We start from the raw sequence: 54,472 nt of genomic DNA on the forward strand, positions 1-54,472 counted from the left end.
GATCGGGCTCGTGCCGATATCGCCATAGACGACGCCCAGCGCGCCAAGCATGAGCACCTTGGTGCTGTGCTGCCGTTCGGTTTCGGCATGGCCCGAGCGTTCGAGGGATTCCGTTTCGCCGGCGTTGGCTAGCACCATGAACCCCACTTCACCGGATTCGTCACGCTCCGAGGTCGCCGCAAGGCGCGGGATGCACCAAGACTGCCGAAACTACGCAAGGCGCCCTACCATCCGCAGGCCTTCAAGAACCGCCCGACCGTGCCGGCCATGCCATACTCGAGCGCATCCGCTGTCAACCCATGTCCGATCGATACTTCGGCCAATGCCGGGATGCGTTTGGCCAATGCCGGCAGATTTTTCACGGTCAGATCGTGGCCGGCATTGACGCCGAGCCCGGCCTTGAATGCGGCATCGGCGGTTTTTCCCAGTCTTTCCAGTTCTTTCGCCGCCTTTGCGGCATCGGAATGGAAACCTCCATACGGCCCGGTGTAGAGCTCGATGCGGTCGGCGCCGGTGTCGCGAGCCGCGTTGACGCCGTCCGGATCCGCATCGGCAAACAGCGACACGCGGAAACCGCCCTTCTTCAACCGCTTGACGATCGGAGTGAGGAACGCCGCCTGGGCGACGAAGTTCCAGCCATGGTCAGAAGTCGCCTGCGCCGGGTCGTCCGGCACCAGTGTCACTTGCTCGGGCTGGTTCTTTTCGACAAGCGCCAGGAAATCCTCGGTCGGATAGCCCTCGATGTTGAACTCCGCGCCCGGAAACTCGTCGTCGATCAGCGCCCTGATCTCCGGCAGGTCGGAATGCCTGGTGTGCCGCTCGTCGGGCCTGGGATGCACCGTCAGCCCATGCGCGCCGGCGGCAAGCGCAATGCGGCCAAGCCCGGTGACGCTCGGCCATGGCAGGTCGCGACGATTGCGCAGCATGGCGACGGCGTTGAGATTGACCGAAAGCTTGGCAGGCATGAACTGGGTCCAGTGGATCGGCGGGCATCTATACCGCCTTTGACGGGAACAGATAGAGGGTTTCGCGTGTTCCAGGGGATAGTTGGAGGCTAAACCTCTCTGTTTTAACGCAATTCCGGACGGAAAACCGCTTCGTACTTTCCTGGAATTGCTCGAGCGCAAGGATTTACCAGTGAATTTCCTCGAAGCCGTGCCGGCGATCCGTCGCATCGAGACCAACCGCGACGCGCTTTTCGCCATCGATGTCGTCGGCGATGTCTCGCCGGCCGATGCCGAAAACCTGTTCGGCCTGCTGGAGGCCGCCTTTGCGCTGCATCCGAGGATCGACGTGCTGGTGCGGCTGACCGATGAGGAAAGCGTCGACTGGGCCAACATTTCGAAGGACACGCTCCGGCAGGGAGTCGCCGACGCGGTGGAACATGTCGTGCGCTGCGCCGTCATCGGCGAGCCGAGTTGGGCCTCCCTCGTCGCCGGCGTTTTCCCAAAGACGCTGCCTTTCGAATTCAGGCGCTTCGATGTGGACGACGAGGAAGCCGCCTGGCAGTGGCTTGGCGCAAGGCCGACCTGACATTCGCAGTCGTCAGCGAACGACCGTCAGCCGCTCGGCGGCACGGGTAATTGCGGTATAGAGCCAGCGCTGGCGGGTTTCCTTGAACGCCCAGCTCTCGTCGAACAGCACGACGTCGTTCCACTGCGAGCCCTGCGCCTTGTGCACGGTCAAAGCGTAGCCATAGTCGAAATCGTCGAAACGCTTCTTCTGCTGCCAGGGGATTTCGGCGTCCGGATCCTCGAACGCCGCCTTGAGCAGCTTGATCTTGGCGACGCCGCGGTCGGGATCGTCCTCCTCCGGCGAGACCAGAAGATTGATGCCGGGCTTCACCGTCTCGCGCGACGAAGTCATCACCTTCCACAGCGAGCCGTTGAGCAGCCCCTTGGCGGGGTCGTTGCGTAGGCAGACAAGCTTGTCGCCGGCTTGCGGGAAATCGGCGCTGAACCCCTTCAGCTCGCGCAGCCTTTGATTGTAGCGCCGGCGGGTGCGGTTGGTGCCGACCAACACCTGGTCGGCCTTGAGCACCAGTTCTTGGTTGACTGCTTCCCTGCCGATCACCTGAGCCATGCCATAGTCGCCATGCATGAATTCGCGGCCTTCGCGCACGTCGAGCGCAAGCCGGATGATCGGATTGTCGCGCGCCTGGCGGTGGATTTCCGTCAACAGCACATCCGGTTCGTGCTCGGTGAAGAAGCCGCCGCCCGAGATCGGCGGCAACTGCGCCGGGTCGCCGAGCACCAGGATCGGCGTGCCGAAACTCTGCAGGTCGCGGCCGAGCTGCTCGTCGACCATAGAGCATTCGTCGATGACGACGAGCTTGGCGCGCGAAATCGGGCTTTGCCGGTTGAGCGAGAAGGTCGGCGACATCGATGTCTTGCCGGTCACCTCGTCCTCGACCGATTCCTCGCCTTTCGGCCTGTAGATCAGCGAATGGATCGTGCGGGCGTTTGTCGCCCCTTTCGAGCGCAGCACCTGCGCCGCCTTGCCGGTGAAGGCGGCGAACTGGACCTGGCCGTCGACGTGCTCGGCGAAATAGCGCGCCAGCGTCGTCTTGCCGGTGCCGGCATAGCCGAACAGCCGAAAGACCTGCGGCCGGCCCTCTTTGAGCCAGCGCCCGACCGCTTTCAGGGCCTCATCCTGTTGGGGAGAAAATTCCATCAATGCGACAGACCGGATTCGCTGACGAAAGACAAGATTGGTCGCCATATCGACCATTGTCGGCTGCGAGCGCTAGCCTCGACAACTCAGGCTATCAGCGACAAACCGGAACGTAAAGAGAACAAAGACGATCTATCGGCCCGCGCCCGGATCATTCTCCAACAGGATCGGCTTGCCATGTGGCGTCGCATGCGCGGCGCGTTCCCAGGCGGCGGCCAGTTCATCCACCTCGCCCTTGCGGGCGACACCCTTCCTGGACAAAAGCTTCTCCAGCGCCGCCAGCCAATGCTCGTAGTAGTCGTGACCGTCCGTTGCCGCGCCCGGCTGCTTCACCTCGGCCGAAAGCGCCTCCGCCCATTCGCTCCACGAAAACAGGCCCTTGTCGTGCAACGCAACCGTCAGGGCGAAGGCTTCGGCCTGCCATGGCTCGGCAAAGACCGGCTCATCGAAACCAGCCGGCAACGTACCTTCATGCCGGCTCAAGATAACTCTGCCAGGCATCGATGGAGACGCTGAGCGTTGGATCGGCACCCTCGCCCCAGATCTCGCTCCCGTCGAACACCACGGTATAGACCCATTGCGGGTTCTCGCCCTTGCCGTGCGCATTGCTGTCGGGGAAGACGAAGCCGTCACGCACCGCCTCGATCCTCCCCTTCTTGCCGCGCGCATAGCGCGGCAGGCGCGTATGTCCGGTCGGGTTGAAATTCTTCGTCCGCACGGGGTCGCCAGCCCGAAAACGCGCCGGCGCGGCGACCGGCCGGTCGCACGGTCCGCCCTTGGCGAGTACCGCCGGCACATCCGCCGCCTTCAGCACTCTCTTTGGCGTCACGGCGGGATCGACGGCCTTGCCGGCGGCAAGATCGCGCTCGGTAACGAAGCCGTGGCGTTTCAGGAGCGTTTCCAGCGCCTTGATCCAGATCTGGTAGTAGCTCGATGAATAATAGTCGGCCGGATGCAGCGATTCCCGCGCATGCCGGCTCTCGTCGATGTTCCAGGCCCCCATGGACCCGGCGGTGAGTGTCACGCCGAGCGCCCGTCTTTCCCATGCGGCGTGGAAATAAGGCTCGTCCTTCTCGGGCGCGACCGGCCCAAAGCCCATCTGCCCGCCGAGATCCTGCGGCCCGTTCATGCCGGCTCCCCTTCCGGCTCTCTGGCAAGCGCGGTGCCGATCATCGCATCGCGGCTGACCAGTCCGGCGAGTTGTTCCTCGCTCCAGCCCTCGGTTCCCTTGGGTCGCATCGGCACCACGAGGTAGCGAAGCTCGGCGGTGGAATCCCAGACGCGGATTTTCTTCTGCGCCGGCAGTGTCAGTCCGAACTCCTCCAGCACGCCACGCGGATCGATCACTGCCCGCGACCTGTAGGGCGGCGCCTTGTACCAGACCGGCGGCAGGCCGAGCACCGACCACGGATAGCAGGAGCAGAGCGTGCAGACGACGAGATTGTGCGTCTCCTCGGTGTTGAACACGGCCTGCATATGCTCGCCCTGGCGCCCGGTATAGGACAGCGACGCGATCGCCGCCGTCGCGTCGCGCCTGAGCCATTCGGCATAGGCGGGATCGTTCCAGGCCTTCGCCACCACCCGCGCGCCGTTGCGCGGGCCGATCTTCGTCTCATAGGTGTCGACAATGACGTCGATGGCCGCCGGATCGATTAGGCCCTTTTGGGTGAGGATCGTCTCCAGCGCGCGCACGCGCGCCGCGAACGGATCGAGCTCGTTGTCGTGGTCATGATCATGGGACATGGCCACAGACTAGGATCGGCTGCGGCCGGCCGCAAGCGCCACGGCTTGGGCCAGTCGGAGCGATCTACTCGGCCGCCGTCTTCTGCGGCTCGGGTTCGCCATCGAACAGCGAGGCTTGCTCGCCGCTTTCCACCACATGCAGCGCCGGCCGGCTCTTCTTCGACGAGAAGCTGAAAAGCCAGCCGGAGAAATTCTCGAAATAGACGTAGATCACCGGCGTCACGAACAGCGTCAGCGCCTGCGAGGCGAGCAGGCCGCCGACCACGGCAACGCCGAGCGGCTGGCGCAATTCGGCGCTGGCGCCGGTGCCGAGCGCGATCGGGAACGTGCCCATCAACGCCGCAAGCGTCGTCATCATGATGGGCCGGAAACGCATCAGGCAGGCTTTGTGTATGGAGTCCGTCGCCGACATGCCCTGCCGCCTGAGCTCCAGCGCGACGTCGACCATCATGATGCCGTTCTTCTTGACGATGCCGATCAGCATCAGGATGCCGATCACCGCGATCACCGACAGGTCCATGCCGGCGAAGCGCAGCGCCACCACCGCGCCGAGCACCGCCGACGGCAGGCCGGTGAGGATGGTGAGCGGGTGGATGAAGCTCTCATAGAGCATGCCGAGCACGATATAGATCGTCAGGATCGCGCCGCCGATCAGCAGTCCCTGGTTGGCCAGCGAATCCTGGAAGGTCTTGGCCGTGCCGGCAAAGCTCGTCGAGATCTCCTTCGGCATGCCGATCTGCTCTTTGAGCTGGTCGATGCGGGTCACCGTGTCGCCGAGCGACACCCCCTGCGGCAGGTTGTAGGAAATCGTCACCGCCGGAAGCTGACCGAGCTGATTGACGGTCAGCGCGCCGGCCGTGCGGTCGACATGCGCGAAGGCGCCGAGAGGCACAAGGCTGCCGCTCGCCGTCCGCATCTGGATGGCCAGCATCCGCTCGGGCGACCATTCGATCTTGGGATCGAGCTCGGTGATGACCTCATAGCTGTCGGCCGAACCGAAGATCGTCGAAACCTGGTCGGTGCCGAAGCCGCCGTAGAGGGCGGAACGCAGCGTGTCGGTGTCGATGCCGAGCTGGGCGGCTTTGTCGCGGTCGATCACAAGCGAGGCCTGCAATGCGTTGTTCTGCAAGTCGCTGGTGACGTCGATGAATTTCGTGTGGTCCGCGGCCATCGCGTCGTTCAGCTTCTGCGCCCAGATGTCGGTCTGGCGGGTATCCAGGCCCTGCACCACGAGCTGATAGGCGCTGGCCGACGACCGCGAGCCGAGCCGCAGGTTCTGCACGGGCTGCATATAGGTCTCGATGCCCGCCACGCCGGCCAGCTGGCGTCTGAGATCCGAAAGCACCTTCTCGATATTGGGTCGCTGATCCTTGCCCTTGAGCTGGACGAAGAGCTGGCCCTGGTTGAGCGCATTGTTGCCGCTGCCCGCTGACCAGGCCACATGGTCGACATAGGGCGACTTCGAAAACACGCTGGCCACCTGCCCTTGCAGCTTCGCCATGGCGTCGAACGAGATGTCCTGGCGCGCAAGCGTGGACACCGAGATCTGGCTGATATCCTCCTGCGGAAAGAAGCCTTTCGGCGAAACCTGGATCAGCCACACCGACGCTGCGGCGGTTGCGACGAAGACGAGGAACACCAGGAAAGTGTTTCGCAGGCAGAAGCCCAGGATCCGGTCATAGCCGCGCGTGATGAGGTCCGGCTTGTGACCGGGGGCGTGCTTTTCGCGATCGGCCTTGGTCACCGACAACAGGCGCGAGCAGAGCATCGGCGTCAGCGTTAGCGACACGAACATCGAGGCCAGGATGGCGACGGTCACCACGACGGCGAATTCGTTGAAGATGCGGCCGATGACGCCGCCCATCAGAAGCACCGGTATGAACACCGCCACCAGCGAGATCGAGATCGAGATGATGGTGAAGCCGATTTCGCGCGCGCCCTTCAGCGCGGCGTCGAAAGCCGGCAGCCCGTCCTCTTCCATGTGACGGAAGATGTTTTCCAGCATGACGATGGCGTCGTCCACGACAAGGCCGACGGCTAGCGTCAGTCCCATCAGCGAGATGTTGTCGATCGAGAAGCCGAACAGGAACATCGCGCCAAGCGTGGCGATCAGCGAGATCGGCACCGCCACCGCCGGGATGATCGTCGCCGTCACCCGGCGCAGGAACACGAAGATCACCAGCACCACCAGCGCGATGGTCAGGAGCAGCGTGAACTGAACGTCGTCAACGGCCTGGCGGATTGATGTCGAGCGGTCGTTGAGCAGCTTGATCTGGGCGGCGGCCGGCATCTGCTCCTGGAAGGACGGCAGCATCGCCTTGACCTTGTCGACGACATCGACGGTATTGGCGTCGGGCTGGCGCTGCACGGCCATGATGATCGCGCGCGTGCCGTCATACCAGCTCGCTGTCGTCGTGGTCTGCACGGAATCGACGACGCGCGTCACCTCGCCCAGCCGCACCGGGCGGCCGTTCTTGGTGGCGATGATGAGGTTGGAGAAGCCTGCGGCGTCGGTGAGCTGCGTGTTGGCGGTAATCGTCAGCTGCTGCTTGTTGTTCTGCAGCACGCCGAGCGGGGTGTTGCTGTTGGCCGAAGTGATCGCAGCCTGCAACTGATCGATCGAGATGCCGCGCGCGGCCAGCGCGGTCGGATCGATCTGGATGCGCACGGCATATTTCTGCTGCCCGAAGATCGAGACCTGGGCCACGCCGTCGATGGTCGACAGCGAAGGCGAGATGACGTTTTCCGCGAAGGCGTCGAGATCCGTCAGCGGGACCGTGTCGCTGACCAACGACATCAGGAGGATCGGCGCATCGGCAGGATTGACCTTGCGATAGCTTGGCGGCGAGGTCATTTCCGGGGGCAGCGATTTTTGCGTCCGCGCGATCGCCGCCTGCACGTCCGCGGCCGCCGCATCGATGTCGCGGTTGAGCACGAACTGGATGGCGATCGAGGTCTGGCCGAGCGAATTGGTGGTCGAGATCGAATCGATGCCGGCGATTGTCGCGAACTGCTTGATCAGCGGCGTCGCCACCGATGTCGCCATCGTCTCGGGCGAGGCGCCGGGCAGGCTGGCCGAAACGTTGACCACCGGAAATTCGGCGCTGGGCAGTGCCGCCACCGGCAGGAACTTGTAGGCAAAAATACCGCCCAGAATAAGGGCGAACGACATCAGAAGGGTAGCGACAGGCTTGCGGATGCAGAATTCGGAGATCATTGGCTCGCCCCGCCGGCCTTGTCTGCCTCCGCGACTTTGGGCGATGCCTGATCCCCGGATCCGGCCGCCGCTTTGCCTTCATGCACCGCCGCGCCGTTTTTCAACCGTGTCTGGCCTTCGACGACGACCTTCTCGCCGCTCTTGAGGCCATCGCTGATGGCGCTGTTTTGGCCCTCCGTCAGCGCCACCTGCACCGGCCGCATCTCGACGGTGTTGTCCGGTTTGACCACATAGACGAAGGGGCCCTTCTGGCTCGGCTGCACCGCGACCGTCGGAACCGAGGTCATCTGCGGCATCATGCCGGCGTCGAGCACCACGTTCACATACTGCCCAGGCCACAGCGAAAGATCCGGATTCGGTATGCTCGCCCGCGTGGCGATGGTGCCGGAGGCCGTGTCGACGCTGGAATCGACGAAATCGAGCGTGCCCTTGCCGATCGGCGTGGGATCGCCGTTTTTGGTCAGCGTCACGTCGCCTTGCTGCGGGTCGGCGAGCGCCTTATGCAACAGAGCAAGGTTGCTCTCGGGCAGCGTGAAGTTCACCTGCAGCGGATCCATCTGCGTGATGGTGACCAGCGGCGTCGAGCTGCTCGCGTTGCCGTTGCTGGTGGTGACGAGATCGCCGACCGACACATTGATGGCGCCAAGCCGGCCCGAGATCGGCGCGGTAATTGTTGCATAGCTCAATTGCACCGTGTCGGCATCGATGGTCGCCTTGTCGGCATCGATCGTGGCGGCCGCGGCCTTCTGCGCCGCCAGCGCCTGATCGTAGGTCTGCTGCGTGCCGGCCTGCTTGGCGACGAGATCCTTCGCGCGCTGCAGATCGGCCTGGGCGCTCACCAGCATCGCCTGGTCCTTGGTGAGTTGCGCCTGATCCTTGGCAAGCTGCGCCTTCAGCGCGCGGTCATCGAGCGAAATGAGCAGATCGCCGGCCTTGACCATCTGCCCGTCCTTGACCGCGATGGACACGATCTGGCTGGAAACACGGGCATTGATATTGACCACCTCCGGTGACGAGACGAAGCCGATGGCATAGCGGCGTATCGGAAAATCGGCGGTCGTCGCGGTGGCGGAGACGATCGAGGCCGAACGCGGGCCACTGCTTTTCGCATTGTCCGAGGCCCCAGCCGCTTTATCGCCGCTCGCCGTCTTGTCCGCGGTGGCCACGTCAGCCTGCTTGCCCGAAATCAGCTGCTGGACCTTGGCCAACGTCGTGGGCGAAAGATAGAGCCCGGCACCCGCCAGGCAGGCGGCCGCAACAACTGCAAAGGCGATTTTTCCGCGCATCGACAAATAAGCCTTCTACCCCACACGCCGATCCCGGTGGTCCATTCTAGCTCGCTTCACGACCTCGTGCCGCGATTTTCGTGGAGTAGATAGGACATGGCTTTGGCGGAAAAGGGCCAAAACGGGGCATTACGAAGATTTAATGTGCACTGCACAATGGCTAGGCAGCCGGCAAACGAGGCCACGAACGCCTCTGCGGCCGATCCGAAACACTGTCAGATGTGTTGAGATTCAGGTCAGGCCGAGTCGAAAACGATGGTTTTCGAGAACCGGCCTACGCCGGCCGTAGCCTTCATAGGGCGGAGACACTTATGAGGCTTCGGCCGGCGAAGGCCGGAGCGGAGGGTACTTTCCGTACGTGAGCACCGGAAGCGCAGAAAGCCAGCGTTTGCAGGCCGGCCTCACCTGAATATCGGCACATCTAACGGAGCATCGGCCACAGCGTCGCCGCCAGCAGCACGCCCATGGCGATATTGAACCATTTCAGCCGCGCTGGATCTGACAGGAAGCCGCGCAGCGCCGTGCCGAAGCCGGCCCACACCGAAACGCTGGGCAGGTTGACGATGGTGAAGGCGATCGAGATCAGCGCCACCGAGACGAACGGATGATCGGCATTGGTGTAGACGGCCATCGCGGTGATCGCCATCACCCATGCCTTGGGGTTGACCCACTGGAAGGCGGCGGCGTCAATGAAGCGCATCGGCCGGCCCTGCGCCCCTTTTCCGTCGCTCATCGAGCGCGACATGGTGATCTTCCAGGCAAGGTAGAGCAGATAGACGGCGCCGGCGATCTTCAGCGCCGTATGCAGCGCTGGCAACGCCGTCAGCACCGCGCCCAGCCCGAAGCCGACGGCCAGCAACAAGACCAGAAAGCCGATGCTGATGGCCAGCATATGCGGAACTGTCCTGGCGATGCCGAAATTGACGCCGGAAGCGAGCAGCATGAGGTTGTTCGGCCCCGGCGTGATCGAAGTCACGAAGGCATAGACCAACAAGGCAGCGAATGTGTCGAGCGACATGTTATCCTCCCGGATATGTCAGCCTTACTGTCCTTTTAGCAAATGCGCAAAAGCCAGAAACGGGCAACCGGCCGGCCAAAGTTGAAACAGGATGGTCGTCCTGTTCACATTCCCTGCGGGCCGCGGTTCATCGCGGCGACGCCGGTGCGACAGATCTCGACTAGACCGAGCGGCTTCATGATGGCGATGAACTGGTCTAGCTTGGAACCCTTGCCGGTGATCTCGAAGATGAAATGCTCGGTGTTGGCATCGATGACCGAGGCGCGGAAGGCATCCGCGAGACGAAGCGCCTCGACCCGGGCGTCGCCGGTGCCGGCGACCTTGACCAGCGCGAGTTCCCGTTCCAGCGGCCGCTCCTGCCCAAGCTGATGCGAGCGCACGGTCAGGTCGACCACCCGGTGCACCGGCACGATACGCTCGAGCTGATGCTTGATCTGCTCCATCACATGCGGCGTGCCGCGCGTCACGATGGTGATGCGCGACAGATGCTTCTCATGCTCGGTCTCGGAAACGGTAAGGCTTTCGATGTTGTAGCCACGGCCCGAGAACAGGCCGATGACGCGGGCAAGCACGCCCGGCTCGTTGTCGACCAACACGGAAAGCGTGTGCGTTTCCGGCTTCTCGGTTTCCTTGGCGATGAAATAAGCGGAGCCGGTCGGTTGAAGGTGCTGTGCGTTCATAAGGTGATTCTCGATTTCAGACTTTTGAGCTAATTCTCTGTTTGCGCACGGCTTTCTCTCGATAGCCCCGCCTTGATGGCTGCCTACACCAGTTCCCTGCCCTTGGCGTCGATGGCGTTGGCCACCGCCTCGTCGGTCGCCTCGTCGGGCAGGAGCATCTCGTTATGCGCCTTGCCCGACGGGATCATCGGGAAGCAGTTGGCCAAGGTCGCCACGCGGCAGTCGAACAGCACCGGCTTCTTGACCGAGATCATCTCCTTGATCGCGTCGTCGAGCTCGTCCGGCTTGTCGCAGCGTATGCCGTGGCCGCCATAGGCCTCCGCCAGCTTGACGAAGTCCGGCATCGCCTCGGTGTAGGAATGCGACAGCCGGTTGCCGTGCAGCAGCTGCTGCCATTGCCGCACCATGCCCATATACTGGTTGTTGAGGATGAAGATCTTGATCGGCGCCTCATACTGCACCGCGGAGCTCATCTCCTGCATGGTCATCTGCACCGAAGCGTCGCCGGCGATGTCGATCACCAGCGCGTCGGGATGCGCGATCTGCACGCCGAGCGCCGCCGGCAGGCCGTAGCCCATCGTGCCCAGGCCGCCGGACGTCATCCAGCGGTTCGGCTTGTCGAAATGATAGTGCTGCGCCGCCCACATCTGGTGCTGGCCGACCTCGGTGGTGATGTAGGTGTCCTTATCTTTGGTCAGTTCGTAGAGCCGCTGGATCGCGTATTGCGGCATGATCACGTCGTTGTTCATCTTGTAGGCGAGCGAATCCCGCGCCCGCCATTTCGCGATCTGCTCCCACCAGGGATAGAGCGCCTTCTTGTCGACCTTGGCGGTCGCCCGCCACAGCCGCACCATATCTTCGAGCACCCGGCCGACATCGCCGATGATCGGCACCTCTGTGTGAACGTTTTTGTTGATCGACGACGGGTCGATATCGATGTGGATCTTCTTCGAGTTCGGCGAGAATGCATTGAGCCGGCCGGTGATGCGGTCGTCGAAGCGCGCGCCGATGCAGATCATCACGTCGCAGTCATGCATGGCCATATTGGCTTCGTAGGTGCCGTGCATGCCGAGCATCCCGACCCAGTTCTTGCCCGAGGCCGGATAGGCGCCGAGCCCCATCAGCGTCGAGGTGATCGGGAAACCGGTGAGGTCGACCAGCTCGCGCAGCAGATGGCTGGCTTCCGCGCCGGAATTGATGACGCCGCCGCCCGAATAGATGATCGGCCTCTTCGCGCCGGCCATCAGCTCGACGGCGGCCTTCACCTTTTCCAGGTCGCCCTGGACCTTCGGCTGATAGCTGGTGCGCGGCGCCGTCTGCGGCGGCACGTACATGCCCTTGGCGAACTGGACGTCCTTCGGAATGTCGACCACGACCGGGCCGGGTCGGCCGGTCGTCGCGACATGGAAGGCCTCATGGATGGTGGCGGCGAGCTCGTTGACGTCCTTCACCAGCCAGTTGTGCTTGGTGCAGGGTCTCGTGATGCCGACCGTGTCGCATTCCTGGAAGGCGTCGGAGCCGATCAGCGAGGTCGGCACCTGGCCGGTGAGGCAGACCAGCGGGATCGAATCCATCAGCGCGTCCTGCAACGGCGTCACCGCGTTGGTGGCGCCCGGGCCCGACGTCACCAGCATGACGCCGGCCTTGCCGGTCGAGCGCGCATAGCCTTCGGCCGCATGGCCGGCGCCTTGCTCGTGCCGCACCAGAATGTGCTCGAGCTCGTCCTGCTGGAAAATCTCGTCGTAGATCGGAAGCACGGCGCCGCCCGGATAGCCGAACACATGCTTGACGCCGTTGTCCTTCAGCGCCTGCACCACCATTTCGGCGCCCGTCATTTCGCGCCGCTCGTTCTGTCCGTTGCTCATCGGTCTGGTCCCGTAATGTTCGCCGCCTGGCGATTTGCTGGTCGTTTAGTCGTGTTCAAGGCAATAAAAAAGGCCCCCGAGGGAGCCTGTGTGATGCGCATGGGAGGTTTTCGCCCGGCGGTTACACCGCCTTGCCCACGCGCCAGCCTACGAGAATGAGTGCCGTTTTCATGGGCGCGGACAATAAGGGCGAAAACGCGGGCTCGTCAATGGGGTCCATTGCGAATTCACCTGTCTGTGAGAACGGCGCCGGCGCGCTTCCATCGCACAGCTACCATAGTACAGTTGAACGTGCCTCTCCGACACACCACTATGCTCTTGCAAAGAACGTGCGAGGAGGACGCATGGCTGGCGAACGGGAGCATATACGCGAGATCGAAGAGGTGCTGTCCGGCGTGCGATCGGCCCGCGACGACATCGTGGTTCAATCCTGGCTGCGTTGCATCGGTACCCATCAGCTCGACCCGGCAAGGCCGACCGAGGCCTAATGTCGTCCTAACAGACTGATTTCATTGCAAACCCTCATGAGCGTCACGATTGGCACGCCGCTTGCCGCTCATGCCGGACTCTAGCAAAGTGGAGGAGAACAAATGCTCGAGAGAACACCCACCACCAAGGCGCAGGCGCTGCTCGACAAGTTCGGCAAGGCGCTGGAAGGCGGCGACATCGACAGCGCCGTCAACTGCTTCCAGGCCGATTGCTACTGGCGCGATCTCGTCACCTTCACCTGGAACCTGAAGACGATGGAGGGCCAGGACCAGATCCGCGACATGCTGCAGGCGACGCTGGCCAGCACCAAGCCGACCGGCTGGGCGGTGGCCAAGGGCGAGGAAGCGAGCGAGGACGGCGGCGTCACCACCGCCTGGATCACCTTTGAGACGAGTGTGGCGCGCGGCTTTGGCCTCGTGCGCTTCAAAGGCGACCTGATCTGGACGCTGCTCACCACCATGGCGGAGCTGAAAGGCCATGAGGAGAAAGCAGGCTTCACCCGCCCGCTCGGCGCCAAGCATGGCCACGGCAAGGGCCGCAAGACGTGGCGTGAGGAGCGCGACGACGAGATCGCCGAGCTCGGCCACACCAAGCAACCCTATGTGGTCATCATCGGCGGCGGCCAGGGCGGTATCACGCTCGGCGCCCGGCTGAAGCAGCTCGGCGTGCCGGCCATCATCGTCGAGAAGAACGAGCGTCCGGGCGACTCCTGGCGCAAGCGCTACAAGTCGCTCTGCCTGCACGACCCGGTCTGGTACGATCACCTGCCCTATATCGACTTTCCGAAGAACTGGCCGGTCTTCGCGCCCAAGGACAAGATTGGCGACTGGCTGGAAATGTACACCAACGTGATGGAGCTGAACTATTGGAGCTCCACGTCAGCGAAATCCGCCAAATACGACGAGAAGGCCAAGGAATGGACCGTCGTCGTCGAGCGCGACGGCAAGGAGATCGTGCTGAAGCCGAAGCAACTGGTGCTGGCGACCGGCATGTCGGGCAAGGCGAACTGGCCGAAATACAAAGGCCAGGATATCTTCAAGGGCGAGCAGCAGCACTCCTCGACCCATCCCGGACCGGACAAATACCGCGGTAAGAAGGTGGTGGTCATCGGCTCCAACAACTCGGCGCATGACATCTGCGCGGCGCTGTGGGAAGGCGGCGCCGATGTGACCATGGTGCAGCGCTCGTCGACCCACATCGTCAAGTCGGACACGCTGATGGATATCGGGCTTGGCGCGCTCTACTCCGAGCAGGCGGTGGAGAACGGCATGACGACGGGCAAGGCCGACATGATCTTCGCTTCGTTGCCCTACCGCATCCTGCATGAGTTCCAGATCCCGCTCTACCAGCAGATGAAGGAGCGCGACGCGAAATTCTACGACGACCTGGAAAGGGCCGGCTTCATGCTCGACTGGGGCGATGACGGCTCGGGTCTGTTCATGAAATACCTCCGCCGCGGCTCCGGCTACTACATCGATGTCGGCGCCTGCGACCTCGTCGTCGACGGTTCGATCAAGCTGAAGAGCGGACCGGGCGCCGCTGTGCAGGAACTCACCGAAACCGGCGTCAAATTCGTCGACGGCACCGAATTGCCGGCTGACTTGGTGATCTATGCCACCGGCTACGGCTCGATGAATGGCTGGGCCGCCGACCTCATCTCGCAGGAGGTAGCGGACAAGGTCGGCAAGGTCTGGGGCCTCGGCTCTGCCACCACCAAGGATCCGGGTCCTTGGGAGGGCGAGCAGCGCAACATGTGGAAGCCGACGCAGCAGGAAGCGCTCTGGTTCCACGGCGGCAACCTGCACCAGTCGCGGCACTATTCGCAGTATCTGTCGCTGCAGCTCAAGGCCAGGCAGGTCGGCCTGCCGACGCCTGTTTATGGGCTGCAGGAGGTCTACCACAAGAGCTGACGCACGGCGCTCTCGCGGATAGCAGGAGCCGGCCAACCGGGCTTCTGTCATCTAGCCGCCTTCAGCCGCGAACTTCTTCACCACCCGCTCGAGCAAGGGCACGTAGTCGCGAAAGGCGCGTGTCTTCATGTTGGCGATCTTGCCGCCCTCGTCCCAGATGCGCACGCGCACCGCTTCGTCGTGGAAGGGATTGCTGCGGAACTCAGCCACCTCCTCCGCGCTCATCGGCCCGCCCTGCAGCGACAGCGTATGCACCGAGGCCGGCGACAGCTTGCTGAAATAGGTCGGATCGGTGGCGCAGAGATAGCGTTTGGCCGAGACATGCAGCCTGACGCATTCGACGATGACCGGCGGGAAGAACGGCGCCAGCATCTCGCCGCCCGCCTCGTCATGGTGCTTGTCCTCGACGTCGTCGGGCGAATAGGTGCCGAACTCGCTGGTGTAGTGGCCGATGTCGTGCAGCAGCGCCGCCGCCACAAGCTCCTCCGGCGCGCCGTCCTGCTCGGCCAGCCACGCGCCCTGAAGCATATGCTCCGACATCGTGACCGGCTCGCCGAGATAGGATTCCGCGCCGCGGCGCTCGAAGATGTCGGCGATGAACTCGACGATGTTGCCTGCGTTCAATTCGTCCGGCTTCATTCCGCCGCCTCCTCGAAACCATGCTCGATCGCAGCAAGCGTCGACAGCAGGCCGTCCTTGTCGGCGTAGCAGCCCTGCAGCCAGCGCTTGCCGCTGCCGGAAAACGCCTTGCGCGCATGCAGGACGCGGGTGTTGTCGACGATGAAGGATTGCCCCGCCTCGAGCTTGAACGTCACCTCGAAGGCAGGATCCTCGATCAGCTCGGCGAACCGGCGATAGGCCGCATAGTATTTGTCCATCTCGGCGAACGGCACATCGACGGCCGGCGCCAGCGAGCGGTTGTTGAAGCGGATGCAGATCAACTCGCCATCGGGCCCGAGCTCGATCATCGGCCGCTTGGACTGCAGCCGCACGCCCGACGAGCCGGCATATTCGAAACGCGCCGGATAGGAAGAAAGCAGCCGGAAGCCGTCCGGGTTTTCCGCTTGAAGTGCCGCCGCGACCGCGAAGCCGTCGACGACGCTGGACTCGCCGCCTTCCACCGTGTTCTCGATGCAGGCGAGGATCTGCAGCGTCGGCACCGGATCCCGATACGGATTGTCGGTATGCGCCTGCAAGCCGAGATTGGTGTAGGCGAGATTGTTCGGATTGACCTCGGCCCGCACCTCGAACCAACGCCCGTAATTGGTCTCCCTGATGTAGCCGAAAAGGTCCGCCACCTTGCACAGCGCGCCGGATTCGGCAGGCAGGCCGTCCATGATAGCGAAGCCGAAGCTGCGGACCGCGGCCAGCCATTGCCGCAAGACGTTGCTGTCTCTGCTGGCATCCGCATAGGCGGCGCGCGGCACGGAATTCTGCATCGTGGCTTTCGTCCAGCGCTCTATGTCGCTTCCCGTCCAGCCAGGCTGGCGAGCCTCCTTGCGATCGTAGGCATGAGCGCGGAGCCAGCTTGAGGGAAAGCTGACGGTCTTGCCTTCAGGAGCGAATGTGACCTCCAGCGCTCCGTCCTTGATCTCAGCCGCGCCGATCCGCGTTTCCGCCGGAATATCGAGGATGGTGATCAGCCGCTGTCCGTGCCGGCACTGCGCGTCTTGGCGTCCAGCGCATTATCGCGCAGCCATATGGCATGGAAGCGGCTCACCGTTCCGTCCTTCCAGCCAAGCTCGATCACTCGCCCGTCGTCGGCCAGCGTTGCCGTCCTCAACATATCCCGAAGCTCCCATCCTCTACCCACCACCATGGGGTACGGATTGCATGCTGGCTTCACCAGAGGCATAATTCAAATTATCGTTTTGCGGGTATTGGCGCTAAATTTCTGATGGCTGGAAAGGCTTTCGATGCGATGCCTCCTCTCGACTGGCTCCGCAGTTTCGAGGCTGCCGCTCGCCTGTCGAACTTCACCGCCGCGGCCGCCGAGCTCGGGCTCACGCAAGCCGCCGTCAGCCAGCACATCCGTTTTCTGGAAGAGCGGCTCAGGACTCGATTGTTCGCGCGCCTGGCGCGCGGCGTGGCATTGTCGCCGGAGGGCGCGGCCTATCTCCCGCATATCCAGTCGGCATTCGCGACCATCGGCAACAGCACCAATGAGCTGTTCGAGCCGCGCGCCGTGCAGACCGTCTCGATCCGGGTTCCGATCTCGTTTGCCCTTCTGGTCCTGGTCCCGGCCCTGCCAGAGCTGGCAAAAACGCTGCCGCAGATCCGGCTCGATCTGGTGACCATCCATCGGCCGACCGACTACGACCAGTCGGGCTCGGCGCTCGACATACGATTCGGCAACGGGTCCTTTCCCGGGCGCGAGGCCGACCGGCTGACCGTCGAGCGGCTTGTCCCGGTCGCGGCTCCGACACTCGCCCGAGAAGCCGATTGGACGTCAATGCCGCTGCTCCTGGTGGCGGGCGCGCGCGAGATGTGGGCGGAATGGTTCCCCGCCGCGGGGCTTGCCGGCCATTCCCTGCGCTCGCATCGCTTCGACAGTTTCGTCGCCGCCATGGAAGCTGCGAAGGCCGGCGCGGGAGCGCTGCTCGGCTCGCTGCCACTGATCGACGCGGCCCTGAAGGACAAGGTTCTAGTCAGGCTTTCGGATTTCGAGCTTTCGAGCCCCTCGGGCCATTTCCTGACGAGACCGTCATCATCGCGACTGTCCGGCGCCGAGCAGGATTTCCGCCGCTGGCTTCTGTCGCGCATCGCCAGGATTTCTGGATAGCGCGCGGGCCGCTCTGCCTATCCGTTTCCAGTAGATGAGCGTGCCGGTCAGCCCGCCATGCGGCTTGAGAGCAAAATCGGGGATTTCACCGGTGAGCGTGAAACCGAGTTTCTCATAAAGCCCGGCCGCGCCCTCTTCGCTGGCGGTGTCCAGCACCAACAGCGTGCGGCCTTTCTCAACGGCCAGTTTCTCCGCTGCCCGCATCAGGGCCATCGCCACGCCTTTGCCGCGATGGTTTCGGCCGGTCATCAGCTTGGCGATCTCGGCACGGTGCGGTTGATTGGGCGGGAAGTCGAGCAGCAGCGTGACCGTGCCGGCAAGCGCATCGCCACGCCAAGCGCCCAGCACCGCCCTTTCCCCGCGCGCGGCCGCGGCGAGCGATTTGCGCCAGAAATCCCGCGCGGCCTCCGCCGACAACGGATGCATGAAGCTCACCGACCCGCCGGCGGCGACCGTCTCGATCAGCAGATCGGTGAGCATCGCGATGGTCGCCGCGTCGTCGCTCAGCGCCCGGATTTCAAGGGAATTCATGCTGGTACTCTCCAGGTGACGAAACATCGGGGAACAGGTCATTCGAAATGGCTGATACGTTTCCGTCGCCGCGCCCGCCGGATTTCGGCGATGCGGTCGGCGTCGTCCTCGCTGAGATGGCGGCCACGCTCCAAGATCTCGAGCGTATATTCCTCGTAAGTCAGGCCGAGCCGTTCGGCCCTCTCCAGCCGCATCAGCATGACGGCGTGGCTTGGCGCCTTCCAGGCCTTGTCGTGGGCGGCGCGCCAAGCGAGGAAGATATAGGCATCGCCCTTGCCCCAGGGCGGGCCATCGTAGTCGTCGAGCGGCGGCCCGCCATTGTGCGAGCGTTTTGGCCGGCGAGACATCGGGGTCAGTCCCTGACCAACGCCACGAGATACTCCGCCGCATCCGGTCCGGGAGCATGAAAGACGCAATCCGAGGGCGCGCCCAGCGCCAGGCAGTCGCCGGGCTCGAGCCTGTGCACCACATCGCCCTCGGTGAAATCAAGCCTTCCGCCGATCAGCCATATCTGCTGCTTGATGAAGGCGTAGGATGCCGCCGGGAGGCTGACCTTGGCACCTGCCGGAAGGCTGACCCTGACCAGTTCCAGCGGCATCTGCGATGCCGGCGACAGATGCCGCCTGATATAACCGGTTGCCGGATCCCGCCAGACTGGCTGCTCGTCCCTGCGCGAAACACCGCCGCCTTGCATCTCGGCCCGTGCGATCAGCGTCGACAACGTCATGCCGAAGGCCGCCGCGATACGCACCAGGAGCGCCGCGGTCGGACTGGTCGTGCCGCGTTCGATGGCGCTCAGCATCGCCTTCGAGACGTCCGAGCGCTCGGCCAATTCGGCCAGCGACCAGCTCCTCACCGTCCTTTCGGAGTGTATCCGCCTGCCGATCGTGGTTGTGATGTCATTCGATATATCGATCATTCGTCCAATATATCGGAATTTCGGAAACTGGGAAGAGACTATTCGATCGAATTGTCGCGGCTGGTTTAACGCTGCCGACACCATCCGACCTCACCTGACTTTAACCCCGATTGGATAGGGTTCCCGCTCCAGGGGAATGGGACCAGCGCATTATGTTTGTTGAACGCGAAGCCTCCGTCGGGGAACCGACCTCGCAGGAACGCCGTAACATCCAACAGAACGACAAACGCATTCTGGGCAATGTCGTGCAATGCGACGGTGCGCGCGCCACCATCAGCGCCCATGCGGAAGACGCCGAGGGCACAGTCACCGGCCTCTGGACCGTCGGCAGGATGATCTCCATCAATCTCGGCTCAACGAGAACGGTTGGCCTTGTCTATGCCATCGGCAAGTCGGACCGCGCCTGGAACCCCGACGGGCAGAATCTCATCGAGGTCAGCGTCGAGTTGGTCGGCGAAGTGCGCGACGGCGTCGAGCCCGGCTCCAAGCCGGTGTTCGACCGCGGCATCACAACCTATCCGCATATCGGCGCCATTGCCCATCGCATCCGAACCCGCGATCTGCAGGCGGTCTACGACCTGGCCGGGCGCCATTCGGTGACCATCGGCACGCTGTCGCAGGATGAGTCGATCGATGCCAACATCGCCATCGACGACACGCTGGCGCGCCATTTCGCCATCGTCGGCACCACCGGCGTCGGCAAATCGACGGCGGTCTCGCTGCTCTTGCGCAAGACGATCGCGTCGCGTCCCGACCTGCGCGTGCTCATCCTCGACCCGCATAATGAGTTTGCCGCCTCGCTGCCGGAATATTGCGTCAAGGTCGATTCCAAGACGCTCGACCTGCCGTTCTGGATGTTCAGGCTCGAGGAGTTCGCCGAAGTGCTGTTTCGCGGTCGCGAGACGGTGCCCGAGGAAGTGGACGTTCTGCGCGACCTGATCCCGGCCGCCAAGAACCTCTACCGCAACCCGAGCTCCGGAACTTACATCAGGCGCGGCAGCGACGCGCTGACCGCGGACACGCCGGTGCCTTACCGCATTGCCGATCTCATCAAGCAGATCGACGAGCGGATGGGCATGCTTGAGAGCAAGAACGACCGCCCGACCCTCAAATCGCTGAAGACGCGCATCGAATCGGCCGCTGCCGACCCGCGCTACCGCTTCATGTTCAATTCGCGCTTGATCGAGGACACGATCCACGAAACGATCGGCAATATTTTCCGCGTCCCCAATCATGGCCGCCCGGTGACCTGCTTCGAGATGGCGGGCATGCCTTCGGAAGTCGTCAACTCGGTCTGCTCGGTGCTGGCACGCCTGGCCTTCGACCTGGCGCTGTGGAGCGAGGGCCGGCTGAAGCTGCTGCTGCTTTGCGAGGAAGCCCATCGCTACATGCCGGCCGATCCACGCCTCGGCTTCGCGCCGACCCGGCACGCGCTGTCGCGCATCGCCAAGGAAGGCCGCAAATATGGCTGCTATCTCGGCGTCGTCACCCAGCGTCCGGGCGAGCTTGACCCGACCATCCTGTCGCAGTGCTCGACCTTTTTCGCCATGCGGCTCGCCAACGAGCAGGACCAGGCGATCATCCGCTCGGCGATCGCCGATTCCTCGGCCTCGACCCTGGCGTTCCTCTCCTCGATGGGGCAGCGCGAGGCCATCGCCTTCGGCGAAGGCGTGGCGACGACCATGCGGCTGAAGTTCGAGAAGCTGCCGCAGGAGTTCATCCCAGGCACCGCGAAGGGCGAGCAGATCGAGCCCTCCGTGGACGGCAACGACGTCGATCTGGCCATGATCGTCGAGCGGCTGCGTAACGTGCCGAAGCCGCAGCAGTCCATGGCTTTCGCCGAGACAGTGGACTCGACCCGCCAGGCCGGTGACCCGGAATACAAGAAGCCGGCCAACTCCCCGCGCGTGCAGCCGGACGACGACTTCGACACGCGCTACGGCCTGAAGCCCTCGACCTTCGGCATGCGCCAACTCAACGATTAAGCCTGCGATCGTGAAAAGCAGGGGTAAATCCCGCCAGGAAATTCGTCAGGCTGAGTCGGCTGAAGTTACCTTCGAGACCGGAGCGGAGCGGACATAAAGTCCGTGAGCACCGGAAGCGCAGAAGGTAGCTTCAGACGGCCAGCCTCACGAATTTAGTGGTGGGATTTTAGGCGCAGACGCGGTTGCGGCCTTGCTTCTTCGCCTCATAGAGCTGGCGGTCGGCGCGGCGATAGAAATCCTCCGCGCTCTCCTTGTGGTCCCAGACGGCAAGGCCGACACTGGTGGTAACCTTCAGCCGCACATTACCCGACATGATCGACAGATTGGCGACCGCCTTGCGGATGCGCTCGGCGAAGCGGGCGAGCAGTTCGACATCCATATTGGGGGTGACGACGGCAAACTCCTCGCCGCCCAACCGCGCCACCACATCGTGATAGCGCGTCATGCCTCTGAGGCAGGCGGCGAGGGCTCTCAGCACCTCATCGCCGACATCGTGGCCATGCGTGTCGTTGACCTGTTTGAAATGGTCGAGATCGAGGATCATCAGCCCGACCGGCCTGTCGATGCGGCGAAACTCCTGCAGATATTCGCGCAGCGCATCGTCGAAATAGCGGCGGTTCTGCATGCCGGTCAGACTGTCGGTGAGCGCCGCTTGCTCAAGCGTCTGCGAACGGGCGCTGAGCGACACCGTCATGGCCCTGAGCTTGCCCTCTTCTCGCACCTGGCCGCGGATCAGCGGGTAGATGAAGAAGCTGCCGAAGAACAGCGCGGTCGCCAGCAACGCGCCTGTAACGAACAGCAATTTGTTGAGATAGACGATTTTGTCGACGCGCGATACGGCATCGAGGTCGGCGGCGATGTCCTGCAATTGGCCATAGGCATGGAAGGTCACCAAGCCCGCGGCCAGGATCACAAAAATAAAGACGAAAAATGCGGATTCCGCCTTATGGAAACGCATCAACTCCCCGCGGCACTGTGGCCCCAAAGGTTATGGCATGGCCGACCTTACGGACCGTTAATCCGAACAACTTTAGCGAGAATTGGAGCCGGCGATTTTAAGGCGCTGATTGAAAAGCTTAGTCAGTCCAGGAGTGCCAACTCGTCGCCCGGCCGCAGCCTGCGCCACTCCGCGCCCAGCTGGTGCCTGAACCATGTCGACTGGCGCTTGGCATATTGCCGGGTCGCGATCTTGGCGCGTTCGATGGCTTCGGGAAAACCTGACTGGCCGGCCATCGCCGCCTGCAGCTCGCGCACGCCGATCGCTTTCATCGCCGGCAGGTCGGGATCCAGGTCGAGCGCGACGAGCTGACGCACTTCGTCGAGCGCGCCCTTGTCGAGCATCTGGTCGAAACGCGCCTCGATGCGCAGGACCAGTTGCTGCCGATCCGGCTCGATGACCAGAAAGCGCGCGCTGTCGCGATCGATCAGCGGCCGGCCGCGCGCCGCCTGCCATTCGAGAATCGAGCGCCCCGAAGCGTCGAGCACTTCGAGCGCCCGCACGATGCGCTGCCCATCTGTCGGCCTGAGCTGCATGGCGACGGCCGAATCCTCGTGCATGAGCAGGCGATGCAGCTTTTCGGCCCCTTGTTCCTTGAGCTCGTAGCGCCAACGCTCGCGGATGGCCGCCGGAATGTCCGGCATATCCGAGATGCCTTCGGCCAGCGCGCGGAAATAAAGCCCGGTGCCGCCGACGAAAACGACGGGTCGGCCCGACAGGACGCCGTCGTCGATCAGCTTCGTCACGTCGCGCAGCCAGGCGCCGGTGGAATAGGCCGTCGAGGGATGCACATGGCCGTAAAGGAAGTGCGGCGCGCGTGCCATTTCGGCGGCGCTCGGCCGCGCCGTCAAGACGTCGAGCACCGAATAGCCCTGCATGGAATCGGTGTTGACGATGACCCCGCCATTGCGTTCGGCAAGGTCGAGTGCCAGCGCCGACTTGCCGCTGGCGGTCGGCCCGGCTATCAGGATCGCATTCTTGACGCGGCCTTCGCCCGCCTGCCTGCCGGAATTTTCGATGCCGCTGATCGCCACTTTAGTGTCCCGTCCAGAAGCCCGCGCCGTGCCGGCCTCGCTTGCGAATATGGCCTTGCGGGCCGCCGGCGCAAGCGCCGCTCATTGGCTGGCCGAGGACATCGCCTGCGATCTCGTTTTGCCGCAGACGCCGGATATCGGCGAAATGACCGCCAATCTGCGCGCTGCATTGGCTTCCGAACCGGTCGACGTCATCGTCCAGCCCGCCGAAGGCAGGCGCAAGAAGATCCTGCTCGCCGATATGGATTCGACCATGATCGACCAGGAATGCATCGACGAACTCGCCGACGAGATCGGCGTCAAGGATCATGTCGCGGCGATCACCGCGCGCTCGATGAATGGCGAGATCGCCTTCGAGCCCGCCTTGCGCGAGCGCGTCGCCCTGCTGAGGGGCTTCGATACCGACGTGGTCGACCGCATCATCGCCAATCGGCTGACGCTCGCCGCCGGCGGCCGCGCCTTGGTGCAAACGATGCGCGCCAACGGTGCCTGGACGGCGCTGGTCTCCGGCGGCTTCGACGTCTTCACCAGCCGCATCGCCGCCATGCTGGGATTTCAGGAAAACCGGGCCAACCGCCTGGTCGAGAATGACGGCACATTCACCGGCATGGTGGCTGAGCCGATCCTCGGCCGCGCGGCCAAGGCCGAATCGTTGCTCGACATCGCGGCACGGCTCGGGCTCACGACAGAGGATGCCATCGCGGTTGGCGACGGCGCCAACGATCTTGATATGATCCGTCTTGCCGGCACCGGCGTCGCGCTCCACGCGAAGCCGGCGGTGGCGGAACAGGCCCGCATCCGCATCGACCACGGCGACCTGACCGCGCTGCTCTATCTCCAGGGCTATCGCCGGGACGAGTTCGTCGAATGAAGCCGATCCGCACCGAGCGCCTGATCCTGCGCAACTGGGAGGATCGCGACCGCGCGCTTTTCCACCGCATCAACTTCGACGAGCGCGTGATGGAGTTCTTCCCGTTCCGCCGCGACTGCGCGACCGCCGACGCCATGATGGACGAATTCCGCGGTTGGATCGAGGAGGATGGCTACGGCTTCGCCGCCGCCGAGATCGCGGCCACCGGCGAATGCATCGGCTTCGTAGGGCTCCTGGATACGGATGACGTGCCATCGCTACCGGACGGCACGATCGAGATCGGCTGGCGGCTGGCGCCGGAATTCTGGGGCAAAGGCTATGTCACCGAGGCAGCGGAAGCATGGCTCGCCTTCGGCTTCGAAACGCTGAGGCTGGAGGAGATCGTCTCCTTCGCCGTCGCCGAAAACCATCGCTCCATCGCCGTCATGAAGCGGCTCGGCATGCGAGCCGATCCAGGCGCCGATTTCGATCATCCGAGCGTTCCCGACAGCCACCCGCACCTCAAGCGGCATGTCCTCTACAGGCTGTCGGGCGAGGATTGGCAAGTACGAAAAAGGGCGGCTCGCTAGCCGCCCTATCATTTTCAATCCATCCGGATCGTCACGAAGCGCAGTTCGCCGCTCTTCGAGGCCAGCATTAGGAGCGCGTTCTTGCGGCCCTGCTCCTTCAGCGCGCCGATCCTGTCCATCACGTCCTTCGGCGTGCCGACCGATTCCTGCGCGATCTCGGTGATCACCTCGCCGGCCTGGATGCCGCGCTCGGCCGCCGCCGAATCCTTGGCAACGTCTGTGATGACCACGCCGGACACATCGGCCGCGATGCCGAACTTCTGCCGCGTCTGGTCGTTGAGCTCGCCGACCGTCATGCCGAGCACCGAGGCCGTCGATACCGGAGGCGTCGCCTTGTCGCCCTTGTCCTGGTCGGTGTTGCCGTTCTCGCCGCTGGCCAGCTTCTCGCTGTCCTCCAGCCGTCCGAGCGTCACCTTGACGGTCTGCTCGACGCCTTTGCGCACGATGACCACGTCGACCGCCTTGCCGACCGGGCTTTCGGCGACGACGCGAGGCAGGTCGCGCATTTCATGGATATCCTTGCCGTCGAACTTGATGATGACGTCGCCGGCCTGCACAGAACCGTTGTCGACCGGCCCGCCCTTGATGACGCCGGCCACCAGCGCGCCCTTGGCGGTTGCCATGCCGAGGCTTTCGGCGATGTCGTCCGTCACCGGCTGGATGCGCACACCAAGCCAGCCGCGCCGCGTCTCGCCATATTGGCGGAGCTGGTCGACGACGCCCGCGGCAAGCTGCGAGGGGATGGAGAAACCGATGCCGATCGAGCCGCCCGACGGCGAGATGATCGCCGTGTTGATGCCGATGACCTCGCCGGCGGCGTTGAACAGCGGGCCGCCGGAATTGCCGCGGTTGATGGCGGCGTCGGTCTGGATGAAGTCGTCATAGGGGCCGGAATTGATGTCGCGGTTGCGCGCCGAGACGATGCCCACCGTCACCGTGCCGCCCAGGCCGAACGGATTGCCGATCGCCATCACCCAGTCGCCGACGCGCATCTTGGTGGAATCGCCGAATTTCACCGCCGTCAGCTTGTGGCCCTTGGGGTCGACCTTCAGCACCGCGACATCGGTCTTGGTGTCGGTGCCGACAAGCGTCGCCTTCAGCGTGACGCCGTCGGAGAAATTCACCTCGATATCGTCGGCGTCGGCGATGACATGGTTGTTGGTCACCACGATGCCCTGCTCGGCGTCGATGACGAAGCCGGAGCCGAGCGACTGTACTTTCTGCCCGCCACCGCCCTTTTCGCCGCCACGGTTCTTGAAGAAATCGTCGAAGAAGTCCTGGAACGGCGAGCCCTCGGGCAGTTGCGGCATCGGCACCGCGCCAGGTCCTTCCGTGCCTTTCACCGTCTGCGAGGTCGAGATGTTGACCACCGCGCCGAGCAGGCGCTCGGCGAGATCGGCGACCGAAGGCGGTCCGTCGGAAGCGATCGTCGGCGTGACGAAGGACGGGACGGCAACGATGCCGACCGCGAATGCCGTGGCGCCGGCGAAGACCATGCGCCGCGCCGCGCGCAACAGGGTGTCGGATATCATCATGGCCTCCGGTGGTTCTGAAAAGGAAAAGCGCATCCGCAAAGGCGCCTGTCCGGCTCATCTTGGCAAGAAATAAGGCACGTTTGCGGCTATAGCTATCGGCGGAAGATAAATCGTCAATCGCTTCGGCACCAAGGAATTTTCATTCAAGCAATCCAACGAAGACTTAGATCAGCATGGCGATTCAACGAAACGTCATCCTGATCTAGCCGCGGACCAGCCAGACGATGCCGACACCTATGGCGATCGCCGCCAGCCCGCCGATCCGCAGCATATTTTCCGGCATCGACAGCACCTCGGCGGCGAGTTTCCGGGCCAAAGCCGGAAACCCTCCATAGACCAGCCCTTCGATCACCAGGACCAGGCCGATTGCCGCCAGAAAATCCTGCACCGCCCGCTACTGGGCAGGTCCGGGTTGCGTCGCAGGCGCGGCCGGTGCCGTCGCAGGCGCGGCCGGTGCCGTCGCAGGCGCGGCAGGTGGCGCCGAAGGTGCCGGCCCGGGCTTGCTGTCCGGATCGCGGAAGTAGCGGAAGAACTCGGATTCGGGCGAGAGCACCATCGTCGTTCCGGTGCTGTCCAGCGCCGTGCCGTAAGCGTTCATCGAGCGATAGAAATCGAAGAAGGCCGGATCGCGCTTATAGGCGTCCGCAAAGGTCGCGCTGCGCTGCGCCTCGCCCTCGCCGCGCAGGATTTCCGATTCCTTCTGCGCCTCGGCGACGATCTCGACGACCTCGCGGTCGGCGCGCGCCCTGATGCGCTGTGCCGCCTCGTTGCCGCGGGCTCTCAGCCGCTCGGCCTCAGCCAGGCGCTCGGCCTTCATGCGGTCATAGGTCTGTTGCGAGACCTCCGCCGTCAGATCGGTCCGGCGGATGCGCACATCCTCGATGTCGAGGCCGAGCGAGGTTGCGTCGGGACGAAGCTGGTCGCGCACCTCGCGCATCATGTTGCCGCGCTCTTCCGAAAGAGCTGCCTCGAAGTCGCGCAGGCCGTAGACACGGCGCAGCGCCGCGTCGAGACGCGTCTTCAGACGTGCCTCAGCCAATTCCACCTGGCCGGACACCGCCGCGCGGAACGTGCGCGGATCCGAGATGCGGTAGGCGATGAAAGCATCGACCTCGTAGAACTTGCCGCCCGAGACCTGGACGCGGATGTTGTCGAGGTCGAAGCGCATCACCCGCTTCTCGACCATCTGCACGCTGTCGGCATCGAAGAAGGCGAACGGCGCCTTGAAGTAGACCCCAGGCTCACTCTTGACGTCGATGATCTCGCCAAATCTCAGAACGATCGCCTGCTGGCCCGCATTGACCACGAAGATCGAGGAGTAGAGCAGGAACAACAGGACAGCCGCGACGACCGCGATGACGGGAACACGGTTTGCCATCACTGGTTACCTCCCGTCGTGACGCCGAGGGGCGCCGGCGGCGTCTTTGGCTGCAAGGCCGGCAACGGGAGGTAAGGCAGCACGCCCTGGCCATTGCCCTGCTCGACGACGACTTTGTTCGAGTCCTTCAGGATCTTCTCCATGGTTTCAAGATAAAGCCGCCTGCGCGTGACGTCGGGCGCCTTGGCATATTCGTTGTAGACGGAGATGAAGCGCTGCGCCTCGCCTTCCGCTTCCTGCACGACGCGGTTCTTGTAGGCTGCCGCGTCCTCGCGGATCTGCGCCGCCTGGCCGCGCGCCTGGCCGAGCTTCTGGTTGGAATACTGGTTGGCCTGCTCGACGAACTTGTCCTCGTCCTGCTCGGCGCGCTGCACCTCGTCGAACGCATCGGCCACCTCGCGCGGGGGCGCTGCGTCCTCGATCGAGACCGCGTTAACCTGGAGGCCGGTCTTGTAGCCGTCAAGCGTGCCTTGGATGATCTCGCGCACCCCCGTTGCGATGCCCTGGCGATCGTCGCGGAAGATGTCCTGCGCCGGACGCCGGCCGACGACTTCGCGCATGGCGCTCTCGGCAACCTGGGTCAGCATGCCGTCGGGATCGGAAACGTCGAACAGATAGGCCTTGGGATCGGAGACCTGGTAGGCGACCGAGAACTGCACGTTGACGATGTTCTGGTCGCCGGAGAGCATCAGCCCGGAGCCGCTGCTCGAGCCGCCGCCGATGCTGACGAGCTGCTCGGAGATCTTGGCGGTCTCGACCGTTTCGATCGGCCACCAGTGAAAATGCAGGCCCGGCTGCGAAAGCTCGGTCTTTGGCTGGCCGAAGCGCAGTTCGACGGCAACCTCGTCGGGCTGCACGGTATAGATCGCCTTGAAAGCCCAGAGCACGATGAGGGCCAGCGCGATCAGCCCGAGCACGGCCGGGCTGGCGCCGCCACCGCCCGGAAGCGCGCGCCGCAGCCTGTCCTGGCCGCGGCGGATGATATCCTCGAGATCGGGGGGCGAACCCGGCGGGCCGCTTGGCCCTTTCGGTCCCTGCCCCCAGGGCCCCTGATTGCCGCCGCCGCCCCATGGGCCGCCGCCACCGCTCTTGTCGTTCCAGGGCATGAATGTCCTTTCGCTTCGGTTCCCTCAGGCCTTGCGGCTCAATCCTAGCGCATGACCACGAAAACCCATATCGGTTTTCGAAAGGAATCATGCCCCAAAATCAAAGTATTACGGCGACCTCTTGCGCGTCCGGTTGGACGCGCGCCGCTACAACACCGTTCTTCTATAGGGACGCCTTGGCCCGCTTTCAACGCGATGTGCCATCGCCACCGTCCGATTCGGGCCGGTAGCGACCGTTTGTCGTCATCAATGACTGTCGCGGCGGCGTTGGTAGACGGTGTAGCGCGTCGCGTGGCTGTCCTTCTCGCCGGCGGGAAAATCCTCGGCGCTGACGACTTGCCAGATGCCTGGGTCGATCGGCGGAAAATGCGCATCGCCATCGACGCTGGCCAGCACATGAGTCACATGCAGCCGGTCGGCAAGCGGCAAGGCCTGGGCATAGATCTCGCCGCCACCGACCACGCAGATCTCCTCCGCTCCCGCCATGCAGCGGCCGCGCACCTTGGCCAGCGCGATCGCGTCATCCAGTGAGTGGGCCACCTCGACGCCTTCGGCGCGCCAGGCTTTGTCGCGCGTCACCACGATGTTGAGCCGGCCGGGCAGCGGCCGGCCGATGCCTTCATAGGTCTTACGGCCCATGATGATCGGCTTGCCCATCGTGTCGGCCTTGAAGCGCTTGAGATCGGTGGAAAGCCGCCACGGCAGGCCGCCTTCGCGGCCGATCACGCCGTTTTCGGCAATGGCGACATAGATCGCGATGTCCATCAGCCGCCGTTCCCGCCATTGTCCGACGGCTCCAGCAGCAGGATGTCGATATCGTGCTCGGGATAGAAATCCTTCGCGGTGGTCTCGAACGTCGTCGGCCCGACCTTTTTGACATTGTCGCCGCAGAAGGAGACGAGGTTTTTGGGGCTGCCCTTATCGATGGTGAGCTTGAAATTGCCGATGGTGCCGGAGGCCCAGTTGCCCCCCGTGGTCAGGATGTAGGCGATCCGGCTCTCGTAATATTTCGGGTAGCCGTCGGGATTTTCCTTCGCGGCCCTGCGCACCGCGTTCTCGAATGCGCCGTCCATGCAATAGCGGTTCTTGTAGGCCGCATACTGGCCCTGGAACTGGCCGTCATAGAAGAAACTGACCGAGGAAGTGCCGCCGACGCTGGGCTTGTAGCGGTGCGAGACATGGACCTCCTTGTTGGCCGGGAAGGTCGAGCGCCACCAGTAGGTCGAGCGCAGTTGCCAGAAGGGCACATAGGCGGTCTGCATGCCCGAACCGTCATCGGCGGTATCTTCGATGATGATGCCGCGGTCTTCCCAGTCCTTGGTGACATCCTTGGGCAGCTTCGCCAGCGCCGCCTTGGCGGCGTCGCCGAATGGATAGAGCGGCACGTTCTGGGCCTTGAGGTCGGCGGTGATGTCGATGCCCAGCGCAAACGCCCTTTGCTCGAGCTGGGGTTTCGCATCGACGCCGTCGATGGTCACCTCGAAGCCGAGGAAATTGTCGCTCTGCGCCTCCGGGATCGCCGGCATCTCGTTGGGATCGCCCTCGATGTCGGGCATCGGAAACGCGACGATGGAACTGACATCCTTGTCGGTGTTGTTGCGGAACACATAGTCGACCGTCACCTTCTCCGGCGAGATGAAAAGATCCTCGCTCTGCATGGCAACGGCGTCGCTTCGAGACAGGATCAGCCCGCCGGTGCCGAGTTCGGCGACGGAATCATTGGCGAAGGCCGGAGCGGCCATGATTGCCAGCGCTGCGGTCAGTACGGTGCGTAACATGGACCCTCCTCAATGCCGCGCTACCGGGATCAGCCGGATGCGCTCTTCCATCTACCCGTTTCAAGGTAGCGTTTCAAAGCCCTTCGTCGCTCGATACGGGTACTTCTGGACACCGCGCCGCCGATCGGGCAGGAGATCGCCATGCGCAAGCTTCTCGTCATCGGCATCGGAGCCGGCAATCCCGACCACATGACGGTCCAGGCCATAGACGGCCTGAACCGCGCCGACGTGCTGTTCATTCCCGACAAGGGAGCGAAGAAGGACGATCTTGCCGATTTGCGCCGGCGGATCTGCGACCGCTTCGTCACCAATCCAAAATCGCGCCGGGTCGAGTTCGATGTGCCGGTTCGGGCCGAGCCGACGTCGTCCTATCGTGTGACAGTCGACGACTGGCACGAAGCGATAGCGGAGATCTACGAAACCCTGATCCGCAACGAGCTTGCCGAAGACGGCTGCGGCGCCTTCCTGATCTGGGGCGACCCGTCGCTCTATGACAGCGCGCTGCGCATCCTCGAGCGCGTGCGCCTCAGAGGCAATGTCGGTTTCGAGCTCGAAGTCATCCCCGGCATTACCGCGATCCAGGCGCTGGCCGCCGCCCACGCGACCGCGCTCAACCGCATCGGCGATTCGATCCTGGTCACCACCGGGCGGCGGTTGACCGAAGAAGGGCTGTCCGCCAATGCCGGCTCCACGGTCGTCATGCTCGACGGCAAATGCGCCTTCAACACGCTTACCGACAAGGACGTCCTCATCCAGTGGGGCGCCTATCTCGGCACGCCGGATCAGATCGTCATTTCCGGGCGCCTGGGCGATGTCGGCGCCGAAATCGAGAAGGTCCGCGAAGAAGCCCGGCGCAAGAAGGGCTGGATCATGGACACCTATCTGCTGAAGAAATTAGGGGAATAAGGCAGTAGGGCAGTAGGGGACGCACATCGCATGCGCAGGCGGCCAGGACATCACTCCCTACTGCCCTACCCAGCATCGATCTCCGCCTGCAGAGCCTGCATATGAACCGCGGCGGCCGATGAAGCGGCTCGCTCTATCGCCCTGAAACGGCTGACCACGGCCAACCCCGCCGACGTCAACTGCGCGCCACCGCCTTTGCGGCCGCCGGTCTGCGCCGCGACCAGCGGCTTGCCGAACACGCGGTTCATGTCCTCAACCAGGTCCCAGGCATGCTTATAGGACATCTCCATGCCGCGCGCCGCGGCCGAGATCGAGCCGAAGGCGGCGATCTGTTCCAGCAGTTCGATCTTGCCCGGGCCGATCCGGCCGTCGGGGTCGAGATTTATCCGCAGGCTCAACGATGGCATGTCCTGTCCTCCGCGATCATGCCGAGACTACCTCCTCCGCCACCAGATCGCTATTCCAAATCGACATAGCGATATTGCTCCTTCGTCAACCATCCGCCTCAACCGACAGCCCTGCCCCGGTCGTCGCGCTGTCGAAGCTCACTGTCTTGATCACCGCGAAGACCTTGTGGCCGAGCGTCAGACGAAGGGTGTGTTTGGACTGTTCGGTGATACGCGCCAGCACGATCGCGCCGCTGCAGTCGATGGCGATTTCCACCGTCGGTTCTATGCCAGGCCGGACCGCCGCGATCGTCCCCGCCAATATGTTGAGCGCGCTGAGGCCGGTCGGCTGCTCGGTCGCGATCATGACGTCGCGGGCCCGGATGCGCAGCCGCACCGTCGCTCCGACCGGCCGGGCCAGCCGCGGCACGCGGATTTCGCCGGCCTGCGAGGCAAGCACGGTCATGCCGAAAGCCTCATCGTGGCGCAGGACCTTGGTGTCGAGCACCGCTCCGCCCTCGCCGCGCTCCTCCGCCGGCAACAGGTCCAGCCGCTGCATGATCGCCTCGGTCGGCCCCGCGGCCGCGACCTTGCCTTGCGAAAGCACCACGACATCGCTCGCGAGCCGCGCCACCTCGGCGACGGAATGGCTGACATAGACGATCGGGATCTTCGTCTCGTCGCGCAGCCGTTCGATATAGGGCAGGATCTCGGCCTTGCGCGCTTCGTCAAGCGAGGCGAGTGGCTCGTCCATCAGAAGCAGTTTCGGGCTGGCAAGCAGCGCGCGGCCGATCGCGACACGCTGCCTTTCGCCGCCCGACAGTTTCGCCGGCCGCCGGTCGAGCAGGTGACCGATGCCGAGCAGGTCGACCACCGCATCCATCTTGGCGTAGCGTTCGGACGCCGGCGTGAACCAGCGACCATAGCGCAGATTGCCGGCGACGCTCATATGCGGGAACAGCCGCGCATCCTGGAACACCATGCCGATGCGCCGCTTGTGCATGGGCACGAAGATCCGCGCGGCGGTGTCGACCAGCACGTTGCCGTCGGCCGAGATACGCCCCGTGTCCGGACGGATCAGGCCCGCGATCAGGTTGATCAGCGTGGACTTGCCCGAGCCCGATGGCCCGAACAGCGCCGTCAGCCGGCCGGCGCTCTCGAAACGCGCCTCCAGGGCGAATTCGCCCAGCTGATGGCGGATTTCGACGGAGACCGTCATTCGATGTCCATCCGCCGGCCGACGCGCCGCGCCAGCGCTTCCGAGGCGATGAGCGCGACCATCGAGATGACGATCGAGATCAGCGTCAGCCTGAGAGCGCCTTCGTCGCCGCCAGGCACCTGCGTGAAGGTGTAGATCGCCGAGGGCAGCGTCTGTGTCTCGTTGGGGATGTTGGAGACGAAGGTGATGGTGGCGCCGAATTCGCCCATCGCCTTGGCGAACGAAAGGATCGCGCCGGCGATCAGGCCGGGCAGGATCAACGGCAGCGTGATGGTGGCGAACACCCAGAGCGGGTTGGCGCCGAGTGTGCCGGCGGCGGCCTCCATTTTGCGGTCGACCGCCTCGATCGACAGCCGGATGGCGCGCACCATCAACGGGAAGCCCATGACCCCGCAGGCCAGTGCCGCGCCCGTCCAGCGGAACGAAAAGACAATGCCGAAATGCTCGGCAAGGAAAGCGCCGGCCGGCCCGCGCCGGCCGAAGGTGAGCAACAGCAGATAACCGGTCACCACCGGCGGCAGGATCAGCGGCAGATGCACCAGCCCGTTGAGCAGCGTCTTGCCCCAGAAACGCCCCCGCGCGAGCAGGAGCGCGAGCAGGACGCCGGGCGGCAGGCTGGCGATCATCGCCACTGTCGCCACCTTGATCGACAGCCGGACCGCATTCCATTCGTCGGGAGTGAGGTCCAGCAGCCAGTTCATGTTAGCGTTTGCGCGGTCTTTCTCAGTTGCTCGGCGCGAGCACCGTAAAACCCTGCTCCTTGAAGAGCTCGGCGGCCCTGGCCGACTCGACGCATTTCAGGAAGGCAGCCGTATCCTTGTCCTTCGAATCGGCGGTCTGGGCAATCGGATAGATGATCGGCGGGTGCGAATCTTCCGGAAAGGTGCCGACGACCTTGACGCCCTTTTCGGCATGCGCGTCGGTGGCGTAGACGATGCCCAGCGCCGCCTCGCCCGTCGCCACCAGCTTAAGTGCTGCGCGCACATTCTCAGCCTGCGCGACCTTGCCCTCGACCGACGACCACACGCCCAGCGATTCCAGCGCCGCCTTGCCGTATTTGCCGGCCGGAACGGCCTTGAAATCGCCCATGGCAAGCTTGCCGTCGCCGATCAGCTTGGCGAGGTCGAAGCCCTTCTCGACCTTGGTCTCGATCGTGGAATCCTTCGGCGCCACTAGCACGATCTGGTTGCCGAGCAGCTTCACTTCGGTGTCGGGCCTGGTCAGCTTCTTGTCGGAGAGATATTTCATCCAGTCGAGGTCAGCCGAGACAAAAATGTCGGCCGGCGCACCGCCTTCGATCTGCTTGGCCAGCGCCGAGCTCGCCGCGTAGGAGATGGTCGCGGCTTCGCCGACTTCCGGCTCGCAGGCCTTGTTGACGGCGTCAAGCGCGTTCTTGAGGCTCGCCGCCGCGAAGACGACCACCTTGCCGTCGGCAAGGGCCGCAGGCACTGCGGCCATCAGCATCGCTGTCAGACCGCCAATTGCGGCCGCCTTCAACCCGAAACCCTTGCCCGTCATGAAGTCTCTCCCTGGTTTCAAAATCCGTACCGCCCAAAGCCTTAGACCGATATATCCGTCTGAACATAACAAGGGAAGGCTTTTCACCTGTCGCGGCATTGTGCGGCGGCGTGATCTCAGCCTACGAGGAAGGCGAAGCAGCGAGGCTCAAGAAGCAGCGAGGCTCAAGGAGAGACGCATGAAGATCAGCGCCCGCAACGTTCTGAAGGCTAAGGTCACGCAGATCGTCAAAGGAGCCACCACCTCCCATGTCAGGATCGACACCGGTGGCGGCGCCATCGTCACCGCGTCGATCACCAACGATCGGTCGCCGACCTCGCGCTCGAAAAAGGCAAGCAGGCCTATGCGGTGATCAAGGCCTCGGACGTCATGGTCGGCATCGACTGAGCCGAAGGCTGGCTCATACCGCGATAGGCGCCTTGATATTCGCATCCGCGAAATAGTTTTCGAGGCGGAAATCCTCGAAGCGGAAGGCGAAAAGGTCTTTCACCTCAGGATTGATCCACATCGTCGGCAAGGCCTTGGGCGTGCGCCGCATCTGCTCGCGCGCCTGCTCGAAATGGTTCGAATAAAGATGTGCATCGCCGAGCGTATGGACGAAGTCGCCGGGCTTCAGCCCGGTCACCTGCGCTACCATCATGGTAAGCAGGGCATAGGAGGCGATGTTGAACGGCACGCCGAGGAAGATGTCGCCAGAGCGCTGGTAAAGCTGGCAGGAGAGCCGGCCTTCCGAAACATAGAACTGGAATAGACAGTGGCAGGGCGGCAGCGCCATCGCCTCGACTTCGGCCGGATTCCAGGCCGAGACGATCAGCCGGCGCGAGTTAGGATTCCGGCGTATCTCCTTCAGAAGATTCGCGATCTGGTCGATTTCGCCGCCATGCCCGTCCGGCCATGAGCGCCACTGCTTGCCATAGACCGGGCCGAGATCGCCGTTCTCGTCGGCCCATTCGTCCCAGATGGTGACGCCGTTGTCGTTGAGATATTTGATATTGGTATCGCCGGCCAGGAACCACAGAAGCTCGTGGATGATCGACCTCAGATGCAGCTTCTTGGTGGTCGTGACCGGAAAGCCGCGCGAAAGGTCGAAGCGCATCTGGTAGCCGAACACCGAGCGCGTGCCTGTCCCGGTACGGTCGCCGCGATCGGCACCGTTCTCCAGCACATGCTTCAACAGGTCGAGATATTGGCGCATCGGCTCCGCCTCGATTCGTATCGTGGGATATCATAGCCGACGGATGGGCTGCCGGACACACCAAAACAGGCGCGAACAGCGCTTGTGCACCGCCACCCTTCCAAACGCTCGTGCCGTCCCTCATTGCCCCGCCGGGCATTTCTCCCCGTAAAGTGACGGGGAGAAAGCGCTGGCTGCGGCGCTGCCGCGTTTCTTGCAACGGTGGCGATTGACGAAATCGCCAAGAGAGCATCCTTCTCCCCGTTACTATACGGGAGAAGATGGCGGCATCCGGATGAGGGGCAGCGCCGTAAATTCAAATCCGACGCGACAGCCTTGCCGCACCAGTCTTCGCTAGCCGACGCTCGACCGTCAGAGAGAGCCGAGTTTGCCGAGATCCTTGGCAACCAGATAGTAAAAGGTCACGCGGCTTTTGGTGTTGTCGGCCTGCATCGCCTTGCAGGTCTTCTCGATCGAGGCATTCGCCTTTGCGGCATCGGCAACGCCGAGCTTCTTGCCGATCCAGTTCTCCCGCACGCGGTCGAGTTCCTTCGGGTCGGTGCAGGACACCAGCGAGGAATCGCGGTTCCTGAGCGCAATGCCCAGATGCTTGACGATCTTATCGACCGCGTCGGCGCTGGCGCCGGCATCGTATTTCATCACATCCGCAAGATAATCGGCCATCGAACTTCCCCTCGTCGGCGCCACGGATCCGGTCGGTGAGGCTTGTGGCGCGCCGCGCAACCGTGCGCTAGGTCAGAGACTCCTCACCGCGAGCGAGATTTGATTGAGTAGGCGCGCAAGTCAACCCTTGGCTGTGCATTGGCCTAACCGGATAAGAGCCGGTTTGGCCTTTCTTTTTCCGTTGTCGCTCCCTATATTCGCTTCGTCGGCTTGACCGACTATGGCGATAAACAGGCGATGAAATAAGCCGTTCGGACCCGGGGGCGGTACCCGGCGCCTCCACCAAAAACCGCTCTGGCTGACGGAGCGGCTTTTGCTGGGGGCGAAATAGGATCGACGAAGGTGTAAAGATCGTACTTTTGCCCGGCATTGTACCACCGTTATCGGGCTAAACTTATAGTTGCCAACGACAACTATGCGGAAGCTCGTCTCGCTGCTTAATGCGGCGCGAACGCTTCAAATCAAGTCCTAGGGGTTCGCACTTCTAGGCGGGGTTCGGAGGTACCTGGCAACAGAAACCTCCACCTTCCCCCTCCTTGCTTCTCCCCAATCACCGAACGGCCAAGGCTCGTCCGGCGCTTGATCCGCTGCGACAGCCCTGCCGCTCATCGCCCATGGACAAGCGATGCAAGACGATTCCGACCGATTCTTCGTGCTGACCGGCGGCCCCGGCTCGGGCAAGACCACGCTGATGAGGCGCGGCGAACCGAGGGCTTCGCGACCGCGCCCGAAGCTGGGCGCGGCATCATCCGCGACCAGATGGCCATCGGCGGCCCTGCCCTTCCCTGGCAGGACCGCGCGCTCTTTGCCGAGTTGATGCTGTCCTGGGAGCTGCGCTCCTGGCACGCCGCGCATGCCGAACCCGGCCTCGTCTTCTTCGACCGCGGCGTGCCCGACACGATCGGCTATCTCAGGCTCTGCGGCCTGCCGGTGCCGGACCACGTCACGAGCGCGGCGCGAAAATTCCGCTACGCGCGCCGCGTCTTCGTCGCGCCGCCATGGCCGGAGATCTTCACTCAGGACGAGGAGCGAAAACAGACGCTCGACGAGGCCGAGCGCACATTCCGCTCGGTGACCGGCGTCCATGCGGAGCTCGGTTATGAGTTGGTGGCCTTGCCGCTTGTGCCGGTCGAGGAACGGCTGCGCTTCGTCATCGATCAAGCGGGTTTGCGATAGATATGAAAAAGGCCGGGGCTAGCCCGGCCTTTTTTTGGTTGTTTCGACGCGCCCTACTCCGCCGGCGCCTCGACCGCTTCGCGCGCGCGGCCGAGCGTCAGCTTGGCCAGCGTGAACGAGATCACGGCGCACAGCGCGATGCCCGCCACCATCGGCAGCGGCGTGCCGTCGAAGAAGATGCCGGCGACGCCCATCGCCAGCGCGCCGATGGCGAAATGCAGCGTGCCCATTAGCGCCGAGGCCGTGCCGGCGATCTCGCCATGCTCTTCCATCGCCAGCACCGAAGTGGTCGGGATGACCAGGCCGAGGAAGCCGTAGCCGACAAAGAGCAGGGCGGCCATGACGTCCAACCGGTCGACGCCGGACGCCATGATTGCGAAAAGCGCCACCATCACCGTGGCATAACCGGTGACCGCCACCCAGACGACACGCTTCAAACCAAAGCGGTCGGCCAGCAGCCCGGTCAGCTGCGACATGCCGATGAAGGCGACCGCGTTGATCGAGAAGAACACGCTGTAGACCGACGGCGACAGGCCGTAATGGTCGATCAGGATGAAGGACGAGCTCGACAGATAGACGAAGAAGCTCGCAATGCCGAAGCCTGCGATCGCCACAAGGCCGAGGAAGTTGCGATCGCCCATCAGGTAGCGGTAGCCGGCAAGCGCCGTGCCGAAGGACGAGCCGGCGCGCTCTTCGACTGGCCGCGTCTCCTTGAGCGAGGTGGCAAGCAGGATCGTTGCAAGCGCCGCCGCGCCCGTCACCGTCCAGAACACGGCGCGCCAGCCGAAGCTCTCGATGATCTGGCTGCCGGTCAGCGGCGCGAGGATCGGCGACACCGAGAACACCAGCATCAGAAGCGACATCAGCTTGGCGGCCTCGTTGCCGGTGTGCAGGTCGCGCACGATGGCGCGCGGCACCGCCATGCCGGCGCTGGCGCCGAGACCTTGCAGGAAGCGGAAGGCGATCAGCCACTCGATGCTCGGCGCCATCGCCGAGCCGACGCCGCCGACCATGAACAGCGCGAGGCCGGCGTAAAGCGGTGCCTTGCGGCCGACCATGTCGGAGATCGGGCCGACGACGATCTGCCCAAAACCCATCGACAGGAAGAAGATCAAAAGGCTCATCTGCACGGCAGCGGTGCCGGCATGCAGGTCCTCGCCGATCGAAGGCAGCGCAGGGAGATACATATCGATCGCAAACGGGCCGATCGCGGACAACAAGCCGAGCACGACCGCGATGCGGAGGAATTTGGGACTCATGATAAGGCTCTTTCGGATCTGGTTGCAGCCGCAAATACCGGCGTCTGAATCCAGGACGTTCCATCCCGCGGGAAATCCTACACTTCAGAGCGAATTCATTCGCCTGTTCAGGGCGCACATGTTCGTCTCTCCGGTGGGATTCCCCTTTGTCGTGTCCACAAATTTAGACAGGCTTGTCCAATTCGTCAATCACCGCTATATAGATGTTCATGAAGCCCGGCGTTTCTCCTGACACCTTCCCGCCACGCAGCCACGAGGCCAAGCGCGTGTCGGTGGTGGATGCAGCCGCTTCCGTATTCTGCCGCGAAGGCTATGCGGGCGCCAATATCGACCTGATCGCGGCCGAGGCCGGCGTCTCGCGGCAGACGGTCTATAATCATCACGGCGACAAGGAAAAGCTTTTCGTCGCCGTCGTGCGCGACCTGACGGAGCGCTGCAATGCCGGCATCTTCGCCACCATCGCCAGCTTCCCCGACCAGCCTGCGGATTTGGAAGCCGACCTGATCGCCTTTGCCGTGCGCATGAACCGCAACTGCATCTGCAACCGCGACGGCCGTTTCCTGCGGAAGCTGATCCAGGCCGAAGGCGGGCGTTATCCGGAACTGTTTGCCGAATGGCGCGAGCATGGCCCGGGCCGCACATGGTCGGCGCTTGCCGCGCGCTTCGCCCGGCTTGCCTTCGCCGGACATCTGTCGATCGGCGACCCCGACGTCGCGGCGCGCCAGTTCCTGGCCCTCGTCAACGCCGAGCTTCAGATCACCTTCATGCTGGGCGGCATGCCTACCGAGGAAGAGGTGCTGCGCTCCGCCACCAATGGCGTACGGACCTTTCTTAGCGCCTTCGCCAGGAAGAAGTCGCCAGCCGGCAAACAGGCGGCGCTTGTTCACGCCTGAGCGATCAAATCGCCGGCAGCCCTCTTGGCCTCACGCCTTTGCGCCTATATGCGGTTTACGCCGCGCTCAAGCTTGATTACAGCTATGCGGACGATTCAACGGAACCCGACCATCAGATGGCCGACGACCACATCCGCTACGACATTCTGGCCCAGGAGGCTCTGCGCGGCGTCATGCGCAAGGTCCTGGCCGAAGTCGCGCGCACCGGCCTTCCGGGCAATCATCATTTCTTCATCACTTTCCTGACCGGCGCGCCGGGCGTGCGCATCTCCTCGAGGCTGCGCGAGCGCTATCCGGAGCAGATGACCATCGTCATCCAGTTCCAGTATTGGGACCTCAAGGTCACGGATGCCGGCTTCGAGGTCGGGCTTTCCTTCTCCGATGTGCCGGAAAAGCTCGAAATCCCCTTCTCCGCCGTGCGCGGCTTCTATGATCCGTCGGTGAATTTCGAACTCGAATTCGACGTCAAGACGGAGGGCGCCGAAGACGAGACCGCCGCTCCGGCGCCTGAACCGGTCGCCGTGGTTCCGGAGAAGAAGTCGGAAACGAAAAAGAAGGCCGCCGAGGCCGAAAAGAAACCGGCGGTCGCCGAGACCGGCGGCAAGGGCGCCGACGTCGTTTCGCTCGACGCCTTCCGCAAGAAGTAGCCAGCGTCATGGGCGAGGTCGTCAATCTCCGCCAGGCCCGCAAGCAGAAAGCGCGCACCGAGAAGGAACGCCAGGCAAGCGAGAACCGGGCCCTGTACGGCCGCTCGAAGCCAGAGCGCGAGCGTGACCGGCTGACGTCGGAGAAGGCCGAGAAATTCGTGGCCGGCCATCGCCGGGAAAAACCCGACGACCCAGGCAAGCGCTGAGTCCTGCAATGGCCGCGGTCGAAAAACGTTCGGTAACGATCCGCGGTCACCGCACCAGCTTTTCCCTGGAGCAGCCCTTCTACGAAGACCTCATCGCCATCGCCGCCGAGCGCTCGTTGTCGCTCGCGGCTCTGGTCGCTGAGATCGACGAGACGCGCACGCGGGACGCCAACCTGTCATCCGCGCTGAGGCTCTATGTGCTGGCCTGGGCAAAACGCGGCGGCGTCGCGACCTAGGCCGCGCTATCGCTGACGTTTTGTTGCGCCTTGCGCTTCGCGCTGAAGCTCAGCAATGCGGTGCGGTCGCGCTCCTCCGCCTGCTTTTTCGACCTTACCCGCATCATGTCTTTCCAGCCGATATAGCCGACGAGCCGTTCATCCTCGCGTGAGACGACCGGCAGGTGCGAGACGTTGGCGGTGAGCAGCTTGTCGGAAAGCGCTTCCAGATATTCGTCCGGATAAGCGAGTGTGATCTTGCTGCCGGCGAGCAGCTCGCCCAGCGTCGCCTTGCGGTGCTTGCCGTTACGACGCCAGCGCAGGATCGCCGGCGGATCGATGACGCCGAGCACATGCCCCGCTTCATCGATCACCGGGAAGCTCGGATGCCGCGTGTCCGGCGCGGTCAAGAAGGTCGCGGCGCAATGCAGCGTCATCGTCGCCGGCACGCTCTCGACCTTGGTCGTCATCACTTCCTTGACCCTGGTCAGCGCGAAAGGATCGACACGGTATTCGCGCACGAGATGGTGCCCGCGCCGCGCCACTTTCTCAGTCAGGATCGAGCGCTTCATCAACAGCACGGTGACCGCATGCGCTGTGGCGCAGGCCGCGATCAGCGGCACCAGCACATGCGTGTTGCCGGTGAGCTCGGTGGCGAAGAAGGTCGCGGTTAGCGGTGCGCGCATGGTGCCGCCCATCGTCGCCGCCATCGCCAGCAGCGGCCAGAAACCGGGGCTTGCCTCGGGCAGGATGCCCGAGAGCACCGCTCCCATCGCGCCGCCCATGATGAGCAGCGGCGCCAGCACGCCGCCCGAGGTTCCCGAACCCAGCGCCACCGACCAGATGACGGCCTTCACCACCAGAAGCAGCAGCGCTGCAGTGGCAACCGTGCGGCCGTCGAGCATATTGGCGATGTTGTCGTAGCCGACGCCGAGCGCGTGCGGCTCGATCAAGCCGCCGATACCGACCACCAGGCCGCCGATCATCGGCCACCACATCCAGTGGATCGGCAGCTTCAGGAAAGCGTCCTCCCAGGCATAGACCAATTGCGTCAGCAGTCCCGAAAGCAGCCCGGCGACGATGCCGACCAGCACCCAGCCGCCCAGTCCGGCTATCGATGCCTCCATGGTTCCGGAGAACGGGAAGATCGGGCCCGGCAGGTGCAGCAGCGTGCGCTCGACTTCCGCGACGATCGCGGCGACGGCGACCGGGATGAAACTGCGCGGCGTCCATTCGAACAGGAGCAGCTCGACGGCAAGCATGATGGCGGCGATCGGCGTGCCGAACACCGTGGTCATCCCGGCCGCGGCACCTGCCACCAGCAGCGTTTTGCGTTCATTGTCGCTGACCGGCAGCATCTGCGCGATCAGCGAGCCGATGGCGCCCCCGGTCATGATGATCGGGCCTTCGGCGCCGAACGGTCCGCCCGAGCCGATCGAAATCGCCGACGACAGCGGCTTCAGCACCGCGACCTTGGCGTCGAGCCGCGAGCGCCCGAGCAGGATCGCTTCGATGGCCTCGGGAATGCCGTGGCCGCGGATCTTCTCGCTGCCGAAGCGTGCCATCAGTCCGATGATCAGCGCGCCGATCACCGGCACGAGCACCGCGGCAAGCCCCAGCGGCGTATCCTCGAGCTTGAGGTCGGCCAGCGAGAACTGGCCGAAATAGGCGATGTTGGTGGCAAGACGGATGAGCTGCAGGAGTACGATGCCGGCGAAGAGCCCGGCGGTCGCCACCACCACGGCGATGGCCGCGATGAGCAGCACGCGCGGATCGGTCGTGAAGTCGCGAAGATGGCCGTTGCCGGCGTGAGCGGATTTCATTTGGGGAGCCTGAACTTTCTGGCGGCGCGAAGGCCGTCCGGTTTCAGGCGGCCTCATATCGTAACACGATATAAATCTTCAAGTGGTTTTCGATTCCTGCTCCGCGTCATTTTGGACAAGGAACGCGACGGCCTGTTGAGCTTTTACGGGAAAGGACCATAAGTCGGGGAATGACGCCGCCGAAACCACGTCCCGCGATCAGCCAGGCCGACTATCAGCGGCTGTCGCAGTTCCGTTATCTGATCCGCCGCTTTCTCGAATTCAGCCAGGTCCAGGCCAATGAAGCGGGCCTTACGCCGCGCCAGCACCAGGCGCTGCTGGCGATCAAGGGATTTCCAGGCGGCGGACCGGTGGCGGTGGGCGATCTTGCCGAGCGGCTGCGCATCCGCCACCACAGCGCCGTGGAACTGGTGAACCGCCTTGCCGAGGCAGGCCTGGTGATACGCGATCAGGACAAGAGCGATCACCGCCGCGTCTTGCTGCAGCTCACCCCTTTGGCCGACGATCGCCTGGCCGACTTGTCGGCCACGCATCTCGACGAGCTTTCCCGGATAGAGCCGATGCTGCGGCGTCTGCTCTCGCGCCAGGAAGAATCTTAGGCGCAGTGGCTGATTTCGCTACGTGTGACGTGAAGCTCAACCGCCGTCGAGCGACTTCAACAGATTGTCGATCGTGAACGGGTTGGCCTTTGGCTTCGCCGGCGCCGGGGTCGAACCGTCATTGACGCCGGGCAGCGACCGATCGGCCTTCGGCGTTTGCTCGGCCGCCTTGCGTGCTGCTTCCAGCTTCGCCTGCTCCGCCTTCTTGCGATCGGCCTCTGCCTGCGCCTTGGCCGCCTCGTCCGCGGCCCGCTGCTCGGCGTCGGCCTTCGCCTGCGCATCGGCCTGCGCCTTGGCGTCCGCTTCGGCCTGCGCCTTGGCGTCAGCTTCCGCCTTCGCCCTCGCCTCTTCGTCGGCCTTGGCTTTTGCCTCGGCTTCCGCCTGTGCCTGCGCTTCAGCCTCGGCTTTTGCCTTGGCTGCCGCCTCTGCCTTCTGCCGCGCCTCTTCCTCTTGCCGGCGCAACTCCTCGGCCGCCTTGTCGCGCTCCGTTTGCAGCGCCGCGTAATAGCGCACCTCGCGCCGCAGCCGCTGTTTTTCGAGCAGCACAGCCTGCATCGCCTCGACCCGCTGCTGCTCCTTCTCCAGCGCGCGCTGCGTCAGGAACTGAGCCAGCGGACCGCTGTCGAATTGGGGTGCGGTCGCCCCGAGCGGACCGGCCAGGCTGAAACTGACGGCCGGTTCGGAACCGACCAGCGCCTCGTCACCGGGGCGGTAGGCCAACGTCCCCTTTGCCGTGACGGTGCTCGTGTTGAGATCGGCGGTCACGTCGGCGGACAAGGTCGCTCCTGGATTGTCAAGGCTGATCGGCGGCGCCCGCAACGTGCCATTGGCGACGGTGAAGGCCACATCGGTGTCACCGGCGGCAAAGCTGCCGTCGCTTGCGATCTGTGGCGCGAACTCCGCCGTCTTGGCCGCGTCGATATCGCGTCCGATCGCATCGGCCTTGGCGAGGATGGCGGCAAAGCCGTCCGGATTGATACCGTCCACCTTCAATCCCTTCAGCGCCGCGGTTCCGGATCCGGACAGGGCCGCGATCATGGCATCGACCGATTTGCCGCTGGTCGACAGCGCGGCTGAAAGGTCGCCGCTGCCGCCGATGCCGGCGCCAGGCAGGATCGCAGAAAGATCGCTACCGGCGAGTCTCATCTGGCCGGAGAACAGGCCGGTGCCCTCCGTGTTCTTCAGGTCGAACAGGCCGGTCAAATCGCCGCCGTAAAGCTTCGCCTTGAGGTCCGAGACGTGGATGCCTTCGCGATCGAGCTTCAGCGAGAATGAAGCGTCATGCGCCGTGGCGAAGGACCCGACGGCGAGCGCCGATGTGTTGAGATCGACGTCTGCGTTGAACGGCAAGGTCGACTTCTGGCTGAACGGCGTCGGCGGCCATCCGCCTTTGGCGGGCGCGAAGGACTGGTCGCCGAACAGCGAGACCGCCAGCGGATCGAGGTCGAGCTCGTCGAGCGCCAGCGCTCCCGCAAGATGCGGCAGCCCGTCCTTGGCGTCGATGTTGACGTCGCCGGACACCGCCGCCTTGTTGATCGAACCGGTGAGGCCGCTCAGCACCAGCAGCCCATTGCCGAAATCGGCATCGGCCGCCAGCGACGCCGATGTTCCGGTTCCCATGCCGGGCAAGCCTACCCCCGTCGTCATCAGCCACGGCTCGATATCGGCGGCACTAAGATTGACCTTGCCTTTGGCGGTGGCGCCTTGCGCCGTCTCGGCGACGGTTCCGTCGAAGCTTGCCCTGAAGTCGTCGGCCGTCAGGTTGAAGCTGGTCGCGAGACCGCCGGCGACCGAGCCCTTCGCCGAGACCTCGGTGTTGGCGTGGCCGAGCATGCCGAGGGGAAGCGCCGGCAGGCCGTAAAGCGCAAGCAGCGTTGCGGCATTGTCATTGCGGGCGTTGAAGGTGATCGATACCGGCGCCTCGGAGAGCTTGTCCGCGGTTCCCTTGCCGGAAAGCGAGGCCGAGAAGGCCGAGCCGCCGGTCTTGCCCTGGGCTGAGAGTGCCAGGCCGGTGGTGCCGTCGCCATTGTCGGCGGCGCTGGTCAAGAGATCGATGCGCGCGTCCTGGAACAGTTCGGGATAGGCCGCCGCACGGCTGGCCAGGCCTTTGAGCACGCCATTGCCGGGATAGTGCTGGGCCGCGACATCGATCAGCGGCTTGAGGTCCACAGCCACCACGGAAGCGTTGAGCTTGCCTGTCGGGCTCTGCGGAAAATCCTTGATCCGGCCCGTGGCGCTGATCGAGGCGCCGGCCAGGCCGCCGATCGAGAGCCGGTCGATCTCGAGCAGACCCTCGCGCAGCCGCAGCGCCGTATCGACACTATCTGCGCTGAACCCGCCGGCGCTGACCGGACCCGCCTTGATCTGGAAATCGAGATCGCGATCCGAAAAGCGATTGGCGCCCTTGTCGCTGATGAAGATCGAGGCGAAGGCCGCGAGTCCGTCCAGGTCGATCTCGCCGCCCGTCAGCCGCATCAGCACCGATGGCCTGGCGCCGTCCGGCTGGCTGGACTCGATGCTGCCCGCAAATTTCGCCTTGCCGAGGATGAGTTCGAGATCGCTGAAGGACTGCCGGTTCTCACTGAGATCGACCTTGGCCTTGAAGCCTGCCGCGGGCAGTCGGCGGATCGCCTCGTCGACATCCTTCGACAGCCAGGCGGCAAAGCCGGAAGGCTGTCCGACGGCCAGCAGCAGCGAGCCGGTGAAGCCGAAATGGTCTTCGACGCTCAATAAGCCGTCGGCTTCGAGCGTCGTGCGGCCCGGCAGCGTCGCGGCAAGCGACTTGACAGACCAGCCCCCTTCGACCGGCTCGGCCGACAGCCGCACGTCGCGCACCGTCGTGTCGCCCGCTACCACCGCCGGCAGCCTTACCTCGACCGTGCCCGGTATCGTCGGCTTCGGCATGTGTTGCAGCGTCTGCTCCAATGCCGCGATGCGCTGGTCGAGCGTGAAGCCTGAGCCGGTGGCTCCGCCGAGAGCTTCGTCGAACTGCACCTGCGCCCCGCTGGCCTCGACCGAGAAATGCGGCTTCAGGCCGAGATCGACCGAGGCTTTGCCGTCGGCGGTATAGGGATTGTCGAGCGGCCCGGTCTCGAAGCGGAACTCGTCGACATTGAGCTTCTGGTGGTCGAGCGCGAATTGGCCGTTCAGCCGGAAACCTGGATCGGGCTTGCCGGTGCCGATCTTGACCGGCTCGCCATCGTTGCCGTGCAGCTCGACCGAATTCCTGTCGACACCGTTTTTGTCCGCGCCCGAGATCTTGAACTGGCCGGAATAGACCGCGGCGCCCTTGACGATGCCAGCATTGCCGTCGGCCTCGATCATCAGCGGATACGCATCGGGATCGGCTTTCAGCCTGAGCCGCATCTGGCCGTCCGGTTCCACTTTGCCGGTTGAAGCCGAGACGTCGGCGCGCAGGCCGTCGACGCGCAGCGTTCCGTCCATGCGCCATGGACCGGTGAGCGCCTTGGCCGAAATGGTAGAGTTGATCTCGGAGATCAGGTGGCTGCGTCCGCCGGCGGCGTGGCGAAGTTCGATCTGCCCCTCGGTTACCGACAGCTTCTCGATGGCGATCTGGCCGGGGTCGAAGGGTGTCGACGGCCGGAGCGTCCAGTCGACGGTACCGTCGCCCGCGATATTGATGATCGCCCTGGGATGCACCAGCCGCATGTCGAAGATCAGCACTTCGCCGCGCAGGAATGGCGCGAGCTCCGCATCCATGGAGAAGGTCTCGACCGTCATCGCAGGCTTGCCTTCCGGCCCGCCCGCGACCTCGACATTCGAGAAGGTCACCGACGGAAACGGCAGCAGCCGCGCGGTGGCATCGCCCTTCACCGTCACCTTTCGGCCGAGGATTGCGCTGGCCTCACGCTCGAAATCGCCCCGGTAACCCGTCCAGTCGATGAAATACGGCACCACCAGCGCCGCGCACAGCACCAGCACGAACAGGCCACCGAAGATCACGAACAGGCGGGCGAGCATCTGTTTCCCGGATTGAAAGTCAGCCGCACTCTACCCGCATCCGCGTGTCGATAAAGAGGCAATTCAGCGCCTGGCGCCGCCAATCTCTCCGGTTGCGCGACCGATCGCGCTCGCGATATCTCTTTTCCGGATTCCCGCCCTTCCGGTCACGTCCTTGGCCGCGACAATCTGAACCCAACACGGAGCGTTCCCGATGTCAGGCAAGAACTGGGACAGAGTGCCGATCGACGCGCAGAGCGTCGACGCTCCGTTGTCGACGGCTGCGATTTTCCTCGTCGTAACGGTCGGCAGTGACGAGGCAGCGCTTTCGAATGTCGCATCGGTGCTGGGCGAGCTCGACGATCTCGTCAAGAATGTCGGCTTCCGCGACCTGTCGGGCCGGCTGTCCTGCATCGCCGGCATCGGCGCCGGGCTCTGGAACCGTCTGTCGCCCGGCCGCCGGCCGCGCGAGTTGAAACCCTTCGCGCCGATCGAGGGAGCGGCGCATTCGGCGCCCTCGACGCCGGGCGATCTCCTGTTCCACATCCGCGCCGAGCGGCCCGACATGTGCTTCGAGCTCGAGCGCATCCTGCTGGACCGCCTTGCCGGCAGCGTGACCGTCGCCGACGAGGTCTCCGGCTTTCGCTATTTCGACGCGCGCGATCTCCTGGGCTTTGTCGACGGCACCGCCAATCCGACCGGCCTCGACCTGCCCGCCTCGGCCCAGATCGGCGACGAGGACGGCGATTTTGTCGGCGGCAGCTACGTCGTCGTGCAGAAATACCTGCACAACATGCCGGCTTGGAAAGAGACGCCGACGCATGTCCAGGAAGAGATCATCGGCCGCACCAAGATCGACAACATCGAGATCGATGACGACGACAAGCCGCGTAAATCGCACAAATCCCTAGCCACCATCGAGGACGACGCCGGCAATGAGTACGACATTTTGCGCGACAACATGCCGTTCGGCCGTCCGGGGCAGAACGAGTTCGGAACCTATTTCATCGGTTACACACGCTATCTCTGGGTGATCGAAAAAATGCTGCAGCGCATGTATGTCGGCGAGCCGCCCGGCGCGTACGACCGGCTGCTCGATTTTTCCACGCCGCATACCGGCACGACCTTCTTCGCGCCGACGCGGCCGATGCTGCAGAAGCTGGCCGAAGGCGTGGGAGGATAGCCGCCGGCCTGCGGATTAGCCCGCCGCCGGCAGGATCTTGCCAGGATTCATGATGTTGAGCGGATCGAGCGCCTGCTTGATCGTGCGCATGACATCGACGCCATGGCCGAGTTCATGGCGCAGGAAGCCGACCTTGCCTTGGCCTATGCCGTGCTCGCCGGTGCAGGTGCCTTCCATGGCGATGGCGCGCATGTTGAGCCGGGCGACGAATTTTTCGGCAAGCGCGATCTCGGCCGGGTTGTCGACATCCATCAGCACCAGCACATGGAAATTGCCGTCGCCGGCATGGCCGACGATCGGCGCGATAAGCCCCATCTCGGCAACGTCGGCTTCGGTCTCGGTGACGCATTCGGCGAGCCGCGAGATCGGCACGCAGACGTCCGTCGACAGCCCCTTGGCGCCGGGGCGCAGCGTTAGCGACGACCAATAGGCATCGTGCCGCGCCTTCCAGAGTTTTGTCCGCTCCTCCGCGACGCTGGTCCACAGGAACGGCCCCCCTCCATTCTCCTCGGCGATCATGCCGAAAGTTTCGGCCTGTTCGGCCACGCCCGCGTCGCTGCCGTGGAACTCGACGAACAGGCACGGGCTCTCAGGATAGTCGAGCTTGGAATAGTTCTTCATAGCCCGCATCTGCAGCGCGTTGACCAGCTCGATACGCGCCACCGGAATGCCCATCTGGATGGTCGCGATCACCGTGTTGCAGGCGGCCTCGAGGCTCGGAAACGGGCAGACGCCGCCGGAGATCGCTTGCGGAATGCCCTGGAGCCTGAGCGTCAGCGAGGTGATGACGCCGAGCGTGCCTTCCGAACCGACCAGAAGCCGCGTCAGGTCGTAGCCGGCCGAGCTTTTCTTCGCCCGGTTGCCGGTCGTCACCGTCTCGCCGTCGGCCATGACGGCGGTCAGCGACAGCACGTTTTCGCGCATCGTGCCGTAGCGCACCGCGTTGGTGCCGGAAGCCCTGGTCGCCGCCATGCCGCCTAGCGAGGCATTGGCGCCGGGATCGATCGGAAAGAACAGGCCGGTGTCGCGCAGGTGCCGGTTGAGGTCCTCGCGCGTCACCCCGGGCTCGACCGTGCAGTCGAGATCCTGCGGGTTGACGGCGAGTATCCGGTTCATGCGCGACGTATCGATGGAAATGCCGCCGCCCGGCGCATTGGTGTGGCCCTCGAGCGAGGAGCCGACGCCGAAGGCGATCACCGGCACGCGGTGGGCGGCGCAGGCGCGCACGATCTCCTGCACGTCCGCGGTCGTTTCGACGAAAGCCACGCCGTCCGGCGCCTGGGTCGGGATATAGGTGGTGGTGTGCGCGTGCTGGCCGCGTATCGCCTCGCCGGTCTGGAAGCGCTCGCCGAAGCGCTGCTTGAGAATGCCGAGCACCGCGGCGATGCCTTCCTCATTGCGTTCGACGGGGTTGAGGTCGCTCAAAGCCATGATTTCCTCCGCGAATGGACCAGTGGCCGCGCTTGTAGTGCAGCTATGAATGATGCCTAAAGCAATCCTAGGAAAAGTGCCAAGTGATTAGGCTCGGCGACTTCACCGTAGCCTTCCGTCCGCCCTGTCCAGCGACCATCGAGGAAAACCAAAATGACGATCCCCGCACCGATCATTTCCGGCCCAATGGCGATCGAGAAGGAATGGATCGACTATAACGGCCATCTCAACATGGCCTATTACAATGTACTGTTCGACCGCTGCTCGGACCAGGCGTTCGAGCTGATGGGCATGGGGCCGAACTACGCCAAGGAGCGGCGCCTCACTATCTACACGGCCGAAGTTCATGTCTGCTATGTGCAGGAGTTACACCTCGATCACAAGGTGAACGTCTCGTTCCAGCTGATCGACCATGACGAGAAGCGCCTACGCGCCTATCAGGAAATCCGTCATGTCGACGGCTGGCTGGCGGCGACGTCCGAATCGCTATCGCTGCATGTCGACATGGAGGGACCGAAGGTCGCTCCCTTCCCCGCCGACGTGATGGCCCAGGTCGAGGCCATGCGCGCCGCCCATGCGACGCTGCCGATGCCGGAGCGTGCCGGCCGCTCGATCGGCATCAAACGCAAGGGCGCTTGAAAACCCGCACGCCCGCGTTAACCTTACCAAGGTTTTAACGTGAACAAGTCATTTGAGTCCGTTGAACGACTCAGTGGCGCGTTCGAAAAACCGCCGTACCGGGTTTGCGTACGGGGGCGGCTGGCGGAATGCGGTACGAGGATAGTGCATGAAAACCGACATCAAGGTCGAAGTGGAGCGCCTGGCGGCCGATCCACGCATCACCGACTATGATTTCTGGCGATCGCTGAAGAACGTCAACAACGAGATCTTCCACATCGCCAACAACAACGAACCTATCCCGTTCGACATGATCCGCTGGCGCGCGATTCTGAAGCAGGCGCGCGTGAAGCGCGGCCATGCCTGAGCCCGTCACTTCTGCCTGAACCCGCCCAGCGGCGAGCGCGGTTCGACCGGTGACGACTGGATGATCGCGGTGTTGGTCATCGCATAGGGGATGATCCGGTCGATCACCCGCTCGAGCTCGCTCATCGAGCCGACATGGGCGAGCGCAATGAAGCAGTCCTCGCCGGTCACGCGGTCGCATTGCGCGATTTCCGGCAGCTCGCGAATTATGCCCGCCACCACGGAAAGCTGTCCCGGCACCGGCCTGATTCTCAGCCATGCCGACAGCTTCATGCCGAGAGCGGCCGGATTGATCCTGACCGTATAGGCCTCGATTACGCCGTTCTCCTGCAGCTTGCGGATACGCTCCGCCACGCTCGGCGCCGACAGCCCGACCGCGCGCGCGAGTTCCGCCGTGCTGATGCGCGCGTCCTTTTCCAGGAGCCGCAGGAGCTTCAGATCGATCGCGTCCAGATCGACATTTTCACTTCGAAGGTTTTTCAACCCGAACCTCTTCCATCACAAAGCGAAAGCGCCATCTAGCCATTCATTCCACGTATGATTGGCAGATTTCACCTGCGATAATGCTCGCATGAAAACGCAAACGCAAATTCCAACTGCAAACCGGGCCACCGGTGATACAGGTGCGCGCTCCGCCCTCACCCGCCCTACGACACTTGCTGGAATTGCCGAAGCGTTGCCGCCGCATGTCTGGTTCTGCTTCAGCGCCGTGTTCCATTATCTCGGGCCGGCCTTCGCCGTGCTGCTTTTCGCTCAGGTCGGCGTGCTCGGCATGGCTTGGCTGCGCATCGCCACCGCCGCCCTCGTCTTCGCCCCCCTGACCAGGCCCTGGCGCGTTTTCGCCCGCACCGATCGCGCTCAGCGGCTCCTGTTGCTGGCCTTCGGCGCCTGCCTGGCGGTGATGAACTGCTCGTTCTACCTGGCGCTCGACCGGCTGCCGATCTCGCTGGTGGCGGCGATCGAATTCGTCGGCACGATCGCGATCGCGCTGGTTGGCCTGCGCAGCCGGCGCAACTTTGCGGCGTTCGCTGTTGCCGTTGTCGGCACCTTGCTTCTCATCGACGTGAAATGGTTGAGCGATCCCATCGGCTTGTCCTGGGCATTTTTGAATGGCGCCCTCTTCGTCGGCTACATCGTGATCGGACACCGCGTCGCCCAGGCCGGCGTCGGCATTGCGGGCCTCGGCGCTGCCATGGCGGTCGCGTTCCTCGTCGTGTTGCCCATCGGCTTTCGCGAGGCGCTGCCCGCCTTCTCGTCGCCGCAACTGCTCGCCGCTGCGATCGGCGTCGGCGTCTGCTCCTCAGTCATCCCCTATATCTGCGACCAGCTCGCCATGGCGAGATTGCCGCGCGCGAGCTTCGCGTTGATGCTCTCGCTCCTGCCGCTCACGGCGACCCTGATCGGCGTCATCGTGCTGCGCCAAGTACCGAGCGTCACCGACTGCATCGGCGTTGCGCTGGTCATCGCTGGCGTCGCCTTCCACAAGCCGGTGCAGGAATGATCTGCCGACGGCTGTGGTGGGGCCGTTTGCAGGCCGGGCTCACCTGAATATCGATACGCCTTAGGCCAGTTTCTCCTTCAGGAAAGCGACCGTCCGGCCCCAGGCGAGATCGGCGGCCTTCTTGTCATAGCGTGCGGCCGAGGTGTCGTTGTTGAAGGCGTGGTTGGCGCCGTCATAGACATAGACCTTGTATTCGACATGGGCAGCGTCGAGCGCCTTTTTGTAGGCGTCGATGCCGGCGTTGGTGCGTTCGTCCAGCCCGGCATAGTGGAGCAGCAGCGGCACCTTGATCTTCGCGGCGTCCTCGGCCTTAGGCTGCATGCCGTAATAGGCGACGCCGGCGCTGAGGTCGGGCGCATGGACGGCGAGTTGGTTCACCGCCCCGCCGCCCCAGCAGAAGCCAACCGCCCCGACCTTGCCGTTGCCGTCCTTGACGCCCTTGAGATAGGCGATCGTCGCCACGCCGTCGGCGGCGACTCGGGTCGCGTCGAGCTGGGTGAACATGTCGCGCGCCTTGTCCTCGTCGGAGGGCGTTCCGCCAAGCGGCGACAGGAAGTCCGGTGCCAATGTGACGAACCCCTCCAGCGCCACGCGCCGGGCGACATCACGGATATGCGGGTTCAGCCCCCGGTTCTCGTGGATGACGATGACGGCGCCGGGCTTGCCCTGCTGATCGGCCGGCTTGACCAGATAGCCCTTCATGTCGCCACTTGAGCCGGGATAGGTGATGTCCTCGCCCTTAACGCGGCTGTCGTCCTCGGCGACGATCGCCGCCTGGGCGGAGTTGGCCGCCAGCATCGGCGCGATCGCAGCCGCCGCGGCGCCCGAGCCCGCCAGCTTCGTCAACTGCTCCATGAAGCGGCGGCGGTCGAGCGTCAGATGCGTGTATTCGTCATAGGCATCGATCATCGCCTGCGTGATGACAGGCTGCGTGACGACGGGCTTTGCGACGGGGCTGGTCATGATTGTCCTCGACGGTTGGCGGGGTGAACCGCAAGATAGGGTCGAGTATCGCACGGTCCAGTCACGCTCCGGTGACGACCCGGCGGAGGAGCCCTGGTGCAGCCACCTCGCCGTCGCGCCGACAAGCCAGCTCGATTCATCACATTTTGGTCATTTCCGAAAGGCTTGATGGTGCTGTCACATCAGGGCGCGAAGTTGCCTCAGCCGCCCTACCGATACGAATGACGAAAAAGGGGAATGCCATGAATGTCCAGGATATCATCAACACCGTTTCTTCTAAGGCCGGCCTCGACGAGCCGACCACCGAGAAGGTTGTCGGTACCATTTTTTCCGTGCTCGAGCACGAGGCGGAAGGTACGAGCGTTTCGTCTTTCTTCGCCCAGATTCCCGGCGCCGATGCGCTGGCCCAGAAATATGACGTGATGGCCGCCGGCGCGGCGGCCAATTCGGGCGGCGGACTTCTGTCGTCGCTGCAGGGCGCGCTTGGCGGCGTGCTCGGCGAAAAGGCCGGCGCGCTGATCAACGGCGTTGCTGCCCTCAAGGCGTCCGGCCTCGACATGGCGCAGATCCGTCAGGCCGGCGAGACCTTGATCAAGCAGGCCGAGGCGGCCGCGGGCCCTGATCTGACCAACCAGGTGCTGGACCAGGTGCCCGGCTTGCGGGGTCATCTCGGACTTTGATGCCCTACGCCGCTCTGTCTTATTTCGGCAGCGTGTAGGCCATCACATAATCACCCGGCTTGGTGCCGACCGAGCCGTGGCCGCCGGCGACGATGACGACGAACTGGCGGCCGTCGGCCGCGGTATAGGTCATCGGCGTCGACTGGCCGCCTGCGGGCAGCCTCGCCTGCCAGAGCTGCCTGCCGTTGGTGAGGTCGTAAGCGCGCAGATAATCGTCGACCGCCGCGCCCAGGAAAGCGACGCCGCCCGCCGTGATCATCGGTCCGCCTATGCCTGGAACGCCGACCTTGAAGGGCAAGGGCAGCGGCGTCATGTCGTAAACGGTGCCGTTGCGGTGCTTGTAGGCGATGTTTCCGGTCTTGAGGTCGACGCCGGCGACATAGCCCCAAGGCGGCCCCTGGCAGGGAATGCCGAGCGGCGACAGGAATGGTCCCATCACCACCGCATAAGGCGCGCCTTCGTTGCGGTTCAGCCCCTGCTCGCTGCCCTTGGTATCGCCCGGCGGCGGCACGTCCGCGCGCGGGATGAGCTTGGAGGTGAAGGCGAGATAGGTCGGCATGCCGAACATCACCTGCCGCACCGGATCGACCGCGACGCCGCCCCAGTTGAAGACGCCGAAATTGCCGGGATAGACCAGCGAGCCCTGCAGCGAGGGCGGCGTGTAGCGGCCCTCATAGCGCAGCTTCTTCAGTTCAATCC

Annotated in this window: 56 protein-coding genes, 1 other RNA gene and 2 pseudogenes (2 of these 59 cut by a window edge); 21 read left to right on the top strand and 38 right to left on the bottom strand. The window is 64.0% G+C overall.

Annotation, left to right across the window (positions count from 1 at the left end; all coding sequences use genetic code 11):
- Nucleotides 1–138 carry the 5' end (the start) of a potassium transporter Kup gene (locus O7A05_RS04535; RefSeq protein WP_337091769.1) on the bottom strand. It extends 1,776 nt beyond the left edge of the window, so 138 of the gene's 1,914 nt are visible here — the first part of the coding sequence; it begins with the start codon at nt 136–138; its stop codon lies beyond the left edge, outside the window.
- Nucleotides 139–224: 86 nt separating this feature from the next.
- Entirely contained in the window at nt 225–965 is a 741-nt protein-coding gene (locus tag O7A05_RS04540) for a pyridoxine 5'-phosphate synthase (RefSeq protein WP_337091770.1), read from the bottom strand.
- 172 nt (nt 966–1,137) lie between these two features.
- Here O7A05_RS04540 and O7A05_RS04545 point away from each other — a divergent pair, with 172 nt between their 5' ends.
- Entirely contained in the window at nt 1,138–1,533 is a 396-nt protein-coding gene (locus tag O7A05_RS04545) for a SpoIIAA family protein (protein WP_337091771.1), read from the top strand.
- Between the two features lie 12 nt (nt 1,534–1,545).
- On the opposite strand, the gene O7A05_RS04550 is transcribed toward O7A05_RS04545, so the two are convergent.
- The 9 genes from O7A05_RS04550 to O7A05_RS04590 all read right to left on the bottom strand — a co-directional run bounded on the left by O7A05_RS04550 (nt 1,546) and on the right by O7A05_RS04590 (nt 12,482).
- A complete protein-coding gene (locus O7A05_RS04550) occupies nt 1,546–2,673 on the bottom strand; it encodes an ATP-dependent DNA helicase (RefSeq protein WP_337091772.1) in 1,128 nt (375 codons plus the stop codon).
- A gap of 132 nt (nt 2,674–2,805) precedes the next feature.
- Nucleotides 2,806–3,156, bottom strand: coding sequence for a nitrile hydratase accessory protein (locus O7A05_RS04555; RefSeq protein WP_337091773.1), 351 nt, complete (start codon nt 3,154–3,156; stop codon nt 2,806–2,808).
- Nucleotides 3,143–3,802 (bottom strand): nitrile hydratase subunit beta, encoded by a 660-nt coding sequence (gene nthB / locus O7A05_RS04560; RefSeq protein WP_337091774.1) that lies wholly within the window; start codon nt 3,800–3,802, stop codon nt 3,143–3,145. Before nthB ends, O7A05_RS04555 begins: the two co-directional genes overlap by 14 nt.
- The gene (gene nthA, locus O7A05_RS04565) at nt 3,799–4,416 is read right to left on the bottom strand and encodes a nitrile hydratase subunit alpha (protein ID WP_337091776.1); all 618 of its coding nucleotides are present in this window, start codon (nt 4,414–4,416) and stop codon (nt 3,799–3,801) included. The genes nthB and nthA overlap by 4 nt, the downstream gene beginning before the upstream one ends.
- A gap of 64 nt (nt 4,417–4,480) precedes the next feature.
- Nucleotides 4,481–7,633 (bottom strand): efflux RND transporter permease subunit, encoded by a 3,153-nt coding sequence (locus O7A05_RS04570; RefSeq protein ID WP_337091777.1) that lies wholly within the window; start codon nt 7,631–7,633, stop codon nt 4,481–4,483.
- A complete protein-coding gene (locus tag O7A05_RS04575; RefSeq protein ID WP_337091778.1) occupies nt 7,630–8,919 on the bottom strand; it encodes an efflux RND transporter periplasmic adaptor subunit in 1,290 nt (429 codons plus the stop codon). The genes O7A05_RS04570 and O7A05_RS04575 overlap by 4 nt, the downstream gene beginning before the upstream one ends.
- A gap of 421 nt (nt 8,920–9,340) precedes the next feature.
- Nucleotides 9,341–9,937, bottom strand: a complete 597-nt coding sequence (locus O7A05_RS04580; protein ID WP_337091779.1) for a LysE family translocator — start codon at nt 9,935–9,937, stop codon at nt 9,341–9,343.
- Between the two features lie 104 nt (nt 9,938–10,041).
- The gene (gene ilvN / locus O7A05_RS04585; protein WP_224600848.1) at nt 10,042–10,617 is read right to left on the bottom strand and encodes an acetolactate synthase small subunit; all 576 of its coding nucleotides are present in this window, start codon (nt 10,615–10,617) and stop codon (nt 10,042–10,044) included.
- Between the two features lie 83 nt (nt 10,618–10,700).
- The gene (locus O7A05_RS04590; protein WP_337091780.1) at nt 10,701–12,482 is read right to left on the bottom strand and encodes an acetolactate synthase 3 large subunit; all 1,782 of its coding nucleotides are present in this window, start codon (nt 12,480–12,482) and stop codon (nt 10,701–10,703) included.
- Nucleotides 12,483–12,826: 344 nt separating this feature from the next.
- On the opposite strand from O7A05_RS04590, the gene O7A05_RS04595 reads away from it, so the two are divergent.
- Nucleotides 12,827–12,970, top strand: coding sequence for a hypothetical protein (locus tag O7A05_RS04595; RefSeq protein WP_337091781.1), 144 nt, complete (start codon nt 12,827–12,829; stop codon nt 12,968–12,970).
- 102 nt (nt 12,971–13,072) lie between these two features.
- Nucleotides 13,073–14,881, top strand: a complete 1,809-nt coding sequence (locus O7A05_RS04600) for an NAD(P)/FAD-dependent oxidoreductase (protein ID WP_337091782.1) — start codon at nt 13,073–13,075, stop codon at nt 14,879–14,881.
- A gap of 51 nt (nt 14,882–14,932) precedes the next feature.
- Here O7A05_RS04600 and tmpB read toward each other — a convergent pair whose 3' ends face one another.
- The 3 genes from tmpB to O7A05_RS04615 are packed head-to-tail and all read right to left on the bottom strand — an operon-like array spanning nt 14,933 to nt 16,667.
- Entirely contained in the window at nt 14,933–15,520 is a 588-nt protein-coding gene (gene tmpB / locus O7A05_RS04605; protein WP_337091783.1) for a (R)-1-hydroxy-2-trimethylaminoethylphosphonate oxygenase, read from the bottom strand.
- A complete protein-coding gene (gene tmpA, locus O7A05_RS04610; protein WP_337091977.1) occupies nt 15,517–16,524 on the bottom strand; it encodes a 2-trimethylaminoethylphosphonate dioxygenase in 1,008 nt (335 codons plus the stop codon). The genes tmpB and tmpA overlap by 4 nt, the downstream gene beginning before the upstream one ends.
- Nucleotides 16,521–16,667, bottom strand: coding sequence for a gamma-butyrobetaine hydroxylase-like domain-containing protein (locus O7A05_RS04615; protein ID WP_337091785.1), 147 nt, complete (start codon nt 16,665–16,667; stop codon nt 16,521–16,523). The genes tmpA and O7A05_RS04615 overlap by 4 nt, the downstream gene beginning before the upstream one ends.
- A 111-nt stretch (nt 16,668–16,778) precedes the next feature.
- Here O7A05_RS04615 and O7A05_RS04620 point away from each other — a divergent pair, with 111 nt between their 5' ends.
- Nucleotides 16,779–17,663 (top strand): LysR family transcriptional regulator, encoded by an 885-nt coding sequence (locus O7A05_RS04620; RefSeq protein WP_337091786.1) that lies wholly within the window; start codon nt 16,779–16,781, stop codon nt 17,661–17,663.
- Here O7A05_RS04620 and O7A05_RS04625 read toward each other — a convergent pair.
- Genes O7A05_RS04625 through O7A05_RS04635 form a run of 3 tightly spaced genes read right to left on the bottom strand, consistent with a single transcriptional unit; the run spans nt 17,589 to nt 19,113 of the window.
- On the bottom strand, nt 17,589–18,194 hold the full coding sequence (locus tag O7A05_RS04625; protein ID WP_337091788.1) for a GNAT family N-acetyltransferase: 606 nt from the start codon (nt 18,192–18,194) through the stop codon (nt 17,589–17,591). The genes O7A05_RS04620 and O7A05_RS04625 overlap by 75 nt on opposite strands.
- 38 nt (nt 18,195–18,232) lie before the next feature.
- The gene (locus O7A05_RS04630) at nt 18,233–18,541 is read right to left on the bottom strand and encodes a hypothetical protein (protein ID WP_140839842.1); all 309 of its coding nucleotides are present in this window, start codon (nt 18,539–18,541) and stop codon (nt 18,233–18,235) included.
- A gap of 5 nt (nt 18,542–18,546) precedes the next feature.
- Entirely contained in the window at nt 18,547–19,113 is a 567-nt protein-coding gene (locus tag O7A05_RS04635) for a helix-turn-helix domain-containing protein (protein ID WP_337091789.1), read from the bottom strand.
- Between the two features lie 152 nt (nt 19,114–19,265).
- Between O7A05_RS04635 and O7A05_RS04640 the strand changes: the two genes are divergently transcribed.
- Nucleotides 19,266–21,098, top strand: a complete 1,833-nt coding sequence (locus tag O7A05_RS04640; protein WP_337091791.1) for an ATP-binding protein — start codon at nt 19,266–19,268, stop codon at nt 21,096–21,098.
- Nucleotides 21,099–21,264: 166 nt separating this feature from the next.
- On the opposite strand, the gene O7A05_RS04645 is transcribed toward O7A05_RS04640, so the two are convergent.
- Both O7A05_RS04645 and miaA read right to left on the bottom strand, forming a co-directional pair.
- Nucleotides 21,265–22,056: a GGDEF domain-containing protein gene (locus tag O7A05_RS04645; RefSeq protein ID WP_337091792.1), complete on the bottom strand. Its 792-nt coding sequence runs from the start codon at nt 22,054–22,056 to the stop codon at nt 21,265–21,267.
- A gap of 122 nt (nt 22,057–22,178) precedes the next feature.
- A complete protein-coding gene (miaA, locus tag O7A05_RS04650) occupies nt 22,179–23,123 on the bottom strand; it encodes a tRNA (adenosine(37)-N6)-dimethylallyltransferase MiaA (protein WP_337091978.1) in 945 nt (314 codons plus the stop codon).
- Here miaA and serB point away from each other — a divergent pair.
- Complete coding sequence (serB, locus tag O7A05_RS04655; protein WP_337091793.1) at nt 23,113–24,000, top strand: phosphoserine phosphatase SerB; 888 nt, start codon at nt 23,113–23,115, stop codon at nt 23,998–24,000. The genes miaA and serB overlap by 11 nt on opposite strands.
- Nucleotides 23,997–24,569 carry a GNAT family N-acetyltransferase gene (locus O7A05_RS04660; protein ID WP_337091794.1) on the top strand — a complete coding sequence of 191 codons (573 nt, stop codon included), beginning with the start codon at nt 23,997–23,999 and terminating at the stop codon, nt 24,567–24,569. Before serB ends, O7A05_RS04660 begins: the two co-directional genes overlap by 4 nt.
- 14 nt (nt 24,570–24,583) lie before the next feature.
- Here O7A05_RS04660 and O7A05_RS04665 read toward each other — a convergent pair whose 3' ends face one another.
- The 6 genes from O7A05_RS04665 to O7A05_RS04690 all read right to left on the bottom strand — a co-directional run bounded on the left by O7A05_RS04665 (nt 24,584) and on the right by O7A05_RS04690 (nt 30,366).
- A complete protein-coding gene (locus tag O7A05_RS04665) occupies nt 24,584–26,101 on the bottom strand; it encodes a DegQ family serine endoprotease (protein WP_337091795.1) in 1,518 nt (505 codons plus the stop codon).
- Between the two features lie 205 nt (nt 26,102–26,306).
- Nucleotides 26,307–26,492 carry a DUF2065 domain-containing protein gene (locus tag O7A05_RS04670; RefSeq protein ID WP_041011943.1) on the bottom strand — a complete coding sequence of 62 codons (186 nt, stop codon included), beginning with the start codon at nt 26,490–26,492 and terminating at the stop codon, nt 26,307–26,309.
- Between the two features lie 6 nt (nt 26,493–26,498).
- Nucleotides 26,499–27,482 carry a protease modulator HflC gene (hflC, locus tag O7A05_RS04675; RefSeq protein WP_337091796.1) on the bottom strand — a complete coding sequence of 328 codons (984 nt, stop codon included), beginning with the start codon at nt 27,480–27,482 and terminating at the stop codon, nt 26,499–26,501.
- Nucleotides 27,482–28,588 (bottom strand): FtsH protease activity modulator HflK, encoded by a 1,107-nt coding sequence (gene hflK / locus O7A05_RS04680; RefSeq protein WP_337091797.1) that lies wholly within the window; start codon nt 28,586–28,588, stop codon nt 27,482–27,484. Before hflK ends, hflC begins: the two co-directional genes overlap by 1 nt.
- Before the next feature lie 246 nt (nt 28,589–28,834).
- Entirely contained in the window at nt 28,835–29,353 is a 519-nt protein-coding gene (locus tag O7A05_RS04685; protein WP_337091798.1) for a dihydrofolate reductase, read from the bottom strand.
- Complete coding sequence (locus tag O7A05_RS04690; RefSeq protein ID WP_337091799.1) at nt 29,353–30,366, bottom strand: DUF4424 domain-containing protein; 1,014 nt, start codon at nt 30,364–30,366, stop codon at nt 29,353–29,355. Before O7A05_RS04690 ends, O7A05_RS04685 begins: the two co-directional genes overlap by 1 nt.
- Nucleotides 30,367–30,507: 141 nt before the next feature.
- Here O7A05_RS04690 and cobF point away from each other — a divergent pair, with 141 nt between their 5' ends.
- On the top strand, nt 30,508–31,272 hold the full coding sequence (cobF, locus tag O7A05_RS04695; protein ID WP_337091800.1) for a precorrin-6A synthase (deacetylating): 765 nt from the start codon (nt 30,508–30,510) through the stop codon (nt 31,270–31,272).
- A 65-nt stretch (nt 31,273–31,337) separates the two neighbouring features.
- Here the strand turns inward: cobF and O7A05_RS04700 are convergent, their stop codons facing one another.
- The 4 genes from O7A05_RS04700 to modA form a co-directional block, all read right to left on the bottom strand.
- Nucleotides 31,338–31,679, bottom strand: coding sequence for a winged helix-turn-helix domain-containing protein (locus O7A05_RS04700; protein WP_140839820.1), 342 nt, complete (start codon nt 31,677–31,679; stop codon nt 31,338–31,340).
- Between the two features lie 85 nt (nt 31,680–31,764).
- Nucleotides 31,765–32,877: a molybdenum ABC transporter ATP-binding protein gene (gene modC, locus O7A05_RS04705; RefSeq protein ID WP_337091801.1), complete on the bottom strand. Its 1,113-nt coding sequence runs from the start codon at nt 32,875–32,877 to the stop codon at nt 31,765–31,767.
- Nucleotides 32,874–33,578: a molybdate ABC transporter permease subunit gene (gene modB, locus O7A05_RS04710; protein ID WP_337091802.1), complete on the bottom strand. Its 705-nt coding sequence runs from the start codon at nt 33,576–33,578 to the stop codon at nt 32,874–32,876. The genes modC and modB overlap by 4 nt, the downstream gene beginning before the upstream one ends.
- 22 nt (nt 33,579–33,600) lie before the next feature.
- Nucleotides 33,601–34,395: a molybdate ABC transporter substrate-binding protein gene (gene modA / locus O7A05_RS04715; RefSeq protein WP_337091803.1), complete on the bottom strand. Its 795-nt coding sequence runs from the start codon at nt 34,393–34,395 to the stop codon at nt 33,601–33,603.
- Between the two features lie 178 nt (nt 34,396–34,573).
- Between modA and O7A05_RS04720 the strand changes: the two are divergent.
- Nucleotides 34,574–34,782, top strand: a pseudogene (locus O7A05_RS04720) (TOBE domain-containing protein).
- A 13-nt stretch (nt 34,783–34,795) separates the two neighbouring features.
- Here the strand turns inward: O7A05_RS04720 and O7A05_RS04725 are convergent.
- A complete protein-coding gene (locus O7A05_RS04725; RefSeq protein ID WP_337091804.1) occupies nt 34,796–35,590 on the bottom strand; it encodes a thymidylate synthase in 795 nt (264 codons plus the stop codon).
- 351 nt (nt 35,591–35,941) lie between these two features.
- A complete protein-coding gene (locus O7A05_RS04730) occupies nt 35,942–36,253 on the bottom strand; it encodes a DUF2853 family protein (RefSeq protein WP_337091805.1) in 312 nt (103 codons plus the stop codon).
- 165 nt (nt 36,254–36,418) lie between these two features.
- On the opposite strand from O7A05_RS04730, the gene ssrA reads away from it, so the two are divergent.
- Nucleotides 36,419–36,779: a transfer-messenger RNA gene (gene ssrA, locus O7A05_RS04735) on the top strand.
- A gap of 99 nt (nt 36,780–36,878) precedes the next feature.
- Nucleotides 36,879–37,429: pseudogene (locus O7A05_RS04740) on the top strand (AAA family ATPase).
- A gap of 53 nt (nt 37,430–37,482) precedes the next feature.
- On the opposite strand, the gene O7A05_RS04745 reads toward O7A05_RS04740, so the two are convergent.
- A complete protein-coding gene (locus tag O7A05_RS04745) occupies nt 37,483–38,688 on the bottom strand; it encodes a multidrug effflux MFS transporter (RefSeq protein ID WP_337091807.1) in 1,206 nt (401 codons plus the stop codon).
- Nucleotides 38,689–38,897: 209 nt separating this feature from the next.
- On the opposite strand from O7A05_RS04745, the gene O7A05_RS04750 reads away from it, so the two are divergent.
- The 4 genes from O7A05_RS04750 (at nt 38,898) to O7A05_RS04765 (ending at nt 40,670) form a co-directional block, all read left to right on the top strand.
- Complete coding sequence (locus tag O7A05_RS04750) at nt 38,898–39,581, top strand: TetR/AcrR family transcriptional regulator (protein ID WP_337091979.1); 684 nt, start codon at nt 38,898–38,900, stop codon at nt 39,579–39,581.
- A 116-nt stretch (nt 39,582–39,697) separates the two neighbouring features.
- Nucleotides 39,698–40,228 (top strand): SspB family protein, encoded by a 531-nt coding sequence (locus tag O7A05_RS04755; RefSeq protein WP_337091808.1) that lies wholly within the window; start codon nt 39,698–39,700, stop codon nt 40,226–40,228.
- Nucleotides 40,229–40,236: 8 nt separating this feature from the next.
- Nucleotides 40,237–40,434 (top strand): DUF4169 family protein, encoded by a 198-nt coding sequence (locus O7A05_RS04760; protein ID WP_224581438.1) that lies wholly within the window; start codon nt 40,237–40,239, stop codon nt 40,432–40,434.
- 8 nt (nt 40,435–40,442) lie between these two features.
- Nucleotides 40,443–40,670 carry a ribbon-helix-helix domain-containing protein gene (locus O7A05_RS04765; protein WP_337091810.1) on the top strand — a complete coding sequence of 76 codons (228 nt, stop codon included), beginning with the start codon at nt 40,443–40,445 and terminating at the stop codon, nt 40,668–40,670.
- Here O7A05_RS04765 and O7A05_RS04770 read toward each other — a convergent pair.
- Nucleotides 40,667–42,472 (bottom strand): chloride channel protein, encoded by a 1,806-nt coding sequence (locus O7A05_RS04770; RefSeq protein ID WP_337091811.1) that lies wholly within the window; start codon nt 42,470–42,472, stop codon nt 40,667–40,669. The genes O7A05_RS04765 and O7A05_RS04770 overlap by 4 nt on opposite strands.
- Nucleotides 42,473–42,642: 170 nt before the next feature.
- Between O7A05_RS04770 and O7A05_RS04775 the strand changes: the two genes are divergently transcribed.
- On the top strand, nt 42,643–43,071 hold the full coding sequence (locus tag O7A05_RS04775; protein ID WP_224516360.1) for a MarR family winged helix-turn-helix transcriptional regulator: 429 nt from the start codon (nt 42,643–42,645) through the stop codon (nt 43,069–43,071).
- Nucleotides 43,072–43,107: 36 nt separating this feature from the next.
- On the opposite strand, the gene O7A05_RS04780 is transcribed toward O7A05_RS04775, so the two are convergent.
- Complete coding sequence (locus tag O7A05_RS04780; protein ID WP_337091813.1) at nt 43,108–47,052, bottom strand: AsmA family protein; 3,945 nt, start codon at nt 47,050–47,052, stop codon at nt 43,108–43,110.
- A 193-nt stretch (nt 47,053–47,245) separates the two neighbouring features.
- On the opposite strand from O7A05_RS04780, the gene O7A05_RS04785 reads away from it, so the two are divergent.
- On the top strand, nt 47,246–48,214 hold the full coding sequence (locus tag O7A05_RS04785; protein ID WP_337091815.1) for a Dyp-type peroxidase: 969 nt from the start codon (nt 47,246–47,248) through the stop codon (nt 48,212–48,214).
- Nucleotides 48,215–48,229: 15 nt separating this feature from the next.
- On the opposite strand, the gene O7A05_RS04790 is transcribed toward O7A05_RS04785, so the two are convergent.
- Nucleotides 48,230–49,645 carry an FAD-binding oxidoreductase gene (locus O7A05_RS04790; RefSeq protein ID WP_337091817.1) on the bottom strand — a complete coding sequence of 472 codons (1,416 nt, stop codon included), beginning with the start codon at nt 49,643–49,645 and terminating at the stop codon, nt 48,230–48,232.
- A gap of 153 nt (nt 49,646–49,798) precedes the next feature.
- Here O7A05_RS04790 and O7A05_RS04795 point away from each other — a divergent pair, with 153 nt between their 5' ends.
- Nucleotides 49,799–50,284 (top strand): thioesterase family protein, encoded by a 486-nt coding sequence (locus tag O7A05_RS04795; protein WP_337091819.1) that lies wholly within the window; start codon nt 49,799–49,801, stop codon nt 50,282–50,284.
- Nucleotides 50,285–50,432: 148 nt separating this feature from the next.
- The gene (locus O7A05_RS04800) at nt 50,433–50,630 is read left to right on the top strand and encodes a hypothetical protein (protein WP_224516364.1); all 198 of its coding nucleotides are present in this window, start codon (nt 50,433–50,435) and stop codon (nt 50,628–50,630) included.
- Nucleotides 50,631–50,635: 5 nt separating this feature from the next.
- Here O7A05_RS04800 and O7A05_RS04805 read toward each other — a convergent pair whose 3' ends face one another.
- Nucleotides 50,636–51,112: an Lrp/AsnC family transcriptional regulator gene (locus O7A05_RS04805; protein WP_337091821.1), complete on the bottom strand. Its 477-nt coding sequence runs from the start codon at nt 51,110–51,112 to the stop codon at nt 50,636–50,638.
- Between the two features lie 88 nt (nt 51,113–51,200).
- Between O7A05_RS04805 and O7A05_RS04810 the strand changes: the two genes are divergently transcribed.
- Entirely contained in the window at nt 51,201–52,130 is a 930-nt protein-coding gene (locus O7A05_RS04810) for an EamA family transporter (RefSeq protein WP_337091822.1), read from the top strand.
- Nucleotides 52,131–52,190: 60 nt separating this feature from the next.
- Here O7A05_RS04810 and O7A05_RS04815 read toward each other — a convergent pair whose 3' ends face one another.
- A complete protein-coding gene (locus O7A05_RS04815; RefSeq protein WP_337091824.1) occupies nt 52,191–53,093 on the bottom strand; it encodes a dienelactone hydrolase family protein in 903 nt (300 codons plus the stop codon).
- 242 nt (nt 53,094–53,335) lie between these two features.
- Here O7A05_RS04815 and O7A05_RS04820 point away from each other — a divergent pair, with 242 nt between their 5' ends.
- The gene (locus tag O7A05_RS04820; RefSeq protein WP_337091825.1) at nt 53,336–53,773 is read left to right on the top strand and encodes a hypothetical protein; all 438 of its coding nucleotides are present in this window, start codon (nt 53,336–53,338) and stop codon (nt 53,771–53,773) included.
- A gap of 19 nt (nt 53,774–53,792) precedes the next feature.
- Here the strand turns inward: O7A05_RS04820 and O7A05_RS04825 are convergent, their stop codons facing one another.
- Nucleotides 53,793–54,472, bottom strand: partial view of a glucose/quinate/shikimate family membrane-bound PQQ-dependent dehydrogenase gene (locus tag O7A05_RS04825; protein WP_337091827.1) — the final stretch only. The gene runs 1,633 nt beyond the window's last position; 680 of the gene's 2,313 nt are visible here — the last part of the coding sequence; the start codon falls outside the window, past its right edge; its stop codon occupies nt 53,793–53,795.

Origin of the sequence: Mesorhizobium argentiipisi (SeqCode) (assembly GCF_037179585.1) — a bacterium.
In the GTDB taxonomy this organism is placed as follows: domain Bacteria; phylum Pseudomonadota; class Alphaproteobacteria; order Rhizobiales; family Rhizobiaceae; genus Mesorhizobium; species Mesorhizobium argentiipisi.

Excerpts from the sequence above, each read along its gene's own strand:
- O7A05_RS04750 (WP_337091979.1), top strand. The coding sequence starts at position 38,898 with ATGAAGCCCGGCGTTTCTCCTGACACCTTCCCGCCACGCAGCCACGAG.
- O7A05_RS04700 (WP_140839820.1), bottom strand. The coding sequence starts at position 31,679 with ATGCCATCGTTGAGCCTGCGGATAAATCTCGACCCCGACGGCCGGATC.
- O7A05_RS04615 (WP_337091785.1), bottom strand. The coding sequence starts at position 16,667 with ATGTTGAGGACGGCAACGCTGGCCGACGACGGGCGAGTGATCGAGCTT.
- O7A05_RS04620 (WP_337091786.1), top strand. The coding sequence starts at position 16,779 with ATGGCTGGAAAGGCTTTCGATGCGATGCCTCCTCTCGACTGGCTCCGC.
- O7A05_RS04765 (WP_337091810.1), top strand. The coding sequence starts at position 40,443 with ATGGCCGCGGTCGAAAAACGTTCGGTAACGATCCGCGGTCACCGCACC.
- nthA (WP_337091776.1), bottom strand. The coding sequence starts at position 4,416 with ATGTCCCATGATCATGACCACGACAACGAGCTCGATCCGTTCGCGGCG.
- O7A05_RS04570 (WP_337091777.1), bottom strand. The coding sequence starts at position 7,633 with ATGATCTCCGAATTCTGCATCCGCAAGCCTGTCGCTACCCTTCTGATG.
- O7A05_RS04800 (WP_224516364.1), top strand. The coding sequence starts at position 50,433 with ATGAAAACCGACATCAAGGTCGAAGTGGAGCGCCTGGCGGCCGATCCA.
- O7A05_RS04635 (WP_337091789.1), bottom strand. The coding sequence starts at position 19,113 with ATGATCGATATATCGAATGACATCACAACCACGATCGGCAGGCGGATA.
- cobF (WP_337091800.1), top strand. The coding sequence starts at position 30,508 with ATGCGCAAGCTTCTCGTCATCGGCATCGGAGCCGGCAATCCCGACCAC.
- O7A05_RS04775 (WP_224516360.1), top strand. The coding sequence starts at position 42,643 with ATGACGCCGCCGAAACCACGTCCCGCGATCAGCCAGGCCGACTATCAG.
- O7A05_RS04625 (WP_337091788.1), bottom strand. The coding sequence starts at position 18,194 with ATGAATTCCCTTGAAATCCGGGCGCTGAGCGACGACGCGGCGACCATC.
- O7A05_RS04745 (WP_337091807.1), bottom strand. The coding sequence starts at position 38,688 with ATGAGTCCCAAATTCCTCCGCATCGCGGTCGTGCTCGGCTTGTTGTCC.
- nthB (WP_337091774.1), bottom strand. The coding sequence starts at position 3,802 with ATGAACGGGCCGCAGGATCTCGGCGGGCAGATGGGCTTTGGGCCGGTC.
- O7A05_RS04640 (WP_337091791.1), top strand. The coding sequence starts at position 19,266 with ATGTTTGTTGAACGCGAAGCCTCCGTCGGGGAACCGACCTCGCAGGAA.
- O7A05_RS04730 (WP_337091805.1), bottom strand. The coding sequence starts at position 36,253 with ATGGCCGATTATCTTGCGGATGTGATGAAATACGATGCCGGCGCCAGC.
- O7A05_RS04685 (WP_337091798.1), bottom strand. The coding sequence starts at position 29,353 with ATGGACATCGCGATCTATGTCGCCATTGCCGAAAACGGCGTGATCGGC.
- O7A05_RS04575 (WP_337091778.1), bottom strand. The coding sequence starts at position 8,919 with ATGCGCGGAAAAATCGCCTTTGCAGTTGTTGCGGCCGCCTGCCTGGCG.
- O7A05_RS04755 (WP_337091808.1), top strand. The coding sequence starts at position 39,698 with ATGGCCGACGACCACATCCGCTACGACATTCTGGCCCAGGAGGCTCTG.
- O7A05_RS04660 (WP_337091794.1), top strand. The coding sequence starts at position 23,997 with ATGAAGCCGATCCGCACCGAGCGCCTGATCCTGCGCAACTGGGAGGAT.
- hflK (WP_337091797.1), bottom strand. The coding sequence starts at position 28,588 with ATGCCCTGGAACGACAAGAGCGGTGGCGGCGGCCCATGGGGCGGCGGC.
- O7A05_RS04645 (WP_337091792.1), bottom strand. The coding sequence starts at position 22,056 with ATGCGTTTCCATAAGGCGGAATCCGCATTTTTCGTCTTTATTTTTGTG.
- O7A05_RS04600 (WP_337091782.1), top strand. The coding sequence starts at position 13,073 with ATGCTCGAGAGAACACCCACCACCAAGGCGCAGGCGCTGCTCGACAAG.
- O7A05_RS04665 (WP_337091795.1), bottom strand. The coding sequence starts at position 26,101 with ATGATATCCGACACCCTGTTGCGCGCGGCGCGGCGCATGGTCTTCGCC.
- ilvN (WP_224600848.1), bottom strand. The coding sequence starts at position 10,617 with ATGAACGCACAGCACCTTCAACCGACCGGCTCCGCTTATTTCATCGCC.
- O7A05_RS04595 (WP_337091781.1), top strand. The coding sequence starts at position 12,827 with ATGGCTGGCGAACGGGAGCATATACGCGAGATCGAAGAGGTGCTGTCC.
- modB (WP_337091802.1), bottom strand. The coding sequence starts at position 33,578 with ATGAACTGGCTGCTGGACCTCACTCCCGACGAATGGAATGCGGTCCGG.
- O7A05_RS04690 (WP_337091799.1), bottom strand. The coding sequence starts at position 30,366 with ATGTTACGCACCGTACTGACCGCAGCGCTGGCAATCATGGCCGCTCCG.
- O7A05_RS04630 (WP_140839842.1), bottom strand. The coding sequence starts at position 18,541 with ATGTCTCGCCGGCCAAAACGCTCGCACAATGGCGGGCCGCCGCTCGAC.
- O7A05_RS04785 (WP_337091815.1), top strand. The coding sequence starts at position 47,246 with ATGTCAGGCAAGAACTGGGACAGAGTGCCGATCGACGCGCAGAGCGTC.
- O7A05_RS04795 (WP_337091819.1), top strand. The coding sequence starts at position 49,799 with ATGACGATCCCCGCACCGATCATTTCCGGCCCAATGGCGATCGAGAAG.
- O7A05_RS04815 (WP_337091824.1), bottom strand. The coding sequence starts at position 53,093 with ATGACCAGCCCCGTCGCAAAGCCCGTCGTCACGCAGCCTGTCATCACG.
- O7A05_RS04760 (WP_224581438.1), top strand. The coding sequence starts at position 40,237 with ATGGGCGAGGTCGTCAATCTCCGCCAGGCCCGCAAGCAGAAAGCGCGC.
- modA (WP_337091803.1), bottom strand. The coding sequence starts at position 34,395 with ATGACGGGCAAGGGTTTCGGGTTGAAGGCGGCCGCAATTGGCGGTCTG.
- O7A05_RS04810 (WP_337091822.1), top strand. The coding sequence starts at position 51,201 with ATGAAAACGCAAACGCAAATTCCAACTGCAAACCGGGCCACCGGTGAT.
- O7A05_RS04550 (WP_337091772.1), bottom strand. The coding sequence starts at position 2,673 with ATGGAATTTTCTCCCCAACAGGATGAGGCCCTGAAAGCGGTCGGGCGC.
- tmpB (WP_337091783.1), bottom strand. The coding sequence starts at position 15,520 with ATGAAGCCGGACGAATTGAACGCAGGCAACATCGTCGAGTTCATCGCC.
- O7A05_RS04820 (WP_337091825.1), top strand. The coding sequence starts at position 53,336 with ATGAATGTCCAGGATATCATCAACACCGTTTCTTCTAAGGCCGGCCTC.
- O7A05_RS04770 (WP_337091811.1), bottom strand. The coding sequence starts at position 42,472 with ATGAAATCCGCTCACGCCGGCAACGGCCATCTTCGCGACTTCACGACC.
- O7A05_RS04590 (WP_337091780.1), bottom strand. The coding sequence starts at position 12,482 with ATGAGCAACGGACAGAACGAGCGGCGCGAAATGACGGGCGCCGAAATG.
- O7A05_RS04580 (WP_337091779.1), bottom strand. The coding sequence starts at position 9,937 with ATGTCGCTCGACACATTCGCTGCCTTGTTGGTCTATGCCTTCGTGACT.
- modC (WP_337091801.1), bottom strand. The coding sequence starts at position 32,877 with ATGACGGTCTCCGTCGAAATCCGCCATCAGCTGGGCGAATTCGCCCTG.
- O7A05_RS04725 (WP_337091804.1), bottom strand. The coding sequence starts at position 35,590 with ATGCGCCAATATCTCGACCTGTTGAAGCATGTGCTGGAGAACGGTGCC.
- O7A05_RS04540 (WP_337091770.1), bottom strand. The coding sequence starts at position 965 with ATGCCTGCCAAGCTTTCGGTCAATCTCAACGCCGTCGCCATGCTGCGC.
- O7A05_RS04790 (WP_337091817.1), bottom strand. The coding sequence starts at position 49,645 with ATGGCTTTGAGCGACCTCAACCCCGTCGAACGCAATGAGGAAGGCATC.
- serB (WP_337091793.1), top strand. The coding sequence starts at position 23,113 with ATGCCGCTGATCGCCACTTTAGTGTCCCGTCCAGAAGCCCGCGCCGTG.
- O7A05_RS04780 (WP_337091813.1), bottom strand. The coding sequence starts at position 47,052 with ATGCTCGCCCGCCTGTTCGTGATCTTCGGTGGCCTGTTCGTGCTGGTG.
- hflC (WP_337091796.1), bottom strand. The coding sequence starts at position 27,482 with ATGGCAAACCGTGTTCCCGTCATCGCGGTCGTCGCGGCTGTCCTGTTG.